Source organism: Homoserinibacter sp. YIM 151385 (genome assembly GCF_027912415.1).
Lineage (GTDB): Bacteria > Actinomycetota > Actinomycetes > Actinomycetales > Microbacteriaceae > Schumannella.
This window is the reverse complement of record NZ_CP115175.1, coordinates 1,129,520-1,181,499: the sequence shown is the minus strand read 5'-3', so window position 1 is coordinate 1,181,499 and position 51,980 is coordinate 1,129,520. Positions and strand designations below refer to the sequence as shown.

The following is a 51,980-nucleotide window of genomic DNA, read 5'->3' as shown; positions in this document are numbered from 1 at the left end:
CGGGATCCGGGTGGGCGGCCGCGTCAGCTGGGGGACCTCGCAGGGGCGCACCCAGGGGAAGGTCGTCGAGCGGAAGACCGCCGACTTCACCTTCGAGGGTCAGCAGTTCACGGCGAGCGACGAGGAGCCCGCGTTCGTCGTCGAGTCGGAGAAGACCGGGGCGAGGGCGGCGCACAAGGGCTCGTCGCTGCGCCCGCTGTCCTCGGACTGAGCGGCGGGTCGCCCGAGGCGACCTCAGAGGCCGCGGTCGACCATCGCGATGACGTGCTGGCCGACCGCGCGTGCGACCTCGTCGGGCAGCTCGCTGAGCGGGCCCTCCAGCACGAGCATCGCGAGCCCGTGCACCGCCGACCAGGCGACGAGCTCGGCCCCCTCCCGGCGCTCGGGAGCCAGCTCGCCGGCTGCCACGAGGTCGTCGAGCGCGATGCCGAGGAGCTCGAAGGGGGTGCGGCCGCCGGGGCCTGCCTTCTCGGGGCTCAGCGCCGACTCGAGGTTGCGCGGCACGGTGAAGGCCGCGCGGAAGATGCCCGGCTCGTCGTGCGCGAAGCGGAGGTAGCCGGTGCCGACGGCGCGCAGCTCGGCGTGCGCACGAGCGGCGGGGTCCTCGTGGGGGTCGATCGCATCCCATTCCCGCTCGATCGCCTCGGCGACCCGGCCGAGGGCCGCATCGGAGACCGCCTGGACGAGCGCGCCGCGATCGGCGAAGTGGCGGTAGGCGGCGTTGGGGGAGACGCCGGCGCGCCGGGTGGCCTCGCGGAGCACGACCGCATCCGGCCCGCCGTCGCGCGACATCTCCAGCCCGGCGTCGACGAGCGCCTGCCGGAGATCCCCGTGACGGTAGGTCGTGCGCGCGGCGGTCATCCCGCTCCGTTCCGCCGGCCTGGACTCTGGCGCCCGGCCGTGACATTGTTGACAGTGTTCACAATATAGTCGATCCGCCCCGGATCATGTGGACGCATGGATGCGAGACACGGAGGTCCAACGACATGCTCACCACGACCGGCGCCTTCAGCGGCTACTCGGCGGACGATACCGAGCGGCTCGCCGTCTTCTACCGCGACACACTCGGGCTGGACGTCCGCGACGCGGGCATGGGCGGCATCATCGCGCTGCACGTCACGGGCGGCGCCCCGATCATCGTCTACCCCAAGGGCGAGGACCACGTGCCCGCGAGCTACACGGTCCTCAACCTCGAGGTCGCCGACATCGATCAGGCGGTCGCCGAGCTCGCCGAGGCCGGCGTCGAGCTCATCCGCTACGAGGGATCCGGGCAGGACGAGCATGGCGTGATGCGCTCGACCGATCCCGCCGAGGGGCCGACCATCGGCTGGTTCGCCGACCCGGCCGGCAACATCATCTCGCTCATCGAGGGCTAGACCGGCGTCGGCCGCGGGGGCGGGCATCCGCTTGAATGGGCCGGTGCACGATACGCCCCGCCTCGACCCCGAGCTGATCGGCCGCCTCCGTCGCGACCTCGACGCCGCCGGCCTCACGGTCGACGCGCTGCGCGAGCTGTGGGGGGATGCCGCCGACGGCGCGCTCGAGCGCGGCGACCGGGTGCCGGCGCTCCGGGCGCTGCGCGGCGCCGACTCGGCCCTGTCGGTGCTCGCGCGGCTGCTCGTGCTCGGCACCCCGGTCGGCCGGGTGGAGCTCGACCGCGCCCTGCCCTCGCTCGGCTCGGCCGGCGCACTCGAACTCGGACTCGCGATCGCGGTCGCGGGTGACGCGGGCCTCCTCGCCCCGGCCCTCGACCTCCGGCCGTCCTCCGTCGTCGACGGCACCGGCGTCACGAGCTGGTGGATCGCCTCCGACCTCGGCGAGCTCGCCCTCGGCGGCGCCCTCCGCACGGACCACGTGCTCGGCATCGGCGGCGCCTCCGCGACGCTCGCCGCGCTCCAGCTGCCGGCCGAGGGCGGGAGCGTCCTCGACCTCGGCACCGGGAGCGGCATCCAGGCCCTCCACGCCGCCCGCTGGGCCGATCGCGTCATCGCGACCGACGTCTCCGAGCGCGCCCTCGCCTTCGCCCGCTTCAACGCCGCGCTCAACGGCGTCGACCGCATCGAGTTCCGCCTCGGCAGCCTCTACGAGCCGGTCGCCGGCGAGCGCTTCGACCGCATCGTCACGAATCCGCCCTTCGTCATCACCCCGCGCCGCGAGGGCGTGCCCGCCTACGAGTACCGCGACGGCGGGATGGTGGGGGATGCGCTCGTCGCCTCCGTCGTGGAGGGCGCGGCCGCGCACCTCGCCCCCGGCGGCTCCGCGCAGCTCCTCGGCAACTGGGAGTACCGCGACGGGCGCAGCGGTCTCGATCGAGCCGCCGCGTGGGCTCGGGGCGCGGGACTCGAGCACTGGATCGTCGAGCGGGAGGTCCTCGACCCGGCCCGCTACGCCGAGACCTGGATCCGCGACGGCGGCACGCGACCCGGCACCCCCGAGCACGAGGCGCTCGTCGACGCCTGGCTCGACGACTTCGCGGAGCGGCGCGTCGACGAGGTCGGCTTCGGCTACGTGCTGCTCCGCCGTCCGGCCGCGCCGACGGGTCCGGGCACGGATGCGGGAGTGCGCCTCGCGGTGACCGAGCGCATCGCCGAGGGCCTCGGCGAGAACCTCGCGGGCATCGGCGCCCACCTCGCGCAGGCGCTCGCGGGATGGGATGCCGTCGCCGGCCTCGACGACGCGCAGCTCATGGAGCAGCGGCTGCGCGTCGCGCCCGACGTCACCGAGGAGCGCAGCCACTGGCCCGGCGAGGAGCACCCCAGCGTGATCCTCTTCAGGCAGGGCACCGGCTTCGGCCGCGCCGTCCACGCCGACACCGGGCTCGCCGCGGTCGTCGGCGTCTGCGACGGAGAGCTCGCCCTCGGCGCGATCGTCGACGCGGTCGCCGGCCTCCTCGATGCGGACCCGGCCGCCCTCCGCGCCCAGCTCGCGCCCCGCATCCGGGAGCTCGTCCGCTTCGGGATGCTGCTGCCGCTCGAGCGCTGAGAGGGGCGGGCGCCCGCCCGGATCCGGGGGCTGACCGGATGCCGTCCGTCGCCGCGCCCGCGGAGCATGGAGTCATGACCTCGACACTCTCCCGACCCCGCACCGGCCGCATGATCGGCGGCGTCTGCCTCGCGTTCGCGGAGCGCTTCGGCTGGAACGTCGCGCTCGTCCGACTCCTGACGGTGCTCTCGCTGCTCATCCCCGGGCCCCAGCTGATCTTCTACGTCGTCGCCTGGATCGTGATCCCCGCCGAGCCGGACGGCTCCCGGGCGGTGCGCGACTGAGACCGCGCGGCTGACCCGCTCCACAGGTCCATCCCAGGTCTCGTCCAGCGCCCCTGCCTACCTTGGGAGCACGAGGAGGCAGGACCCATGGGTTTCTTTGATCGGCTGTTCGGCACGGAGGAGCGCGCGCCCGAGGCGGCGCCCGTGCCGCAGCGGCAGCAGGCCGTGCGCACGGCGTCGGATGAGGACGAGCGCGCCATCGAGCGCTACCGGTACCTCATCCGCACCGCCCCGCCGGAGACGATCGAGCAGGTCCACGCGGAGGCCTTCGCGAAGCTGAGCGACGAGCAGCGCGCCGTCATCTACGAGGAGCTGAGCCGCGGCGCCGGCACGGGCGAGCGTCCGCTGTCGAGCGAGCCGGCCACACTCGCTCGTGCCGCGACCCGCGCCGAGATGCGTCAGCCCGGCACCATGGAGCGCGTCGTCGGCGGCGAGCAGGCGCAGGGCGCCGGCATGGGGCAGCGCCCCGGCATGGGATTCGGCGGCATGGTCGCGGGCTCGCTGCTCGGCACGGTCGCCGGCTACGTGATCGGCTCGGCACTCGTGAGCGCCTTCCTCCCGTGGGACGACGGCGGTGCGAGCGCCGACGGCGGCGAGCAGGGCGCGGACGCGGGCGGCTCCGACGCGGGCGGCGCGGATGCGGCGGGCGCGGACGCCGGCGGCTTCGACTTCGGCGGCGGAGACTTCGGCGGGGACTTCGGCTTCTAGCCGCCTCCGCACCGCTCGACCGGCGTGAGCTGCCGCTACGGCCGGAGGAGCACCTTGATGGCGCGGCGCTCGTCCATCGCGGCGTATGCCTCTGCGGCCTCCGCGAGCGGCAGCTCCAGGTCGAACACGAGCCCCGGCTCGAGCGATCCCGCGAGCACGTCCTCGAGCAGCTCCGGGATGTAGGTCCGCGCCGGCGCCATGCCGCCGGCGATCGAGATGTTCCGCCCGAACAGGAACCCGACCGGCAGCTCCGGCCCGCCCGCGGGCACGCCCACGTAGCCGACCCGGCCGCCGCCGCGCACCGAGCCGAGCGCCTGCCGCATCGACTCCTTCGTGCCGACGCACTCGAGCGCGGCATCGGCGAGCTCGCCGTCGAGCAGCTCGCGGATCGCGGCCACCGCCTCGTCGCCGCGCTCGGCCACGACGTCCGTCGCGCCGAATCGCCGTGCGAGCGCCTGCCGATCCTCGTGCCGGCTCATCGCGATGATGCGGGACGCGCCGAGGCGCTTCGCCGCGAGCACGGCGCTGAGGCCGACCGCGCCGTCCCCGACGACCGCCACGACATCCCCCGGGCCGACGCCTGCCGAGACGGCGGCGTGGTGCCCCGTCGACATGACGTCGGAGAGCGCGAGCAGGTGCGGCAGGAGCGCCTCGTCGACCGGGCCGGGCACGCGCACGAGGGAGGCCTCGGCGAAGGGCACGCGGACGCGCTCGCCCTGCGCGCCCTCGATGCCGCGGCCGTCGACGTCGTCGCCGCCGAAGAAGGTCACGTGATCGCAGGCCGCGGGCATGCCGTGACGGCAGGCCTGGCAGGTGCCGTCCGCGAGGGAGAAGGGGGAGATGACGAAATCGCCGACCTCGAGGCCCCCGACCTCCGCGCCGAGCTCCTCGACCACGCCGACGAGCTCGTGCCCCATCGCCTTCGGCTCGCCGCCGCCGCGCACGCCGCGGTAGCCCCAGAGGTCGGAGCCGCACACGCAGGCGGCCACGACGCGGACGATCGCGTCCCCCGCGCCCGGAGCGCTCGGCGCCTCGCGCTCCTCGACGCGGACGTCTCCTGGCGCATGGAGGACGACGGCGCGCATCAGCGGCGCCGGCCCCGCCCGATGAGGAGCCAGAGGATCGAGCCGATCCAGTTGAGGAAGAACGCGATCGCGATCCAGAGCACCTTGCCGCCGACCCCGTGGTTGTTGTTCTGGAGGATCGACACGAGCGTGATGATGAAGATGATGAGGCCGACGATGCCGAGGCCGAGAGTCAACGGGTCCATGTGCTCAACAGTACCGGCGGGCGGCGTGCCGGAGCCCGCCGCGGGCGGCCCGCCTCGTAGCCTCGCCTGGTGATGGATCAGGGCTTCGACCGCTACGGCTCCGACGTGCTCGCGAGCGGGTGGAAGGAGCGCGGACGCCCCGTCGTGCGCGAGGTGCCGGTCGAGCGCGGCCTCCTCGTCGAGCTCCTCGACCCGGAGTTCGTGGGGGAGGTGGTGCGCATCGAGGGCCGGACGATCGAGCTCGAGGACCGCCGCGGCCGGCGCCGCGCCTTCCCGCTCGGACCCGGCTATCTCGTCGACGGGCAGCCGGTCGTGCTCGTCCCGCCGAGGGCGGTCTCCCGCGGCACCGGCCGCACGGCATCCGGCTCCCTCGCCGTGACCGGGCAGCGCGCCCGCGTCGCGCGTGCCAGCCGCATCCTCGTCGAGGGCCGCCACGACGCCGAGCTGGTGGAGAAGGTGTGGGGCGCCGACCTCCGCATCGAGGGCATCGTCGTCGAGTACCTGGAGGGCGTCGACCACCTGCAGGACGCGCTGCGCGAGTACCAGCCCCGCCCCGGCATCCGGATCGGCGTCCTCGTCGATCACCTCGTGCCGGGGTCGAAGGAGCAGCGGATCGCCGACGCCGTGCAGGGCGAGCACGTGCTCGTGGTCGGGCACCCCTACGTCGACGTCTGGCAGTCGGTGCGCCCGGAACGGCTCGGCCTCGAGCGCTGGCCGGAGATCCCGCGCGGCACCGACTGGAAGCACGGCATCCTCGACCACCTCGGCTGGCCGCATGAGGACCAGGCGGATGTCGCGGCGGCCTGGCAGCGGATCCTCGGCCGCGTGCGCGGCTACACCGACCTCGAGCCCTCCCTGCTCGGGCGAGTCGAGGAGCTCATCGACTTCGTCACGCAGGCGTGACGGCCTCGGCCGGCGCCGCGGGTGCCGGCCGTCGCGAACCCCAGCGGCCGAGCAGGAGCACGGTCGCCGAGAGCAGCGCCGCGCCGAGCAGCGCCAGCCAGACATCGAGGTACCACTCCATGACCGCGAAGGTCGGGATGAAGGTCAAGGCGGCGGCGATCCCGACGATGAGCGGCGGCGGCGTCGCGCCGAGCTCGCGGGGTGCCTCCCAGCGGCCGACGAGGAACGAGAGCCCGAAGATCGCGACGAGCACGAGCAGGTAGACGAGCGGGCGGGTCCACCACCAGGCCGGGCTCGCCGGCTCCGGACTCGCGCCGGGGACCAGCAGACCGACCCCGGCGAGGATGATGATGACCGGCAGGTGCCACAGGTAGATCGTCATGAGTCGGGAGCCGACGACGAACACGACGGCGCGGGCCGCGTGGGTGCTCATGAGCTTCGCGAGCGCGGGTCGCAGCAGCCGCAGCACGCAGGCCTGGCCGATGCCGAGCGCGACGAGCGGCACGGTCGGCGGGTTGAGGTTCGTCAGCATGTCGTCGCTGTACCCGCCGTACACGGTCATCGGCACGAGAGCCGCGTAGGCGACGGCGGCGATGGCGACGAGCTGCCACCAGCGTCGCGCGGCGAACCAGCCGTCGGCGTACCAGAAGCCGATCTGCTGGATGAGCAGCCAGACGAAGGCGAGGTTGAGCAGCCCGATCTCGGTGACGCCCGTCGTGAACCGGGCGGTGTCGACGAGCGCCGCCCCGGCGAGCAGGCCGAGCAGCGTGAGCCGCGGCGCGCGAGCGTGGAGGGCGGCCATGAGCGGCACGAGCGACTGGCAGAGCACGTAGGCGGCGATGAACCAGAGCGGCGCCCCAGCGCCGGTGGCGACGACGTCGAGCAGCGAGCGGTCGACGCCGACGAGCACCGCCCCGCCGAGGACGACGACGTAGAAGACGAAGAGCGGGAGGGTCGGCTGTGCGAGTCGGAGGACGCGGTTGCGGACGTAGGCGGCCGCCGTGCTCCCGCGCCGGACGCTCGAGCGCCACGCGGTGAGGCTGGCGAAGCCGCCGACGACGAAGAAGAGCGGCATGATCTGCCCGGCCCAGGTGACGCCCGCGAACCAGCTCTGATCCTCGAGGGGCCGCGAGACGACGAGCTCGCCCTCTGCGCTCGACCCGACGCCCACCATGAGGAGGTGGATCACGACCACGAGCAGGACGCAGAACACGCGCGCGATGTCGAGCGTGAGATCCCGCTTCGAGAGGTCGATCGCGGAGGCGGCGCTGGTCATCCTGCCACCATAGGGGCGCGCTCCGGCGTGACGGCGGCTTTGCGATCAGGGCTAGCCCTGAGCGTGCGACTCGCATGGTGGCGGGACGCTGGGAGTCGGCGCCCGGTGTTCCGTCCGGCACCATGCTGGGGGCATGGCCGTCAACGTCCGCCGCCTGTCCTGCGAGCCCGAGGCCGTGTTCCGTGTGCTCGCGGACGGCTGGCTGTTCGCCTCCTGGGTCGTGGGCGCCTCGCGCCTGCGCGACGTCGACGCCGACTGGCCGCGGGCGGGCACGCAGCTCGAGCACTCCTTCGGCGTGTGGCCGGTGCTCATCGACGACGAGACGACCTCGCTCGAATGGGATCCGCCGCGCCGCGCCGTGCTCCAGCCGCAGGGCTGGCCCCTCGGCGAGGCGCGCGTCGAGATCGAGGTGCGTCCGCATCCGGGCGGCTGCCTCGTCCGGATGCGGGAGATCCCCGCGGAGGGGCCGGGGCGGTTCATCCGCGCGGTGCTCGAGCCGTATCTGCTGATCCGCAACCACGAGACGCTCCGCCGGCTCGCCTTCCTCGCCGAGGGCGGCGCCGGCAGGCGCTGACAACGCATCGACAGCGGGGGAGAGGACTCCACATGGGCAGGATCGTCGTGGCCGGCATGGTGAGCATCGACGGCTACATCGAGGGGCGGCGCGGCGATCTCTCGGCGATGCCGATGAGCGAGTCCTTCAACCTCCACAACGCCGACCGGATCCGCGATGCCACATCGCTCCTCTACGGCGCCACCACGTTCCGCCAGATGCTCGCCTACTGGCCGGCCGTGCTCGAGGAGGACGGGCACTCGGAGGCGGAGCGGGAGATCGCGCGGCGCATGCGCGACGGGATCCCGATCACGGTGATCTCCGATTCGCTGACGCCCGCCGATGTGGAGCCGTGGGGCGAGCAGACGACGATCGTCCCGAGGAGCGGCGCCGAGGACGCCGTGCGGCGGCTCCGCGAGGACGGGCGGGAGGGCGACGTGGTCGTCTTCGGGAGCCTGACCGTGTGGCCGGCGCTCCTCGCGGCGGGGCTGGTCGACGAGCTCTCGCTCATGGTCGGGGCGAAGGTCGTGGCCGGCGACCGGAACGTCTGGGCGGGGCTGCCCGAGACCGACCTGCGGCTGCGGGAGGTCGTCCGCTATCCGGAGGACGCGGTCGTGCTGCGCTACGAGGTCGCGCCCGGCTGAGGCGTCTGCTGATGGTGGGCGAGCCGCCAGTCGCCGTCGACGCCGACATAGGTGCTCGACATCGCGCCCGTGAACGCCGGCTCCTCGTCGTCGCGCCAGGCGCGTGCGCGGTAGAGCAGCACGGCGGCGTCGGCGCCGGCCGGGACGACCCGCGGGTCCTCGATCTCGTAGCGCCGCCAGCTGGGGGAGGAGCCGAGCGAGGCGACGACCTCGTCCCGCGTCATGACGCTCCCGTCGGCGAGGGTCATGAGCGCGTCGCGCGTCATCGTGCGCCCGTAGAACTCGTCGGCGCCGCCCTCGCAGAGCGCGTCCCAGCCCGCCCGCTCGACCTCGAGCAGCTCGTCCCGGAGCACCTGATGCGCCATGCCCCGACGCTACCCGGCGGGTGCCCGGATCCGACGACTGCCAGCCGCCGCACAGGTTGATGCATCATGGTTGTGGACGGTTTTTGCCGCACGCGGCAGCCATCCCGAACCCGAGCAACACGAAGGCCTCGTTCCACCAGTGACCCGACGTTCCACCGCGCGCCCGGCCGGCCGCCACGCGATCTCCGTGCCGACCCGTCCCGCGACCCCCTGGAACGCACCCGAGCTGATGGGTTTCCTCGGCGTTCGGCGCGGCCACCTCGCGATCGGCGCAGCGCTCGCGAGCTTCCTCTTCATCGGCTCCTACGACGTCCAGGCCTCGGCGGCGCAGCTCGCGCCCGTCGAGCAGGAGGAGGTCGTCGTCCCCGGCGCGCAGGAGCTGCAGGTCAGCTCGCAGGCGCAGGCGCAGTCCATCGAGCGGGACGCGATCGACGTCGAGTCGTACACGCCGGTCATGTGGCCGCTCGACCCGACGACGAAGATCTCGAGCTACTTCGGCTTCCGATCCTGCGCCGGCTGCTCGAGCGACCACCAGGGCGTCGACTACAACCCCGGGTTCGGGCACCCGATCGTCGCGATCGCGGACGGCGTGGTCTCCGAGACCGGCAACCCCTCCGGCGCCCTGGGGGTGCACGTCACGGTCGAGCACCGCATCGAGGGCTCGGCCCAGACGGTCAAGAGCGTCTACGCGCACATGGAGCTCGGCTCCATGAACCTCGCCATCGGCGACCGCGTCGAGCGCGGCCAGCTGCTCGGGCTCGTCGGCAACACCGGCATGAGCACCGGCCCGCACCTCCACTTCGGCATCCTCCTCGACGACGAGGCGGTCGAGCCCCTCGGCTGGATGCGCGCCAACGTCACCGAGCCCTGGGTCGACGCCGGTTAGGGTTCCCCCATGGACGCCTCCCCGCCCACGATCTCCATCGTGATCCCGGCGTGGAACGAGGAGGCGCAGATCCGCGACTGCGTGCTCGCCGCGCTCGACCAGACGGTCCCCGCGCACGAGGTGATCGTCGTCGACAACCGCTCCACCGACCGCACGGCCGCGATCGTCGAGGAGCTGCAGCGCCAGTTCCCCGACGCGCCGCTCGTGCTCATGCGCCAGGACGAGGCGCAGGGGCTCGTCCCCACGCGGGACGCCGGCCTCGATCAGGCGGGCGGGCTGGTCCTCGGCCGCATCGACGCCGACACGGTGCTCGAGCCGGGCTGGGTCGAGCAGGTCGGCCGCATCTTCGCCGACCCGGCCGTCGCCGCGTCCACGGGGCCGATGATCTACTACGACATGCCCCTGCGGCGGTGGGGCCTGCGCGCCGACGACGCGATCCGGCGCGCCGTGCTCTCGCTCGCGAGCGAGTACCACTTCCTCTTCGGGAGCAACATGGCCATTCGCCGCAGCGCCTGGAGGGACATCCGCGAGCACGTCTGCCGCGACGAGGCTGACGAGTTCCACGAGGACATCGACCTCTCCATCCACCTCTTCGAGCGCGGGCACCGCGTCGTCTACGACTCCGCGATGGTCGCGGGGATGTCGGCCCGCCGACTCGATGACACCCCCCGCCGCTACTACGACTACGTGGGCCGCTGGGAGCGCACCTACGCGGCCCACGCGATCCGGAATCCGGTGCTGCGGGCGCCCATGGTCGTCTTCTCGGCGATCTACCCGCTGCTCAAGGGCGCCCGCTGGAGCTACGAGCGCCGGATCTCGCTGGGACGCCGCGCGCGCTAGACTCGGACCGAACACGGGAGTCCGGTATGCCGGGCTGAGAGGAAGCGACCGAAGCTTCGACCGTCGAACCTGATCCGGATCATGCCGGCGCAGGGAGGCTGAACATCTCGTACCCGTGCCGCTTTCCACGAGAGAAAGGGCACGTCCAGTGCACGCACCCACCGAATCCACCGCATCCCACGAGTCGGTCGATCCCGCCCGCCCGGGCGGCCTGGAGTCCCGCCTCGGCTGGCGGGTCGTCGACATCGTCGTCGCCGCCGTCCTCGGCGTCGCCATGGGCCTCGTCTTCTGGGTCTGGAACACGATCGGCTACGCCTGGTTCGAGGCGGCCGACGCGCTCACCCCCGGCTTCGGCGGCACGGCCGTCGGCGTCTGGCTGCTCGGCGGCGTCGTCGGCGGGCTCGTCATCCGCAAGCCCGGGGCCGCCCTGCTCGTCGAGCTCGTCGGCGCGACCGTCTCGGCGCTCATCGGCAACGTCTGGGGTCCGACCACGATCATGTCGGGCCTCGCGCAGGGGCTCGGAGCCGAGGCGGTCTTCGCGGCCTTCGGCTACCGCCGCTTCGGCATCCCCACCGCCGCGCTCGCGGGCGCGGGCGCGGGCGTCGGCGCGTGGCTGCTCGAGTTCTTCCTGTTCGGCAACATCGCGAAGACGGTCGCGTTCAACGCCATCTACCTCTCGACGGTCGTGCTCTCCGGCGTCGTGCTCGCCGGCATCCTCGGCTGGCTGCTCGTGCGCGCGGTCGCCGCGACGGGCGCGCTCGGACGCTTCGCGGTCGGCCGCGAGGCGCGGCGGGAGGTCTAGACGATGCCGCGCGCCGCATCCGTCTCCGCCCGCGGCTGGGGCTGGCGCCATGCCGGCCGCCGCCGCTGGGCGGTGCGGGATGCGGCGCTCGAGATCGCGCCCGGCGAGCGGGTCCTGCTGCTCGGCGCCTCCGGCTCGGGCAAGTCGACGCTCCTCGCCGGGATGGCGGGGCTCCTCGGCGGCGCGGACGAGGGGGAGTCGGCGGGTCGGCTCCTCGTCGACGACGCCGAGCCGGCATCCCAGCGCGGCCGCATCGGGCTCGTCCTCCAGGACCCGGACTCGCAGGCGGTCCTGGCCCGGGTGGGCGACGACGTCGCCTTCGGCTGCGAGAACCTCGGCGTGCCCGCCGACGAGATCCCGGGGCGGGTGCGCGCGGCGCTCGAGGCGGTCGGGCTCGACGTCCCCGCCTCGCACCCGACCGCCGAGCTCTCGGGCGGGCAGAAGCAGCGGCTCGCGCTCGCGGGCGTGCTCGCGATGCGCCCCGGCCTCCTGCTCCTCGACGAGCCCACCGCGAACCTCGACCCCGAGGGGGTCCGGGAGGTGCGCGAGGCCGTCGGCCGCGCGGTCGCCGACGGCACCACGCTCGTCGTCGTCGAGCACCGCACGGCCGTCTGGTCGGGGCTCATGACGCGGGTGGTGGTGCTGGACGCCGCGGGCGGGATCCTCGCGGACGGCGCACCCGAGGAGGTCTTCGGGGGCGCGGGCGCCGCGCTCGCGGCGGCGGGCGTGTGGGTGCCGGGGGCGCCGCTCGAGCTGCCGGCCGCGCCGGCCCCCGTCACGGCGTCCGCCGGCGAGGAGCCCGTGCTCGCGGCGCGCGTGCTCGCGGTGGGGCGCGCGCGGCGGGCCGTCCGCACCGGGCTCGACCTCGACATCCCCGCGGCCGCCTCGACGGTCGTGACGGGGCCGAACGGCTCGGGCAAGTCGACGCTCGCGCTCACCCTCGCGGGGCTGCTCCCCGAGGTCGCGGGGGAGGTGCGCGCCGCCACCGCGATCGCCGGGCGGCTCGGCCCGCGTCCGCTGCGCTGGCGCTCCCGCGAGCTGCTCACCCGCATCGGCACCGTCTTCCAGGAGCCCGAGCACCAGTTCCTCGCGCAGACGCTCCGCGAGGAGCTCGCGGTCGGGCCCCGTCGGCTCGGCTGGAGCCCCGCCCAGGTCGCCGCGCGGACGGATGAGCTGCTCGAGCGGCTCGGCCTCGCCGAGCTCGCCGAGGCGAACCCCTTCACGCTCTCCGGCGGCCAGAAGCGCCGGCTCAGCGTCGCGACCGTGCTCGCGAGCCGGCCGGCCGTCATGGTGCTCGACGAGCCCACCTTCGGGCAGGATCGCGTCAGCTGGATCGAGCTCGTGCGGCTCCTCCAGGAGGAGCTCGCCCGCGGGACCGCGCTCGTCTCGGTCACGCACGACGAGGGCGTGGTCGAGCACCTCGGCACGCACCTGATCCGACTCGGCCAGCTGGGCGAGGCCGTGCCCGCGGCGGCGCGCGACGGGCGGGCCGCATGACCGCCACGATCCAGCCGCCCGCCCGGGATGCGGTGTCGGCCCCGGCGCGCCGGGCCCCGCTCGAGCGCGTCAACCCGGCGACGCGCATCCTCATGACCGCGATCCTCGCCCTGCCGCTCTTCGCCAGCATCGACTGGGTGAGCTCGGCCGTCGCCGTCGCGCTCATGCTCGCCGCGATCCCGCTCTCGGGCCTCCCGCTCGCTCTCGTCGCGCGCCGTCTCGCGCCGATCGCGGCCTTCGCGCCGATCGCGGGCGTGAGCATGCTGCTCTACGCCGAGCCCGGCGGCCGCATCCACCTCTCGTTCTGGTTCGCGACGATCAGCGATGACTCCATCGCGCTCGCGATCGCGGTGACGCTCCGAGTGCTGGCGCTCGGCATCCCCACGATCCTGCTCTTCTCGCGCCTGGACGCGACCGAGCTCGCCGACGCGCTCACGCAGGTCTGGCGGATGCCGGACCGGCTCGTGTTCGGCGTGCTCGCGGGCGCGCGGATGCTCGGGCTCTTCCTCGACGACTGGCGCAGCATGGAGCTCGCGCGTCGAGCCCGGGGGGTCGGCGACGCCGGGCGGCTCCGGCGGGCCGCGACCATGGCCTTCGTGCTGCTCGTGTTCGCGGTGCGCCGCGGCACGAAGCTCGCGACCGCGATGGAGGCACGCGGGTTCGGCGCTCCGGGCCCGCGGTCGCGCTCGCGCCGCTCCCGGGTCGGCGCCGCCGACCCGCTCGCGATCCTCGGCTCCTGTCTCGTCATGGCCCTCGCGCTCGGCGCGGCGGTCGCGGCCGGCACGTTCCAGTTCATCTGGTCGTGAGCGGGTCGCGGATGGTCGTCCTCGTGGACGGCGGATCGGGTGCCGGGAAGACCCGGCTCGCGACCGGGCTCGCGGCGGGGATGGGGGCGCAGCTCGTCAGCCTCGACATGTTCTATCCGGGCTGGGACGGGCTCGAGGCCGGCTCGCGACACGTGCACGAGGCGGTGCTGGATCCGGCGGTCGCGGCCTGGCGCCGCTGGGACTGGCTCGCCCAGGCTCCCGCGGAGTGGCATCCGGTCGACCCCGCTCGACCTCTCGTGGTCGAGGGATGCGGGGCCCTCAGCGTCGTGAACCGCTCGCTCGTCTCGCTCGCGATCTGGATCGAGCTCGACGAGCCGACGCGTCGTGCTCGGGCGCTCGCCCGCGATGGCGAGGCCTACGCGCCGCACTGGGAGCGCTGGGCGGCGCAGGAGCGCGCCTTCTGGGCGCGGGAGCGGCCGCGGGAGCTGGCCGACATCGTGATCGACGGCGCGCTGCTCGGGCCGGAGGATCCTCGCCCGCCGGCGATCGCGCGCGGCTAGGCCCAGCCCAGCCGGTGCAGCTCCTCGTCGTCGATGCCGTAGAAGTGGGCGATCTCGTGCACGAGGGTCACGTGGATCTCGTCGCGGAGGTGGTCGAGGTCCTCGGCGAGGGCGAGCAGCGGCTCGCGGTACAGGATGATGCGGTCCGGCAGCTCGCCGAAGCCGTAGCGGTCGCGCTCGGTGAGCGCGGTGCCCTCGTAGAGCCCGAGCAGGTCGAGCGAGCCGTCCTCCGGTCGCGGCTCCGTCACGAAGACGACGTTGTCGAGGCCGTCGACCATGTCGTCGGGCAGCTCGTCGAGCTCGGCGACGACGTGCCGCTCGAACTCCTCCTCGCTCATCTCGAGGGCCATCAGCGCGCCTCCAGCTCGTCGACCGCATCCACGAGCGTCCACTGGACCTCGCCGAGCCACTGGTAGAGCGCGGCCGCCGGGCCGTCCTCCGGCTCATCGCCGTCCTGCAGGATGCCGAGCCGGCTCGCGAGGGCGAGGCGCGCATCGGTGATGGTCCGGAGCCAGCGCTCGGCGTCGGCGAGGTCGAGGTCGATGCGGGTGGGTCGGCTCGAGACCGTGCTGCTGCCGAGCTCCTCGAGCAGTCGGGTCGCGGCGGCGGCCTTGCGCCCCGCGAGCTCCTGCTGGCTGTACCGGCGGAACTCGGCGCTCGCCTCCGCGTCGTCCGGGTAGGCCTCGGGGAGGATGCGGCGCAGCGCCGGATCGGCGGCGGTCGCCGGGTGCTCGGCGTGCCCCATGAGCTCGGCGAGCTGCGCGGCGAGGCTGCCGAGCACGCCCGCCTCGCCGGCCTCGAAGAGCACGGCGATGCGATCGGACTCGACCTGGATGCGCGTCACGAGCCCGCCTTCCCGACGGTCGCCCACAGGCCGAACTCGTGCATCGCCTCCACGTGGCGCTCCATCTCCTCGCGCGGCCCCGTCGCGACGACGGCCCTGCCGTCGTGGTGCACCTGGAGCATGAGCCGCTGCGCCTCCTCCGGGCTGAAGCCGAAGTAGCGGCGGAAGACGCGCGCGACATAGTTCATGAGGTTGACCGGGTCGTTCCAGACGACGGTCGTCCAGGGCGTGTCGAAGCGGGTCGCATCCTCGTGCTGGACGGCCTCGTCCTGCTGGACGGACGAGTGCAGCGGGGCGGTCCCGACGAGCAGAACGCCGCCTCCGGCATCGGATCCCTCCGGTGCCGTGGCGGCGTTCATCATGGGGTGGATGACGGGACTTGAACCCGCGGCCACCGGCACCACAAGCCAGTGCTCTACCAACTGAGCTACACCCACCATGTTGTGGTCTGAAAGACGCAACCGGACGATTCTACGACATCCGCGGCGCCCAGTCGGACACGATCTCGGCGGAGGCCGTCTTGGCCTCCTCCGAGCTCGGTCCGGGCTGCGGCACGAAGACCGCCTTGCGGTAGTACGCGAGCTCGCGGATGGATTCGAGGATGTCGGCGAGCGCCCGGTGCCCGCCGTGCTTCTCGGGGCTCTGGAAATAGGCGCGGGGGAACCAGCGGCGCGAGAGCTCCTTGATGCTCGAGACGTCGATCGAGCGGTAGTGCAGGTGCTGGTCGATGCGCGGCATGTACTTGGCGAGGAACATCCGGTCGGTGCCGATCGTGTTGCCCGCGAGGGGCGCCGTGCCGTGCTCGGGCGCGAAGCGGAGGATGTACTCGAGCACCTGGTACTCGGCGTCGGCGAGGCTGACGCCGTTCGGGATCTCCTCGAGGAGCCCGCTCGTCCGGTGCATGTCGGTCACGAACTCGCCCATGTTGTCGAGCGCCGACTGATCGGGCTTGATCACGATCGAGAATCCGGGGTCGAGCGGCTCCAGCTCGGAGTCGGTGACGACGACCGCGACCTCGACGAGCTCGTCGACGCCGACGTCGAGGCCGGTCATCTCGCAGTCGATCCAGACGAGGACATCGGGGCGGGTGCTCACCCGTCCACCCTAGTCAGGCGGCGTCGCCGACGCCGATCGCCTCCGCCTCCACGCGCGCGGGCTCGGGGCCGCGGCCGTCGACGCGGGCGAGCGCGCGCCGGCCCGCGAGCACGACGACGGTCGCGACCGCGACCGAGCCGGCACCCGCGAGGAACGGCACCGCATCGCTCCCGCTGAGGGCGGCGAGGAGCGCCATGAGCGGCGGGGCGACCGCGCCGCCGATGAAGCGGACGGCCGAGTAGGCGGAGCTGGCGACGCTCCTCGGCAGCTCGGTCGCCTCCATCACGGCCTCGGTGAGGACGGTGTTGAGGACGCCGAGCACGAGCCCGCCGACGACCACGCAGACGATGAGCGCGGCGGCGCTCGAGGTGAGGAGCCCGGCGGCGACGAGGTCGAGCGCGAGCACGGGGAGCGCGAGGCCGAGCACGGTCGTGCGGCGCAGACGCGCGGTGAGCAGCGGCGCGACCCAGACGCTCGTCACCGCGACGGCGACGCCCCAGCCGAAGAAGGTGAGGCCGAGATCGAGCGCGGAGAAGTCCTCCGGGAGCGCGAAGGGCGTCCAGGCGAGGAGCGTGAAGAAGCCGATGTTGTAGAAGAGCGCGGTCGCGGCGAGGACCGCGAGCGCGGGGATGCGCAGCGCGCGCAGCGGGGCGGAGAGCCGGGTCGGCTGCCGGGCGGCGCGATCGTCCGCCCCGAGGAGCACCGCGATGGCGATGAACGCGATCGCCATGAGCACCGCGACGCCGAAGAAGGGCCCGCGCCAGCTCAGCGAGCCGAGGAGGCCGCCGAGCAGGGGGCCGATCGCGATGCCGAGCCCGAGCGCCGCCTCGTAGAGCACGATCGCGGCGGAGCTGCCGCCCGAGGCCGCGCCGACGATGCTCGCGAGCGCCGTCGAGATGAAGAGGGCGTTGCCGAGCCCCCAGCCGGCGCGGAAGCCGATCACGGCATCCACGCTCCCGGAGAGCGCGGCCGCGAGCGCGAAGACGACGATGAGGGCGAGGCCGATCATGAGCGTCGCACGGGCGCCGATGCGGCTCGAGATGAAGCTCGTGACGAGCATCGCGAGGCCGGTGACGAGCAGGTAGCTCGTGAAGAGCAGCTCGGTCTCGGTCTCGCTCGCGCGGAGCTCCTTCGCGATGGCGGGGAGGATCGGATCGACGAGGCCGATGCCCATGAACGCGACGACGCAGGCGAACGCGACCGCCCACACCTGCTTCGGCTGGCGGAGGATGCGGGTGCCGGTCCCGGCGTGCGCGCTCACGAGGCGAGCGCCCGGCTGCCGATGCGCGACTCGAGCAGCTCGGCCGCGCGCGCGAGCAGCGCCCACTCCTCGGCGTCGAGCCCCTGGAAGTCCTGCTGCATCTGCTCGGCGAGGGTCTGCCGCCACTCGGCGAGCTGTCGCGAGCCCTTCGCGGTGACGCGGATCAGCCAGGCGCGGGAGTCCTCGGTGTCGGCGATGCGGAGCACGAGCTCCTCCTCGACCATGCCGGCGAGCAGTCGCGTCATGCCGGGCTGCGTGACGCGGCTCGCCTTCGCGAGCTCGCCGATCCGCATCGGCCCCTCGGCCTCGAGGATCGCGAGGGTGCGCCAGGTGGCGGAGGGGATCGTCGAGCCGGTGCGCTGTGCGGCGATGCGCACGAGCCGGTGCGACGACACGAGGAGGGATTCGAGGATGTCGTTCCGGGTCATGCCCCAATTATATACCTGAGATATATAACGTGCTGAAGCATCTGCCCGCTAGGGTCGGAGCGTGACCGTCGCCATCGCCGTGCTCCTCTTCCTCAACGCCGCCTTCAACGTCGTGACGTGGCCCCGCTTCCTCAAGCGCGTGATCCAGGACCCCCGCGCCCGCGACGAGCACGGCAGGGCGACGACCTTCCTCACGGTGCACATCGTGCTCGTCGTCATCGCGCTCGTCCTCGCGGTCGCCTCGGCGATCCTCGGCGTCGCGCTCCTCGCGGGCGTCGCCTGATCGGGAATCTCCGCGCACCCGCGGCGGTTCCCCCCGCCATGCGCGTCGAGCTCTACACCTCCGCCTTCTGCGAGCCGTGCATGCGCACGCGCGCCGTGCTCGCCGAGGCCGCGCGGCTCGTGCCGCGGGCGGAGATCGTCGAGCTCGACGTCGTGCGGCATGCCGAGGCCGCCGAGGTCGAGGGCATCCGCTCCACCCCGACCGTCGTCGTCCGCGACGACGGCGGAGCGCGCGTCTTCCGCGCGGAGGGCATCCCGACGCTCGACCAGGTGTTGACGGCGCTCGCGCGCGCGGTCTGAGCCCCCCCGGAGAGATTCGAACTCCCGACCAGCCGGGTAGAAACCGGATGCTCTATCCACTGAGCTACGGGGGGATGCGGGCGCTCACAGTCTAGGCGGCGGGGCCCGCATCCCCCGGTCTCAGTACTTGGCCGACTGACCGCCGTCGATCGGGATCACGGCCGCGTTGATGAAGGTCGACTCGTCGCTGAGGAGGAAGGCGACGAGGCTGCCGATCTCCTCGGGGCGCCCGTAGCGCTTCATGGGGTTCGCCTGCACGAACTGCTCGGCCGCCTTCTCCGGGTTCTGCGGGTCGATCTGGCGCATCGAGCCCTCGACCATGGGCGTCCAGATGGCGCCGGGGGCGATCGCGTTGATGCGCACGCCGTGCTGGCCGTACTCGACGGCGGAGTTGCGGGTGAGGCCGACGACGCCGTGCTTCGCGGCCGCGTAGCCGGACTGGTTCCCGACGCCGCGGATGCCGCCGACGGACGCGGTGTTCACGACGGAGCCAGAGCCCTGCTCGCGCATGACGGCGAGGACGTGCTTGAGCCCGAGGAAGACGCCCGAGAGGTTGATCGAGAGGACGCGCGCGAACTCCTCGCTCCCGTACTCCTCGGTTGCGCCCTGCTTGCCCTCGATGCCCGCGTTGTTGAAGAAGCCGTCGACCCGGCCGAAGCGCTCGAGCGTCGCGGCGACGTAGCCGGCGACCTGCGCCTCGTCGGCGACGTCGGCGACGTGCGTGAGGATCTCGGCATCCGGAGCCGCCGCCTGCACGGCCTCGACGGTCGCGGCGAGGCCGGCCTCCGAGACGTCGACGAGGGCGAGGCGCGCGCCCTCCTTCGCGACGTGGACCGCGGTGGCGCGGCCGAGGCCGGACCCGCCGCCGGTGATGAGGATGACGTGCTGCTCGAATCGCGACATCGAGGACTCCTTCGCTGATGGGTGGCGGCGCGTCCCGCCGTCGCCTCCATTCAACTATCCGACAGGTGTCGTCGCTGGCCGGGGTCGTGGATGACCGCCGGAGACGCGAGGTTTCCCAGCCTGCGCTCAGGCGTATACGTTTGAGGCATGCTCCCCTTCATCATCGTCGGCGCGGTCGGACTCGCGGTGGTGCTGCTCTCCCTCTTCGTCGGCGAGCTCTTCGACCTCCTCGACGGCGCGATCTCGGCCACCGGCCTCGGCAGCGCCTTCACCGTCTTCGGCGCCGCCGGCGCCATCTCCACCGCGAACGGGCTCCCCGGCTGGGCCGCCTACGTCATCGCGATCGGGGTCGGCATCCTCGTCCTCGTCGGCGTGCAGCTGCTCATCCGCAGCTTCCGCCGGTCCGAGGACGGCGCCCCGAGCTCGCCCCTCGGCCTGTACGGCACCGCCCGCACGAGCATCTCGACCTCCTCGGGCGAGGTCAGCCTCGACGGCCCCGGCGAGATCGAGACCCGCCTCGCCTTCGCGGATGCCCGCATCGAGACCGGCACGCGGATCCGCGTCGTCGAGATGCAGGGCTCGCGCGTCAAGGTCGAGCCCGCCGACGCAGCGTCCTCCTCCGTGTCCGCGGCCCCCGAGCCCACGACCGACCCGACCACCTGAGACAACCGAGAGGCACCCTCCGCATGGACTTCCTCAGCACCAACATCACGGTCATCGCCGTGATCGCGCTGATCATCGTCGCGCTCGCGATCGTCGGCTTCGTCGCCGGCCGCATCAAGCGCGTCCCGCCGAACCAGGCGCTCGTCATCGTCGGCCGCGGGGCCGGCGGCAAGGTCGCCGAGGCCGACACCGGCCAGCGCGTCGTCATCGGCGGCCGCGTCTTCATCTGGCCGATCCTCCAGCAGGGCTTCCCGGTCTCGCTCGAGCAGCGTCAGATCGGCATCGTCGTCGAGGGCGTCGACCAGAACTTCATCAAGCTCGCGATCCAGGCGAGCGTCAACTTCAAGGTCTCCGGCACCGCCGAGGGCGTGCGCCGCGCCGCCCAGCGATTCCTCTCGCAGCAGAACTCGCTGACCCAGATCATCCAGCAGTCCCTCGAGGGCTCCCTCCGCTCCATCATCGGCAACATGCCGATCAAGGAGATCATCTCGAACCGCAACGCGCTGTCCGAGGCGGTCGTCGAGGCGACGAAGGTCGACCTCGCCGAGCAGGGCCTCCAGGTCGACCTGCTCAACATCTCGGACATCTCGACGCCCGGCACGAGCTACCTCGCCGACCTCGGTCGCGCCGAGGCCGCGATCGCGAAGCAGAACGCGGAGGTCAAGGAGGCCGAGTCCGCTCGCGCGTCCGAGTTCGCCCGCATCGAGGCCGCCGAGCAGATCGCGGAGCGTCAGAAGGCGCTCAGCCTCAAGCAGGCCGGCATCAAGGCCGAGACCGACCGGGCGAACGCCGAGGCGGAGGCCGCGGGTCAGCTCGCGAAGGCCGGCCAGGACCGGCTCGTCGCGACCCAGGAGCGCGAGGCCGTCGCCGAGCAGGCGAAGGTCGAGCAGGAGCGTCTCGACATCGAGGTCCGCAAGCCCGCCGAGGCGAGCGCCTACGCGACGGTCCAGAAGGCGAACGCGGAGCGCGACGCGGCGAACGCGGCGACCGAGGCGGACGCCTTCAAGCGCAAGACGATCGCCGAGGCGAACAAGGTCGCGGCCGTGCAGGACGCGCAGGCGGCCGCCGAGGCCGTGCGGCTCGCGGGTGTCGCGGAGCGCGACAAGCAGGTCGCGCTCGCCGAGGGCATCCGGGCCGAGGGCGAGGCGCGCGCCGCCGCGACCGCGGCCGAGGGTCTCGCGGAGGCCCAGGCGACCGACGCCAAGGCGGAGGCGCTGAAGAAGTACGGCGACGCCGCGCTCGCGTCCGAGATCATCGGTCGCCTGCCGGACATCACGCGCGCCGTGGCGGAGCCGCTGTCGAACATCGGCAACCTCACCGTCGTCTCGACGGACGGCGCCTCCGCCGTCACGAAGACGGTCGGCCAGGTGGCGAGCGAGGTGCCCCAGGTGGTCAAGAGCCTCACTGGACTCGACCTCTCGGCACTGCTCGGTGCGGCTGCCGGCACGGCCCTGGGCGGCGGCTCGGCCTCGGCCGACGGCGGCTCGGGTCGGAAGTCCCGCACCTCGGTCGCCGAGCGCCTCGACCCGGGCGCCGAGTAGCCCCCGCCCGGCTCGCACGTCGAGACCGCCGACTCCTCCGGGAGGCGGGGGTCTCGTCGCATCCGGGATGCGGTCGCTCGACTGCGGCCCGCGTCCCGCGGTCCCATGCCGCGTCGGGAGGGGATCCGGGCGACACGCCGTCCGTGAGGTCTCGACACGCCGCAGAACCCCGGAATCCCCTCCGCACGAGCGGGTGCAGAGGCGGGGGAGCGGGAGCGGAGCGCGCGGCCTAGCGGCTCGCGGTGGGGGCCGAGCTCGGGGTGTCGGCGGGAGCGGGCATGGCGGCCGTCGGGGTCTCGTGGGCCGCATCCGCGCTCTGGCCGGTCTGCGAGGTGAACTGCTCCTCGGCCCAGCGCTGCTGCTCGACCACGACCGGGTCGACACCGCTCTGGTCCTCGTAGCGCCAGCGCTCGAGGTCGGCGGAGAACAGCTTCTTCGCGCGCGACGGCTTGTGCAGCCACTCGACGAGGCGGTCGCGGTACTCCGCGAGGCTCTGATCGGCCTGGAAGCTGTAGCTCACCGAGTTGACGCGCATGCCGGCGAGCTCGTGCGCGGCCCAGTCGGCGGCGAGGTTCGCGCCGCCGAGGGGGAGGAGCCGGACCTGGATGTCGGCCGCGCTCGCGAGCGCCTCGTGGTGCTCGCGTGCCGCGGGCGGCTGGCTGTGCCACCGCGCGGCGGTGTGCCCGACGGCGATGAGCGCCGCGACCGCCGAGGCGCGGGTCTCGCGGTCGCGCTGGGCGACGAGACGGCGGATGCCGGCCTTGCCGATGAGGGAGGCCACGATGCCGGCCACGAGGACGGCGAGGAAGGGCACGATCGCGCCGTAGACGACGAGCTGCCCGTCCTCCGAGAAGAACCAGTCGACGAATCCGTTCCAGAGCTCCATGCCGGAACGATAACCCCGGGTCGCGCGTGTGCCGGGGTCCGGCTCGCGGGAGCGCCCGATTCCGCTCGACGAACCCGTCGAGCCGTCCGACGCTAGACGTCGAGCAGCAGCTCGACGGCGTCGTCGGCCGTCCACACCTCGCCGAGCATGCGGAAGCTCGCATCCTGGGGCCGCATCCGCTTCGCGAGGTAGCGCACGGCGCCCGCCCGCTCGATCGGCTCGATGTAGCCGAGGACGGCGCCGTCGAGCCGTGTCACGCGCCAGAGCCCCGAGTGGAGGCGGCGGGCGCGGAGCCCGTGCCGGGCTCGCGGCCCCTGGCCGAGCAGGTCGACCGGGAGGCCGAGGGGGTGCGAGGCCGTGCGCCCCGCTGCGGTGGTGCGCTGCGATTCCGTCTTCATGTCGTGCTCCTTCCGAACCCCGGCCCGTTCTCTGCTGTCGCGATCGACGCTAGGCGCGACCACCGACACCGCCGGCGTTCGAGCCCGGCGAGGTGAGACCGGCGAGGTCAGGGCGCAGCACGGATCGAGGGCCGGGTCCGGGATGCGCGCGCCGAGGGCGTCGCGCCGCCTAGCGGCCCCGCCCCTCGAGCCCGTCCACCGCATGCGGCTCGATCGCCGCGAGCTCCGCGTCGTCGAGCGCCGGGGCGTCGAGGGCGCGCAGGGTGTGCTCGAGCTGGCGGACGCTCGAGGCGCCGACGAGCGCGCTCGTCACCTGCGGGTGCCGCAGCACCCACGAGATCGCGAGCTGCGCGAGGCTCTGCTCGCGCCCCCGGGCGATCGCCTCGAGCGCGCGGGCGTGCTCGAGGTACTCGTCCGTGATGTTCCGCTCGCTGATCCAGCGGCCCTCGGCGGCGCGGGAGCCCTCGGGGATGCCGTCGAGGTACCGGCTCGTGAGCATCCCCTGCGCGAGCGGCGAGAACACGATCGCGCCCGCCCCGAGCTCCTCGAGGACGGGGAGGAGTCCCCGCTCGAGCCGCCGGTCGAGCATGTTGTAGCGCGGCTGGTGGATCGTGAGGGGCACGCCCTCGGCGCGGAGCGCGGCGGCGGCGGCGCGCGTCTGCTCGGGGTCGTAGTTCGAGATGCCGGCGTAGATCGCCTTGCCCTGCCGGACGGCCGTCGCGAGGGCGCCCATGGTCTCCTCGATCGGCGTCTCGGGGTCGGGGCGGTGCGAGTAGAAGATGTCGACGTGGTCGAGGCCGAGGCGCCCGAGCGACTGGTCGAGGCTCGCGAGCAGGTGCTTGCGCGAGCCGAGATCGCCGTAGGGGCCGGGCCACATGTCGAAGCCGGCCTTCGTCGAGATGACGAGCTCGTCGCGGTAGGGGCCGAGATCCTCGGCGAGGATGCGGCCGAAGGTGCGCTCGGCGCTGCCGGGCGGCGGCCCGTAGTTGTTCGCGAGGTCGAAGTGGGTGATGCCGAGGTCGAAGGCGCGGAGCGCGATCGCCCGCTGCTCGGCGAAGGCCCGGTCGGCGCCGAAGTTGTTCCAGAGCCCGAGGGAGATGCGGGGGAGCCGGAGGCCGCTGCGCCCGCTGCGCGCGTACTCGAGGCGCTCGTACCGGGTCTCGTCGGCGAGATGCGTCATGTCGGAAGCCTAGGCGCGAGCCGGGAACAGGCGCAGAGCGGGCGGTGTTCCCTCCAGCGTCCCCTGAAGAGAAAGTAGGGTTCCCACCATGCGCACATTCGTCCTCGCCGGGGGCTGCTTCTGGTGTCTCGATGCGGTCTACCGCACGCTCGAGGGCGTGCAGGACGTCGTCTCGGGCTACACGGGCGGCTCGATGCCCGAGCCCGACTACGAGACCGTCTGCACGGGCGCGACCGGTCACGCGGAGGCCGTCGCCGTCACCTTCGACGAGACGATCATCCCCGCCTCCGTCATCCTCGACGTGTTCTTCACCCTCCACGACCCGCGTCAGCTCAACCGCCAGGGCGCGGACGTCGGCACGCAGTACCGCTCCGCCATGTTCTACGAGGGCGAGGAGCAGCGCGAGGAGTTCGAGGCCGCGATCGCGCGCGCGTCGGAGATCTGGGATGGCGGCATCGTCACGACGCTCGAGCCGCTCGGCCGCTGGTGGCCCGCGGAGGACTACCACCAGGACTTCTTCGCGAAGAACCCCGGCCAGGGGTACTGCCTCGCGGTCGCCCTGCCGAAGGTGAACAAGGTCCGCAAGAGCTTCGCCTCCTACGTCAAGGCCGCCTGACCGATTGCTCCGAGACGCGAGTCCGGTCTCGCGCGACGCGGGCACCGGGCGTAGCGTCAGCGACATCCACACGGAGAGGAGTTCGATGATGAGCGACGACACCGTCACCGAGGCCCGCTGGGTGGCCTTCGGGCCCGCAGGAGCGGTTGGCTCGATCCACCGCGGAGGCGAGGGCTACACGGTCCGCCTCCTCGACGACGAGAGCGAGCGGGGCGTCTATCCGAGCCTCGAGTCGGCGAAGGGCGCGCTCCACGCCGCCATGAAGCCCGGCTCCGCCTGGCCGGAGTTCCGCGAGCACTGATCGGCCTCGTCGGCCGCATCCCTCCTCAACAGGGCGGGGATGCGGTCGGCTCTCCACGATCGGCCCTCCTCCGCCTCGCGCGGCGTGCCGTCGCGAGCAGACTCCTCGTGCGCCCGACCGCATCGGCCCGGCGCCCGAGCGAGAAGGAGATCCCATGGCCGACACCATCACCCTCACGGGCGTCGTCGCGACGCCGCCGCGCCACGTCGAGACCGGCGAGCGGCTGCACATCACGAGCTTCCGGCTCGCGTCGACCCAGCGGCGCTTCGACCGCGCGCAGCAGAAGTGGGTCGACGGCGACACGAACTGGTACACCGTGACCGCGTTCCGGCAGCTCGCCGTGAACGCGGCGGCCTCGATCGAGAAGGGGCAGCGGGTCGTGGTGAGCGGCCGGCTCCGCATCCGCGACTGGACGGCGGGGGAGCGCAGCGGGACGAACATCGAGATCGACGCCGAGATGCTCGGCCACGACCTCGCCTGGGGCACCTCGCGCTTCACGAGGACGAGCGGGGCGGGGGATGCGGCGGCCGGCCAGGCCGCGCAGGCCGACCCCGGCGCGATGCCGGACGCCGCGCCCGCGCCCGCCGCGGAACAGTGGGCGACCCCGGGCTCGGGGCAGTCGGCGGAGACGTCGGCGGAGCCCGCGCCGGAGCTCCTCGAGACGCCGTTCTGAGCGCGGCCGGCGGCGCGGGCGCGCCTAGACTCGGGTCGTGCCGAACCCGATCGCCGAGCGACCCGCGCTGCGCCGCGTGCGGGGCTCGGGCCGCGCGCGCAGTGCGCTCGCGGCGGCGGCGATCGCGATGGCCGGCGTGCTCGCGCTCGCGGGCTGCGTTCCGCAGCCGGAGCCCGAGGAGCCGCGGCCCGCGCCGACGGCGAGCGGCGACGCGAGTCCGGAGCCGGACCCCGCCTTCGATCCCGCGGGCGGCGCCGCCGGCAACAAGGCCTACTTCGACGTCGTCAACGAGCGCACCCTGCGCGCCGACTCGGGCGCCCGCGCGGCCGACTTCGCGGAGGCGCTCGCCGACGCCGGCTTCGACCCGAAGGGCATGGAGTTCACCGCCGACCGCACGAGCGTCGATCTGGCGGCCGACAGCATCCAGTTCTCGGTCCTCGTCGGCGACGGCTGCCTCGTCGGGCAGTCGGGTCCCTTCGGCTACCGCAGCATCGTCGCCGAGCCGCTCGAGACGACGGGGCGCTGCCTCGTGGGCTCGGCCCGCACCCCCGACTGATCCCGCGCGCCAGGCGCCCGCTCGGCGTCCTGCGCGGGCCCGCCGCGCAAATAGACTGGGACCATGGCCGAATTCATCTACACCATGATCCGCGCCCGCAAGTCGGTCGGCGAGAAGCTCATCCTGGACGACGTCACGATGTCCTTCTACCCCGGGGCGAAGATCGGCATGGTCGGCCCCAACGGCGCGGGCAAGTCGACGATCCTCAAGATCATGGCGGGCCTCGACCAGCCCTCCAACGGCGAGGCGCGACTCAGCGACGGGTACACGGTCGGCATCCTCATGCAGGAGCCCGAGCTCGACGAGACGAAGACCGTGCTCGAGAACATCCAGGAGGGCGTCGCGATCAAGGCGAAGCTCGACCGCTTCAACGAGATCTCGGCCCTCATGGCCGACCCCGACGCCGACTTCGACGCGCTGCTCGCGGAGATGGGCAAGCTCCAGGAGGAGATCGACGCGGCCGACGCCTGGGACCTCGACTCCCAGCTCGAGCAGGCGATGGACGCGCTCCGCACCCCGCCGGGCGACGCCGCCATCCCGCAGCTCTCCGGCGGTGAGAAGCGCCGCGTGGCGCTCGCGCGCCTCCTGCTGCAGAAGCCCGACCTCCTGCTCCTCGACGAGCCCACCAACCACCTCGACGCCGAGAGCGTGCTCTGGCTCGAGCAGCACCTCAGCTCCTACAAGGGCGCCGTCATCGCGATCACCCACGACCGGTACTTCCTCGACAACGTCGCGGAGTGGATCGCCGAGGTCGACCGCGGGCGCCTCTACCCCTACGAGGGCAACTACTCGACCTACCTCGAGAAGAAGGCCGAGCGCCTCGACGTCCAGGGCAAGAAGGACGCGAAGCTCGCGAAGCGCCTCAAGGACGAGCTCGAGTGGGTGCGCTCCAACGCGAAGGGCCGCCAGACCAAGTCGAAGGCGCGACTCGCCCGCTACGAGGAGATGGCGGCGGAGGCCGATCGGACCCGCAAGCTCGACTTCGAGGAGATCCAGATCCCGCCGGGGCCGCGCCTGGGCAGCATCGTGATCGAGGCGAAGCAGCTCGAGAAGGGCTTCGACTCCCGCGGCAAGCTCATCGACGGCCTCTCCTTCACGCTGCCGCCGAACGGCATCGTCGGCGTCATCGGCCCGAACGGCGTCGGCAAGACGACGCTCTTCAACACCATCGTCGGGCTCGAGCCCCTCGACGGCGGCGATCTCAAGGTCGGCGAGACCGTCAAGATCTCCTACGTCGACCAGAGCCGCGCGAACATCGACCCGAACAAGACCCTGTGGGAGGTCGTGAGCGAGGGCCTCGACATCATCACGGTGGGCAAGGTGGAGATCCCGTCGCGCGCCTACGTCTCGAAGTTCGGCTTCAAGGGGCCGGACCAGCAGAAGAAGGCCGGCGTCCTCTCGGGCGGCGAGCGCAACCGCCTCAACCTCGCGCTCACCCTCAAGGAGGGCGGCAACCTGCTCCTCCTCGACGAGCCGACGAACGACCTCGACATCGAGACGCTGTCCTCGCTCGAGAACGCGCTCCTCGACTTCCCGGGGTGCGCCGTCGTCATCACCCACGACCGGTGGTTCCTCGACCGCATCGCGACGCACATCCTCGCCTACGAGGGCACCGAGGAGGACCCGGCGAAGTGGTACTGGTTCGAGGGCAACTTCGAGTCCTACGAGGCGAACAAGATCGACCGGCTCGGGCCGGACGCCGCGAACCCGCACCGCTCGGTGCACCGCCGCCTCACGCGCGACTAGCGCTGAGCGCGCGCATCGCGGCGCGAGCGCACGAAGCAGGGCGGCTCCCCTCGGGGGAGCCGCCCTTCCGCGTCATGCCGGTCAGTCCGCGAGGATGCCCTCGTACGCGTCGCCGTGCTCCGCGATCCAGGCGTCGATCGCCTCGGCCTCGCGGCCCTCGCCGTACTCATTCACGACCATGTCCTCGAGGGCGCCGTAGGCGGCGTCGTCGAGCTTGATGCCCGCGATGTACTCGGCGGCCTCCGGGAACTCGTCCGCGAAGCCGTCCGTGCCGAGGAAGTGCAGCGCCTCCGCGTCGCCCATGGCACCCTTCGGGTCCTCGAGCGTCTTGATGTCGAAGGCCGCATTCGCCCAGAAGGGCTTCCAGAGCGTGACCACGACATCCTCCTGCTTGTCGATCGCGCCCTGCAGCTCGGTGAGCATCGCGGCGGTCGAGGAGGTGACGAGCTCGTAGTCGCCATCGAGGCCGTACTCGGGCATCATCGAGTCCTGCGTGACCCCGGTGAGGCCCGCGCCGGGCTCGATGCCGTAGATCTTGCCGTCGAACATGTCCGCGTTGCCGGCGAGGTCCTCGATCGAGTCGATGTCCGTGTAGGTCGGCACCGCGATCGTGAGGACCGCGTTGTCGTAGTAGGCGCCCAGGTCCTCGATGTCGTCGCCGAACTGCTCCATGTACTTGGCGTGCGTCACCTCGGGCCAGGCCGACGGGTACATGTCCACGTCGCCGTTCGACAGGCCGGCGTAGAGCGGCGCGGCCTCGGTGAGGGTCTCCATCTCGACCGTGTAGCCGAGCTTCTCGAGCTGGTCCTCGAGCAGGTAGGCGGTGCTGAGGCCGTCGGTCCAGCTCGGGATGAAGCCGAGCGTGATGGTGCCGAGGTCGCCCTCGCCGCCGGAGTTCTCCTCGGTGCCCGTCGAGCAGGCGGCCAGGCCGAGCGCGAGCACGGCGGCACCTCCGATCACGGCGGTGCGACGCAGGTGCGCGGTGCGCTTCGTCATGTGCTGTTTCCTCTCTCTGGTGTGTCCCGGAGGACGGTGCAGGGTCGACGGCGCCGTCAGGATGCGACGGCGGGGGTGCGGCGTCGCGCGGACAGGACGGCCAGCAGCGAGCCGCGGCTGTCCTCCCGGGAGCCGAGGGCCGAGGTGACGCGGTCGAGGAAGATCGCGAGCACCACGACCCCGAGCCCCGCCTCGACGCCCTGGGCGACGTTCAGGGTGGAGATGGAGGCGACGACGATCTTGCCGAGTCCGTCGGCGCCGGCGATCCCGGCGACGACCGCCATCGACAGCGCGAGCATGATGACCTGGTTGATGCCGGTCATGATGGTGCGGCTCGCGAGCGGGAGCTGGATGCCGCGGAGGATCTGCCCGTTCGTCGCGCCGAAGGCGTGCCCCGCCTCGACCTTCTCACGGTCGACGCCCCGGATGCCGAGCTCGGTGAGCCGGACGCCGGGCGGGAGGGAGAAGATGATGGTCGACACGACGCCCGGAACGACGCCGATGCTGAAGAACAGCACCGTCGGGATCAGGTAGACGAAGGCGGGCATCGTCTGCATGAAGTCGAGCACCGGCCGGAGGGCGGCGCTGACGGCGTCGCTGCGCGCGGCGAGGATGCCGAGCGGCACGGCGACGACGACCGCGATGACGGTGGCGATGAGCACGAGCGCGAGCGTCTGCATCGCGGGCTCCCACATGTCCATCGCGACGACGAGCAGGAACGACAGGACCGTGCCGACCGCGAGCTTCCAGGACCGCAGCAGCCATCCGATGAGCGCGAGCACGGCGATCAGCGCGAGCGCGGGCGGCGCGAGCAGCACGGCGGTGAGCCCGTCGACGGCCCCCTCGAGGCCGGTGTCGACCGCGTCGAGCAGCCCCTCGGCGTTGTCCTTGATCCAGTCGAGGCCGTTCGAGACCCACTCGCCGACCGGGATGCGGAATCCCTCCATCAGCGCACCTCCTCGCTCGCGGCGCCCGCTGCGGCGTCGCCCTCCGGCTCGCCGTCGGCGAGCACCTCGTCGATGACGGTCGCCGCGACGGGGATCGTCAGCTCGCCGGTCGCGGCGGCGCCCGGGCCGAGCGCGGCCAGCAGCGTGACGCGCGGGATGACGCCCGCGAGGCGCTGCTCGGCGTCGAGGACGGCGAGCGGCAGCTCGGACTCGACAGCCGGCACGAAGAGGTCGAGCAGGACGTCGTCGACGCTCACGGTGTGCGGCACCGGGCGGAGGACGCTCGCGAGGGAGGCCTCGCCGCGCTGGACGAGCTTGAGCGCATCGCGGTCGCGGACGATGCCGAGGAGCCGGCGGTCGCGCCCCGTGACGTAGACGGCCGAGCTGCGCTCGTCGCGCATCGCCCGGAGCGCGGTGCGCGGGCCGGCGGTCTCGGTGACGACGACGCGGGACCGCTCCATGACGTTGCCCGCGGTGAGGACCCGGGCGCGGTCGACGTCCTGGACGAACTGCTCGACGTAGTCGTTGGCGGGATCGGTGAGGATGTCCTCCGGAGTGCCGATCTGGACGATCCGGCCGTCCCGCATGACCGCGATGCGGTCGCCGAGGAACATGGCCTCGTTGAGGTCGTGCGTGATGAAGACGATGGTCTTGCCGAAGCGCTCCTGCAGCTCGAGCAGCTGCTCCTGCATCTCCCGCCGGATGAGCGGGTCGAGCGCGGAGAAGGCCTCGTCCATGAGCAGGATGTCGGTGTCGGCGGCGAGGGCTCGGGCGAGGCCGACGCGCTGCTGCATCCCGCCGGAGAGCTGGCCGGGGAGCTTCTCGCTCCAGCCCTGGAGCCCGACGAGGCTCACGATCTCCTGTGCGCGCTCGAGCCGGGCGGCGCGGGGCACGCCCTGCATCTCGAGCCCGTAGGCGACGTTCTCGAGCACGCTGCGGTGGGGGAGCAGGGCGAAGTGCTGGAAGACCATCGAGATCCGCGAGCGGCGGATCTCCCGGAGCCGCTTCGCCGAGACCTTCGTGATGTCGTCGTCGCCGAGCCGGACCTCGCCCGCCGTCGCATCGAGGAGGCCGTTGAGCATGCGGATGAGGGTCGACTTGCCGGATCCGGAGAGACCCATCACGACGAAGATCTCGCCGGGCTGCACGTCGAATCCGGCGTCGATCACGGCCGCGGTGCCGGGGATCGCGCTGCGGTCGGCGCCGTCGCGCAGTCTCCGCACGCTCTCCTCCGACTGCCGTCCGAAGATCTTGAAGAGTCCGCGCACGCGGATCGCGGGGGCATCGCCCATGTCGGTGTCGTCCTGCTTCCGGGCGTGCGGCATCCATCCGGGATGCTCGGGTCGCCCTCTGCTCACGGTCCGGGTCGCCGCACGGTCGCGACGTGCTCGACGCGGGACACCCGAGGCGTCCCAGGCGGAGCTGCCGGGACCGGACCACCGTACGTCCGCCGCGCTCGGGAGCGCCGCGGCCGCGGGCCTGATCGGTACGCCCCCTCCGCGTCGTGTGGTCGCGGCGGGGACTCGACCACGGTAGCAACCGTCCGGGGGCCGCCACGCACGGGATGTCCCCCGCATGGGGGACTTTCGAGCCGCGATCGGGGGACGCGAGCGGGAGAACCACTGGTCAGGCCGCAGGTTAGGGTTGTTATGAGGTCGTTACCCAGCGACTCCTCAGCACGCTTCGAGAAGAGGTCACATGACGCGTCTGCACGTCGCGATCCCGCTCCGCTGGTCGGACTTCGACGCCTACGCCCACGTCAACAACGCCGAGATGCTCCGACTGCTCGAGGAGGCCCGCATCCAGGCCTTCTGGCGACCGGACGACGGGGCCGAGCCCGGCGCCGAGACGGCCGTGCTCGACGCCCGGCCGGGAGCGGAGATCATCAGCCTCATCGCGCGCCAGGAGATCGAGTACCTCGCGCCGATCCCGTACATGCGGGCGCCCGTCGACGTCGAGCTGTGGATCGGGCGCCTCGGCGGCGCGAGCCTCGAGGTCTGCTACGAGGTCTACTCGCCGGTCGGCATCGCCCCCCGCGTGCTCTACACGCGCGCCGCGACGACGCTCGTCATGGTGACGGCGGCGGACGGCCGGCCGACCCGGGTCTCCGACGAGCTCCGCGCCGTCTGGGCTCCTTATGTCGAGGAGCCGGTCCGGTTCTCGAAGCGCGGCTGACGCCGCGCGACGCGCTCAGGCGGGCGACGCCGGCACCCGCACCATGCCCTCCTGGGCCACGCTCGCGACGAGCGCGCCCGAGCGGTCGTAGATCCGGCCGAGCGCGAGGCCCCGCCCGCCGATCGCCGTGGGCGAGTCCTGCACGTAGAGCAGCCAGTCGTCGACGCGCGCCTGGCGGTGCCACCACATCGCGTGATCGAGGCTCGCCGCCTTGAGGCCCGGCGTCGCCCAGGCGACGCCGTGGCGGCGGAGGATCGGCTCGAGGATCGAGTAGTCGCTCACGTAGGCGAGCGCGGCCCGGTGCAGCACGGCGTCGTCCGGAAGGGGGCCGATCGCCCGCATCCACACGGCCTGGTGCTCCGAGCGGTGCTCGGCCGCCCGCAGGTAGATCGGGCCGTCGATGTGGCGGATGTCGAAGGGCCGCTGCTCACCCCAGAACCGGGCGACCGGATGGTCGATGCCGCTGAGCGCCTCCGCGGTGCTCGGCAGCTGCTCGGGGTCGGGCACCTCCTCGGGCGCCGGCTCCTGGTGATCGAGCCCCGCATCCTCGACCTGGAAGGAGGCGATCATCGACAGGATCGGCAGCCCGTCCTGGTAGGCCTGGGTTCGGCGGGTCGAGAAGGAGCGGCCGTCGTGGATGCGGTCGACCGAGAACGTGATGGGCAGCCGCACGTCGCCCGGCCGGAGGAAGTAGCCGTGCATGGAGTGCACGAGCCGATCGGCGGGCGCGGTGCGGGATGCCGCGACGAGGGACTGCGCGAGGACCTGCCCGCCGAAGACGCGGCCCTCCGGCATCCACTGGCTGGGGCCGGTGAAGATGTCCTCCCGGGTCCGGGCTCCCGTGTCGGTCAGGTCGAGGGCGGCCAGGAGTCCCGCCAGGGGGTCGCTCATGCCCGTAGTCTAGGGACAGATGTCCCGCCACTTCACGCTCAGCGATCCGCTCGCGCTCGACGACCTCCGGACCTTCGTCTCGCGTGCCCAGCGGCTCGAGGACGGCTCCGTCCGGCTCATCGCCGGAAGCGGCGTCCTGGCGGTCTACGCGGCCGTGCTCTACCCGGTCGGCCTGCTCGACGAGGTGCCGACGGTGCTCGGCCTCCGCACCTACGCGATCGCCGTCGACGAGCCCTTCGTGGATGCCGTGGTGCCGATCCGCTCCTTCCTGCAGCGGATCGAGACGGCCAGGGCGGAGCGCGACGCGAACCACGACCCCGAGACGATCGGCGTGCGCGTCTCGCTCCCGCTCGAGGTCAACACGGTCACCTGGGCCGCGATCTCGCCCCCGAGGGGCGGCTGGTACGGCATCGACGGCATCGCCGCGGGGTCGCTCGAGTCGGCCGCGAAGGCCGGCATCGCCGAGATCGCCGAGGCCCTGCCGGACGGCGCGGGCGAGCAGATCGTGCGCCGGGTGCGCGCCGAGGTGTGGAGCCGCCCGGTCGACGGGCTCGAGCACGTGCCCGCGGGCGCGGCCTTCGCGGCGCTGAGCATGGGCTTCCTCGGCGATGACGAGGTGCGGATGTTCGAGACCGGCCCGTGGACGCGGATGACGACCCAGCGCGGCCACGTGCTCGTGAAGCGCCGGGCCTGGACGCTGAGCCGCTAGCTCCGCTCCGGCCGGCTCAGCCGGCCGCGGCGCGGCCCGCGGCCCGGCCCGAGAACAGGCAGCCGCCGAGGAAGGTCCCCTCGAGCGAGCGCGAGCCGTGCACGCCGCCCCCGCCGAACCCCGCCGCCTCGCCCGCCGCGAAGAGGCCGGGCACCGGCATCCCGTCGGCGTCGAGCACGCGCGACTCGAGGTCGGTCTGGATGCCGCCGAGGCTCTTGCGCGTCAGCACCCGCAGGCGCACCGCGATGAGCGGTCCGTGGGCGGGGTCGAGGAGTCGATGCGGCGACGCGACCCGGATGAGCCGGTCGCCGAGGTACCGGCGGGCGCCCCGCACGAGCGAGAGCTGCGCGTCCTTCTGGAACGGGTTCTCGAGCTGCCGGTCGCGCGCCTCGATCTCGGCGCGGGCGCTCGCCGCATCGAAGGGCGCATCGGGCTCCAGGTCCGTCATGCGCTCGAGCAGCTCGTCGAGGGAGGAGGCGACGACGAAGTCCTCGCCCTCGGACTTGAAGCGCTCGACCGGCTCCGTCGCGCCTTTCCCGAGCCGCTGGCGCAGCAGCTCGCGGATGCTCCGGCCCGTGAGGTCGGGGTTCTGCTCGCTCCCGGAGAGCGCGAACTCCTTCTCGATGATCGACTGCGTCAGCACGAACCAGCTGTGGTCGTGGCCGGTGCGGCGCAGGTGCTCGAGCGTGCCGAGCGTGTCGGCGCCGGGGAAGAGGGGCACGGGCAGCCGGCGTCCCGTCGCATCGAGCCACAGGCTCGAAGGGCCCGGGAGGATGCGGATGCCGTGGGCGGGCCAGACCGGGGAGTGGTTGCCGATCCCCTCGACGTAGTGCCACATCCGGTCGCCGTTGACGAGCCGCGCGCCCGCCGACTCGCTGATCGCGAGCATGCGGCCGTCGACGTGCGCCGGGACGCCGCTCAGCATCCGCTCGGGCGGGGTGCCGAGCCACGCCGGCCAGGCGGCGCGCACGAGCTCGTGGTTCCCGCCGATGCCGCCGCTCGCGACGATCACGGCGGGCGCCTCGATCGCGAAGGCGCCGACCGCATCCCGGCTGCTCGCCTGCCCGCGCTCGGCGGCATCCTCGGCGAGGACCGCGCCGCTCGCCCCGACGACCGCGCCGCCGCGCAGCGTCAGCTCGTCGACGCGGTGCCGGAAGCGCAGCTCGGCCCGCCCCTCCTCGACGCCGCGGCGCACCCGCGCGATGAAGGGCTCGAGGATGCCGGGCCCGGTGCCCCAGGTGATGTGGAAGCGCGGCACCGAGTTGCCGTGCTCCGAGGCCGTGTATCCGCCGCGCTCCGCCCAGCCGACGACGGGGAAGAACCGCACGCCGAGCTCGTGCAGCCAGGCGCGCTTCGGACCGGCCGCGAACTCGAGGTAGGCCTCCGCCCAGCGCCGCCCCCACTCGTCCTCGGGGCGGTCGAAGTCGGCGCTGCCCATCCAGTCCTGACGGGCGAGCTCGAGCGAGTCGCGGACGCCCATGCGGCGCTGCTCGGGGGAGTCGACGAGGAAGAGGCCGCCGAAGGACCACCAGGCCTGGCCGCCGAGGCTCGCCTCCGGCTCCTGCTCGAGGATGACGACGCGTCGCCCGGCGTCCAGGAGCTCGGCCGCGGCGACGAGGCCCGCGAGCCCCGCGCCGATGACGATCGCGTCCGCCTGATCCGGCATCCTGCCCCCTCCTCGCGGCCTCGAGCCGAGACTAGCCGGGGCGGTCAGGCGGACGCGAGGATCTCGGCGCTGTGGCGTGCCGACCACTCGACGAGCGGGAGCAGCACGCCCGCGAGCTCCTCGCCGCGGCTCGTGAGCGAGTACTCGACGTGCGGCGGGATGACGGGATGCGCGACCCGGTCGACGAGGCCGTCCGCCTGGAGCTGGCGCAGCGTCGAGGCGAGCATCTTCTCGCTGATGCCGTCGACGGCCCGGCGCAGCTCACTCCAGCGGTGCGTGCCGTTGGTGAGGGAGAGCACGACGAGGACGCCCCACCGGCTCGTGACGTGATCCAGGACCACGCGCGTCGGGCACCCGGCGGTGAGGAGCGTGTCGTCCATGCCCGGGAGCGCCCGGAGCTCGCTGAAGGTCGCGACCATGCCAGGAGCTTACCGAAAAGTGGGTACCCCTCGCCCGGAATGCACGCTGCGGCGGGCGGCTTGTACCGAGCTGTCGAACGAAAGGACACCCCATGACCATCCTCGTCACCGGAGCCTCCGGGCACCTCGGACGCCTCGCCGTCGAAGCCCTCATCGCCCGCGGGTTCGCCCCGGCCGACATCCGGGCCGGCGCCCGCGACACCTCGCGCATCGCCGATCTCGCGGCGCGCGGCGTCGAGGCCGTGCCGCTCGACTACGACGCGCCGGCGAGCGTCGAGGCCGCCGTCCGGGGCGTCGAGCAGGTGCTCCTCGTCTCCGCGAGCGAGCCCGGGAAGCGCGTGCCCCAGCACCTCGCCGTCATCGACGCCGCGAAGGCCGCCGGCGTCGCGCAGCTCGTCTACACGAGCGCCCCGCGTGCGACCGAGTCCGAGCTCGTCGTCGCGCCCGACCACAAGGCGACGGAGGAGGCGATCGCCGCCTCCGGCATCCCCGCGACCATCCTGCGCAACAACTGGTACACCGAGAACTACCTCGGCACCGCCGCGCAGGCCCGCGAGACCGGCGTCGTCGCGTCGAGCGCGGGCGACGGCCGCGTCGCGAGCGCGAGCCGGCGGGACTACGCCGAGGCGGCGGCCGTCGTGCTCACGACGCCCGGCCACCTCGGCGAGGTCTACGAGCTCGGCGGCGACACGTCGTGGGACTTCGCGGAGCTCGCGGCCGCGCTCGCCGAGGTCCTCGGCCGCGAGGTCGCGCTCGCGCCGCTCAGCACCGAGGCGCACCGTGCCGCGCTGCGCGATGCGGGGCTCGACGAGGCGACCGCGAGCTTCGTCACGACGCTGGACGCCGACATCCGCGACGGCGCGCTCGCCGAGGTCACCGGCCAGCTCTCGCGCCTCATCGGCCGCCCGACGACGCCGCTGCGCGAGGGGCTCCGCGAGGCGCTCGCCTGATCGGATCCGATCCCGGGATGCCGTGACGGCGTCCCGGGATCGAGTCGCGGCGACGCGGAATCGTTATCGTAGACCGCTCGTTCTGTGACCTCGCGCTGTTTCCATGGAGGCATGGGGAATCGCCGGATGCCGCGCGCTGCGCTGTCCCTCGGCGCGCTCGCGCTGGTCGGCGGGCTCGCGCTCGCCGGCTGCGCGGGCTCCGCACGGCTGACCCCGCCGCCACCCGGCGACGGCGGCGGGTCGACGAGCGCCGCGCCCGAGCGGACCGGGACGCCGCGCGCGGCCGAGCTCGTGCTCGAGGCGGAGCGCTTCGCGATCCTCGACGAGGAGGGCTCCGTGCTCGCCGAGCACGCCTGGACCGAGGACCCGTCTGCCGCGATCGACGCCCTCGCGGGCGCGATCGGCACCGAGGCCGAGGTCGAGGCGCACGAGCCGGAGCACGCGGACGACCCCTCCGGCACCGAATACCACTGGCCCGGCCTCGAGGTCCGCGTCAGCGACTTCGAGAACGACCCGCCCATGTGGACGAACTGGAAGATCCACGTCGACGCGGAGCGCGTGGGCGAGCTCCTCGTCGTCGGCCCGCGTGGCGAGCACGTCGGTCAGACCGGCGCCGAGCTCGAGTGCCTCGGCGGCATCGACCCCTTCGAGGCCGACGGCGGTCTCGCCGCGCTCTGCCTCCTCGAGGACGCCCCGGTCGCCGGCGCTCCCGGCTCCTTCCGCTACGTGCAGTCGCTCCTCGGCTCGTCAGGCGACGTCGACGGGCTCCGCGTCGAACGGCTGATCGCCCCGACGGAGAACTACGGGCCGTAGAGCGCTCACTCCTCGAAGGTGTTCACCATCGCAAAGGCCGCGCGCTCGAGGTAGGCCCAGAGCGTCGCCTCGTGCATCGGGGAGAGACCCAGCTCGTCGACCGCCGTGCGCATGTGCCGCAGCCAGCGGTCGCGCGCATCCGGATTGACCTTGAACGGCACGTGCCGCATCCGCAGGCGCGGGTGACCGCGCTGCTCGCTGTAGGTGCCGGGGCCGCCCCAGTACTGCTCGAGGAAGCCGGTGAGGCGCTCGATCGCGCCCTCCATGTCGTCCTCCGGGTACATCGGCTTCAGGACCTCGTCCTCGGCGACGCCCTCGTAGAAGCGGCGCACGAGCCGCTCGAAGGTCACGCGGCCGCCGACCTGCTCGTAGAAGCTGCCGCCGACGTGCTCGCCGCCCTGGCCCATCCGCAGCTGCAGGGAGTCCTCGGCCATCAGTCGCTGCTCCTCGGCGGCTTCTTCGCGGCGGGCTGCTCTGCGGCGGGCTGCGTCGGGAGCGGGGCCGTCTTCGGCGGGCGGGCGCCGCGCACGGAGGCCGCGCCCTCGATGCCCTGCAGCGTGATCGTGCTGAGCGCCGGCGTGCGGACCTCGAGCTCGTCGAGGGTGCGCTTGAGCCGTCCGCGCAGCTCGCGCGCCACGTCGTCCTTCGAGCCGGAGCGGGTCTTCGCGACGAGGCGCACCACGACCGCCTCCGAGGAGATGGACTCGATGCCCCAGATCTCCGGCTTCTCGAGGAACAGCCGCTTCCACTTCGGCTCCTGCTGCATCTCGACCGCGGTCGCGAGCAGGCGGGCCTCGACCGCGTCGACGTCCTCCTCGTAGGGGATCGCCATATCGAGGATGACGCGCGACCAGCCCTGCGAGAGGTTGCCGACGCGGAGCATCTCGCCGTTGCGGACGTACCAGAGGGTGCCGTTGACGTCGCGGACCTGGGTGACGCGGATGCCGACCGACTCGACGACGCCGGTCGCGAATCCGGTGTCCACGACATCCCCCACGCCGAGCTGATCCTCGATGACGATGAAGAGGCCGTTGAGGATGTCCTTGACGATGTTCTGCGCGCCGAAGCCGAGGCCGGCGCCGAGCGCCGCCGTGATGAGCGAGAAGGCGCCCGCGGCGCTCGCGTCGACCGTCGTGACGACGAGGATGACCGAGACGATGGCGACGATCGCGGTCACGAGGTTGCTGAGGACGGTGCCGAGGGTCCTCGTGCGCTGCACCGTGCGGACGGCGGCGAGCGGGGACGAGAGCAGCTGCTGCGTGTCCTCGACGTTCTGCTTCTTCTTCACCCCCGACACGACCCGGTCGACGGTGCGCCGGATCACGAAGGTCAGCGCCACCCGCACGAGCACGGCGACGATGACGATGACGGCGACCTTCAGCGGCTTGTCGAGCAGGAAGGCCCAGATCGCATCCCAGGGAATATCCATATGCCGCCCAGCGTAGCCAGCGGCCGCCGTCGGCACCTGGATGCGGGGTCGAGAGAGCCTGGGCGGAACCGGCATGCTCGGATGGTGACGCCCGCGAACGAGCCGCCCGCGATGCCGCCGTCGAGCCCGATCGACGGCATCTCCGACGAGGAGCTGCTGCGCCGGAGCGCCGAGGCGCCGGATGCGGCGGCGCGGGCCGCCGTGTTCGGCTTCGACCTCGCGGCGCTCAGGGTGACCCGGCGTCGGCTGTCCGTGCTCGTGACCGGGATCGCGGCGGGAGCGGCGTTCCTCGTGTTCGCCGGATGGAGCATCCCGGCGCAGCTCATCGCAGATGAGCGGGTCGACTATCTCGCAGTGGCAGGAGGGTTCCTCGCGCAGCTCGTTCCGCCGCTCGTCGTGTTCATCGCGACGCAGATCATGGCTCGCGCCGTCGCCTCAGCCACGCCACGCCGGATCGTCGCCCGCTCGGAGCCGATCGTCGTCGTGCTGCACAGCGCCGCGGTCGTGGGTCTGATGCTGACCCTGACGCCGTCGCCGGGTCTTATGGCGGGCGCGCTCGCGGGCGCGATGCTCTCGATGCTGGTGCTCGTCGTCCCCGACGTCGCCCTGGCGGACTTGTTCGGGAAGCCGCATCCCGTTCTTCCGCTGTCGGCGCGGCAGATCTGGGCGGTCCCCGCATTCCTCACGCTGCGCGGCGGCGTCATCGCGCCGCTGGTGCTCGGACACGTGGCGACCGCCGTGAGTGCCGCCCTGCTCGTCGTCGTGGCGCTGACGGCACCCGTGCTCGCGATTCCGGCCGTCGTGATCCGCATCGTCGTCCGCACCGGCGGCGGCATCCGCGCGGTCGAGGGGAGCCGCAGCGCCGCGATCGGCACCGCGGTCGCGGAGCCGGCACTCCTCGCGCCGCTCGCGATCGCGGCGTCGATCATCGGCGCGGGCTGACGACCCGGCACCGGAAGGCGCTGGCCGCCCCGGACGGATCCGGGGCGGCGACGCCGGCGCTGGAGCGCCGAGGTGCGGTTACGCGCGGTCGCGCGCCTGGGCGGCGAGGGCGCGCTCGACGCCCGCGAGGTTCTCCGAGACGAGGCGGCGCAGCGCCGGGATGCCGGGGTTGGCATCCAGCCAGGCGCGCGTCGCGTCGACGAGGGACGGCGAGGCGAGCGGCGCGGGGTAGAAGCCCATCACGATGTAGTTCGCGATCTGGTAGCTGCGCTCCTTCCACACCGTCTCGAGCGCGGCGAAGTACGGCTCGACGAGCGCCTCGAGCGCGGCCGGGTCGTTGACGTGCTGGTAGCCCATGCCCATCATCCGCAGGATCACGTTCGGGATCGTCGTGTCGGTCGTCGCCGCATCCAGGGCCGCGCGCTTGCCCTCGGCGGTCGCGATCGTCGCGCGGGCGCGCGCCGCAGCCTGCTGGCCGTTCGAGGTGTTGTCGCCCGAGAGCGACTGGGCGATCTCGAGCTCGCCGGCGTCGCCCGTGAGCACGAGCGCCTCGAGGAGCTCCCACGAGAGGTCGGTGTCGATCTCGAGGCCCTCGAGCGCGATCGAGCCGTCGAGGAGACCGGAGACGGTCGCCGCGTGCTCGGTCGTCGAGGCGGCGTTCGCGAAGAACTTCACGAACTGGAACTGCGCGTCGCTGCCGGCCGCCGCATCCCGGCCGAGGCGCCAGAGCGCATCCCCGACCTCGGCGATGGTCTCGGCGCGGACCGACGGGTCGACGTAGGTCCGGGCGACGAGCAGCAGCTGCGAGAGCGTCGTGCGGATCGTCGTCGACTCGGTCTCGGTCGCGATGTTGCCGAGCACGAGGCGCACGTAGTCCCGCGGCGCCGTCTCGGCATCCCGCGTCGCATCCCACACGGAGCCCCACACGAGCGCCCGGGCCAGCGGGTCCTCGATCGCGGCGAGGTGCTCGATCGCGACGGCGAGCGAGTCCTCGTCGAGGCGGATCTTCGCGTACGCGAGGTCGTCGTCGTTGAGGAGCACGAGGTCGGGGCGGGCGAGCCCGACGAGCTCGGGCACCTCGGTGCGGACGCCGTCGACGTCGAGCTCGACGCGGTGCGTGCGCGCGAGACGGCCGTCCTCGAGGGAGTAGAAGCCGACCGCGAGGCGATGCGGTCGGATCGTCGGGTAGTCGGGGGCGGCCGACTGCGCGATCGCGAAGCCCGTGATGACACCCGAGTCGTCGACCGAGATCTCGGGGCGGAGCGTGTTGACGCCCGCCGTCTCGAGCCACTTCGCGCTCCAGTCGTCGAGCTGGCGGCCGCTCGTCGTCTCGAGCTCCACGAGCAGGTCCTGCAGCTCCGTGTTCTGGAACTGGTGCTTCTGGAAGTACGCGCCGACGCCCGCGAAGAAGGCGTCGATCCCGACCCAGGCGGCCAGCTGCTTGAGGACCGAGCCGCCCTTGGCGTAGGTGATGCCGTCGAAGTTGACCTGCACGTCCTCGAGGTCGTTGATGGTCGCCACGACCGGGTGCGTCGAGGGGAGCTGGTCCTGCTTGTACGCCCAGCTCTTCTCCATCGCCTGGAACGTCGCCCAGGCCTCCGTCCACTCGGTCGCCTCGGCGGTCGCGATCGTCGACGCCCACTCCGCGAAGGACTCGTTGAGCCAGAGGTCGTTCCACCACTTCATGGTCACGAGGTCGCCGAACCACATGTGGGCGAGCTCGTGGAGGATGGTGACGACGCGGCGCTCCTTGATCGCGTCGGTGACCTTCGAGCGGAAGACGTAGGTCTCGGTGAAGGTGACCGCGCCCGCGTTCTCCATGGCGCCCGCGTTGAACTCGGGCACGAAGAGCTGGTCGTACTTCTCGAAGGGGTAGGCGACGCCGAACTTCTCCTCGAAGTAGGCGAAGCCCTGCTTCGTCTTCTCGAAGATGTAGTCCGAGTCGAGGTGCTCGAAGAGCGACTTCCGGGCGAAGACGCCGAGCGGGATCGTGCGGCCGCTCGAGGAGACGAGCTCGTCGCGCACCGCCTGGTACGGACCCGCGACGAGCGCCGTGATGTAGCTCGAGATGCGCGGGGTCGGCGCGAAGTGCCAGGTCGCCTTGCCCCAGGTGTCCTGCACGGGCTCGGGCGTCGGCGAGTTGGAGACGACCGCCCAGTTCGCGGGCGCGGTCACGTGGAAGGTGAAGGCGGCCTTGAGGTCGGGCTGCTCGAAGACCGCGTACATGCGGCGCGAGTCGGGCACCTCGAACTGCGTGTAGAGGTACACCTCCTGGTCGACCGGGTCGACGAAGCGGTGGAGGCCCTCGCCCGAGTTCGTGTAGACCATGTCGGCGTCGACGACCAGCTCGTTCGACTCCTCGAGCCCCTCGAGCTGGATGCGGACCCCGTCGCTCACGACGGCGACGTCGAGCTCGCGCCCGTTGAGCGTGACCGAGTGCACGGTGCGGGTGATGGCGTCGATGAAGGTCTTCGTGCCGCCGCTCGCGCGGAACCGCACGGTCGTCGTGGAGCGGAAGGTCTCCGTGCCGCTCGTCAGGTCGAGGGCCACGTCGTAGGACTCGACCTCGAGGAGCGCCGCGCGCTCCTGGGCCTCGATGCGGGTGAGGTTCTCTCCAGGCACGCGGATTCTCCTTCGTCGGCGTTCGCGGGGGTGCGGATCGTGTCCGCTGACGACTCTAGCCCCGAGGCCGGGAGGCTCGCGGGCGCGTATCGTGACGGCATGCGGCCGACCGACTCGCACCGCTCCACCGCCGAGCGCTACCGCGTCTTCGCCGAGGTGGAGGCGGCCGGCCTGTCGCCCGCCATGGAGGCCTGGGCGTCGGGGATCGCGGGGGATGCGGAGGCGCTCGAGCTCATCGGCGGGCTTCCCGAGGCGTCCCGGCAGCCCAATCTCGTCCTCGCCGCCGCGCGCCTGCAGGGCGCCTCGGGTGCGTGGCCGGCGTTCCGCGAGACCCTCCTCGGACGATGGTCGGCGATCTCGGCGACCGCCGTCTCCCGATCGACTCAGACCAACGAGGCCGCGCGCTGCGCGCTCCTGCTGCCGGCGCTCTCGCTCGTCGAGGGCCCGATCGCCCTCATCGAGGTCGGGGCGGCCGCGGGCCTCTGTCTGCTGCCCGACCGCTACTCGTATCGCTATCGCGACGCGGCGGGCTCGGTCCGCGCATCCCTCGACCCCGCCGGCGGGCCCAGCCCGGTCGTCCTCGACTGCACGCTCGAGGGCGAGCCGGAGCTGCGGATGCCGGAGGTGGTGTGGCGTGCCGGCATCGACCTCAACCCCCTCGACCCCCGCGACGGGGGAGACGCCGCCTGGCTCGAGGCGCTCATCTGGCCGGAGCACGAGGACCGGCGACGGCGGCTGCGCGCGGCGCTCTCGCTCGCGGCGGCCGAGCCTCCGCGCATCGTCCCCGGCGACCTGCTCGTGCGCCTGCCGGAGGTCCTCGCCGAGGTGCCGGCCGGCGTGACGCCCGTCGTCGTCCACACCGCCGTCATCGCCTACCTGCCGGCCCCGGCGCGGGAGCGCTTCGCCGAGCTCATGCGGGACCTGCCCGCGCGCTGGATCTCGAACGAGGGGCGAGGCGTCGTGCCCGGCATCCGACCGCACCCGGCCGCACTCGACCGGCCGTCCGATTTCGTGCTGGCGCTCGAGGGCGAGCAGCTCGCCGAGACGCAGCCGCACGGCCGCGCGCTCCGCTGGCTGGGCCGACCCTAGACTTGCCGCGTGCGCATCCACATCGCGACCGACCACGCCGGACTCGACTTCAGCCGGGAGCTGCAGCAGCACCTCCGCGACCGGGGTCACGAGGTCGTCGACCACGGACCGACGAGCTACGACCCGCTCGACGACTACCCCTCCTTCTGCGTGAACGCGGCGCTCGCGACCGTCGCCGACCAGCGCGCGGGGGTCGAGGCGCTCGGGCTCGTGTTCGGCGGCTCCGGCAACGGCGAGCAGATCGCCGCGAACAAGGTCGAGGGATGCCGCGCCGCCCTCGTCTGGAGCACCGCGACGGCCGAGCTCGCCCGCGAGCACAACGACGCGAACGTCATCTCGATCGGCGCCCGCCAGCACACCGCCGCCGAGGCGATCGCCTTCGTCGACACCTTCATCCGCACCCCCTTCTCGGGCGAGGAGCGCCACGCGCGCCGCATCGCCCAGCTCGGCGAGTACGAGACGACGGGTGCGATCGCCGGCCACGACGTCCTCGGCGCCTAGCCCCCGTGCCCGAGGGTCACTCCGTCCACCGGATCGCGCGCCAGTTCCGCGCGCACTTCGAGGGCTCGACCGTTCGGGTCAGCTCGCCGCAGGGCCGCTTCGCGCGCGACGCCGCCCAGATCGACGGTCGGACGATCACGCAGGTGCGCGCGGTCGGCAAGCAGATGTTCATGGAGTTCGACCACGGACTCTGGCTGCGGGTGCATCTCGGCATGTACGGCGCCTGGGACTTCGCCGGCGACATCACGGTCCAGCCGACCGCCCTCGGCGAGACGACCCGGCCCGACGACGGCGCCGCGATCGACCACCAGGACTCGCTCGCCTCGATCGGCGCGCCGCGGCGCCTCCGCATGTCGGAGGCCGACCGCCTGGGACCTGCGATCGAGGGGTTCCCGCCCGAGCCCGTCGGCCAGGTCCGCTGCCGGATCCTCGCGCCCCACGCCGTCGCCGACCTCCGCGGGCCCACCGCCTGCGAGGTCCTGACCGCCGAGGAGGTGCAGGCCGTGATCGCGAAGCTCGGCCCGGACCCGCTCGTCGACGGCACGGCACGCGGCGAGCGGCGCTTCCTCGAGGTCGTCGCCCGCAAGCCGACGCCCATCGGCCTCCTCCTCATGGACCAGAGCGTCGTGAGCGGGATCGGCAACGTCTACCGGGCCGAGATCCTGTTCCGCGCCCGCCAGAGCCCCTTCACCCCGGGCCGCGAGGTGCCGCCGGAGGTCGTCGCGGGGATGTGGCGGGACTGGGCGAAGCTGCTCCGGATCGGCATCGACACCGGCATCATGCTCACGATGGACGGCCTCCGCGGCGAGGCCCGACGGCGTGCCATCGCGAGCCGTGACGACCGGCACTGGGTGTATCACCGCACCGGCCTGCCGTGCCGGGTCTGCGGCACGCACATCGCGATGCAGGAGCTCGCCGGCCGCAAGCTGTACTGGTGCCCGACGGATCAGGCCTGAGAGGGGCGACCATGCGACAGACGCCGCACTACCTGCTCGAGGACCCCGAGGAGGTGAAGCGCCTCATCCGCGAGAACCCGTGGGCGACGATCGTGTCGCACACCTCGACGGGCCTCGTCGCCTCCCACTACCCGGTCGTGCTCGAGGAGGACGAGACGGGCATCTCGATCGTCAGCCACGTCGGGCGCCCCGACGAGCAGCTCCACGAGCTCGGTCGGCACGAGATCCTGGTCGTCATCCAGGGGCCGCACGGCTACATCTCGCCGAACTGGTACACCGAGCCGAACGACTTCATCCCCACCTGGAACCACGTGACCGCGCACCTCTACGGCACCCCCGAGATCCTCTCCGCGGAGGAGAACCTGCGCGTGCTCGGCGAGCTCGTCGACCACTTCGAGTCGCGGATGCCGGAGCCGGTCTCCCTCGAGATCGACCCGGTGTACTCGGCGCGCATCGCGAAGGGCACGGTCGGCCTCCGCCTCCGCGTCACGCGCTTCGACGCGCGCCTCAAGCTCAGCCAGAACAAGACCGCGGAGGTGCGCGAGCGCATCATGGCCGAGCTCCGAGGCGAGGGCCCCTACGCGCAGCCGGGGCTCGCCGAGGAGATGACGCGGGTCGAGGCGATGCCGCGGGATGCGGAGGGCGCCGAGTGAGCGGACTGCTCCTGCGGCGCGCGCGGCTCGTCGACGGCCTCGAGCACCACGGCGGGGAGCCGCTCGACCTCCTCCTCGAGGACGGCCGCATCCTCGTCGTCGGCACCGAGCTCGAGGTGCCGGATGCGGAGGTCGTCGAGCTCGACGGCCGCTGGGTGACCCCCGGCCTCTGGGACGAGCACGTGCACTTCAGTCAGCACGCGCTCACGGCGCAGCGCCTCGACGTCGCGCCCGCCGCCTCCGCAGCCGAGGTCGCCCGGCTCGTGCGCGAGCGGGTCGTCGCGGCGCCGCCGGCGCCGGGCGAGCCGCTGATCGGCTACGGCTTCCGCGACGGCCTGTGGCCCGACGAGCCGGAGCCCGCCCACCTGGATGCGATCGGCGCGCCCGTCGTGCTCGTGAGCGGCGACGTGCACTGCACCTGGGCGAACCGCGCCGCCCTCCACCTCCTCGGCATGGCGGACGCCGACTGGCTGCTCCGCGAGCAGCCCGCCTTCGACCTCGGCCGCCGCATCAGCGCGGTGCCCGTCGAGCGGCTCGACGCGTGGGCCGGCGAGGCGGCGCGGCAGGCCGCAGCGCGCGGCGTCGTCGGGATCTCCGACCTCGAGATGGACGACGCGGCCGGCACCTGGCTCCGCCGCATCCGGGGCGGGACGCGCGAGCTCCGCGTCCGAGCCGCCGTCTACCCCTACGACCTGGAGCGAGCGCGCACCGGCGGCATCCGCACCGGCGCCGTCGTGGACGGCTCCGAGGGGCTGCTCGAGGGCGGCAACTTCAAGCTCTTCACGGACGGGTCGCTCAATACCCGCACCGCCTACTGCCACGACCCCTATCCCGGGCTCACGGGCGCGGAGGCCCGGGGCCTCGCGACGCACGAGCCGGCCGCCCTCCTGGGCCTCGCACGCGACGGCCTCGCGGCCGGCCTCTCGCCGACGATCCACGCGATCGGGGATGCGGCGGTCGCCCTCGCGATCGACGCCCTCGAGGCGCTCGGCGACCTGGAGGAGCTCCGCGGCACCGCGCGCATGGAGCACGTGCAGCTCATCGCCGAGGCCGACGTGCCGCGCCTCGCGGCGCTCGACGTGACGGCGAGCGTGCAGCCCGAGCACGCCATGGACGACCGGGAGGTCGCCGACCGCTACTGGGCGGGTCGCACGGGCCGCTCCTTCGCCTTCCGCGCCCTCCACGATGCGGGCGTGCGGCTGGCGCTCGGCTCGGACGCACCCGTCGCGCCGCTCGACCCGTGGATCGCGATCGCGGCGGCGACGACCCGGAGCCGGGACGGCCTCGAGCCGTGGCATCCCGAGCAGGCGCTCGAGCGCAGCGCGGCGCTCGCCGCGAGCACGCACGGCGGGGTCCTCGAACCGGGTTCCCGGGCGGATCTCGCGATCCTCGACGCCGACCCCCTCGCCGTCTCGGGCGCGGAGCTGCGTGCCATGCCGGTCGCGGGCACCCTGCTCGGCGCCCGCTGGACGCACCGGGAGCTCTGAGCCGCACCGGCATCCGCATCCCGAGACGACGACGGCGGGCCGCCCCCGAGGGGACGGCCCGCCGTCGTCGGTCGTGCGGTCTACTTCGCGACGTGCGCGAAGAGGAACCAGCGGTCCTTCTCGAGGCCGCGGGCGATCTCGATCGCCACATCCTGGCTGGCCGCGTCGGGCTCGCCGAGCTCGTCGATCGCGGTGCGGACCGTGACGAGGGTCGCGTCGATCTGCGCGATGACCTGGGCGATCACGGACTCCGACTGCTGGAAGCCCTCGGCGAGCGCCGGGGTCGTGGTCTTCGCCGCGACGGTCTGGACGCGGGCGTCGACCGGGAGGCCGAGGGCGACGATGCGCTCCGCGGCGGTGTCGGCGTACTCGCGGGCGTGGTCCACGACATCGTCGAGGAGCTCGTGGACCGCCTGGAAGTTCGCGCCGCGGACATGCCAGTGGGCCTGCTTGCCGTCGACGGCGAGGGCCTGGAGGTCGACGACGACGGGTGCCAGGAACTGGGCGACGGCGGTGGTCACGTCGGGGTCGATCGAGGTGGTGGGGATGGCGGAAACATCGGTCATGAGAGGCTCCTTCTGCACGCCGTCCGGGGTCTCCGGCGGCTTTCGTCGAGTGCAACGCTACTCAGCTGAATGCATTCCGCAAGCAAGCTGAGGCTCGGCTAACACCTGATCACAGGGGGGTTCACCCCCGTCTCCCAGGGTTGCGCGCCGGATTCCGCGAGCCAGAAGCACCCGCGAGGCTGGGGGGCCATGACGAGCGCGGAGCAGGGCATGATGACGGAGTCGGAGGAACGGGGGTCGCGCGTGACGGAACACCAGTCGGCGGCGGTCGGAGCGCGCCGCCGAGCCGGCTACCTCGGACTGTGGCGCACCGTCCTCCCCGAGCTCGGATACCTGCTCCTCATCCTCCCGATCGTCGTCGCGGGACTCGCGGTCCTCAGCTCCGTCTTCTTCACCGGCCTCGGCATGCTCGCGATCGTCGTCGGCGTGCTCGTGGTGCTGGCGGCCCTCTTCATCGCGCGCGGCTTCGGGATGCTCGAGATCCTCCGCCTCCGCGCATCCGGCCGGCCGCGCATCGAGGCGCCGCGCTGGGACCGGCAGGCGCCCGGGCAGGGGGCGCTCGCGAAGACGCTCGCGCCGCTCATCGACGGCCATTACTGGCTCTACCTGCTCCACGGCATGATCGTCGCGCCGATCGTCGGGATCCTCAGCTGGACCGTCGTCGTCTCCTGGCTCTCGGTCGCCCTCTTCGGCACGACCTACTGGATGTGGCAGGGACTCGTCGGCTTCGATGGCCGCGACGGAAGCCTCGGCGCGGGCCTCGTCGACTGGCTCCACCTGCCCGGCGGCGAGACCGCGATCCGCACCGCCGACTCCCTCCTGCTGCTCGTCATCGGCCTGGCGGCGCTCGCCCTGCTCCCGTTCGTGACGCGCGGCTTCACGGTCATGAACTGGGCGATCGCGCAGGGGATGCTCGGCGTCTTCCGCAGCGAGCGGCTCGCGAGCGAGGTCGCGGGGCTCGCCTCGTCCCGTACCGCCGCCGTCTCGGCCGAGGGGAGCGCGCTGCGCCGGCTCGAGCGCGACATCCACGACGGACCGCAGCAGCGGCTCGTCCGCCTGCAGATGGACCTCGCGGCCGCCGACCGCCAGCTGGAGCGGGACCCGGAGAAGGCTCGCGCCCTCATCGAGGAGGCGATGACGCAGTCCCGCGAGGCGCTCGACGAGCTCCGTGCGCTCTCCCGCGGCTTCGCGCCGCCCATCCTCCTCGACCGCGGCCTCGTCGCCGCCCTCGACGCGCTCGCGCACCGCAGCGCCGTGCCGGTCCGCTTCGACGCCCGCGTGCCCGAGGGGCTCGAGCTGCCCGTCGAGCTCGAGCGCAACGCCTACTTCATCGCCGCCGAGGCGCTCACGAACGCCGTCAAGCACTCCGGGGCCGAGCGCGTCGACCTCCGCCTCGAGGTCCGGCGGATCCCCGAGACTGACGCGAGCTGGCTGGATGTCGTGGTCGAGGACGCGGGACGCGGCGGCGCGGCGGCGGTGGACGGCCACGGCCTCGCGGGCCTCGCCGAGCGCGCCCACGGCCTCGGCGGCTCGCTCGAGCTCTCGAGCCCCGAGGGCGGCCCGACGCGCGTCGCCGCGCACCTCCCCATCACCCGCTGAGCTTCTCTAGGCTTGGCGGGTGACCACCCGCCGCATCGCCGTCGCCGACGACTCCGTGCTCCTGCGCGAGGGCCTCGTGCGGGTGCTCGAGGAGGCCGGCCACGAGGTGATCGCCTCGCTCGGCGACGCCGACTCCCTCGTCGCCGCGATCGACGCGGACCGCCCCGACGTCGCCGTGCTCGACGTCCGGATGCCGCCCACCTTCCGCGACGAGGGCGTGCGGGCCGCGATCGAGCTGCGTCGACGGCATCCCGGCGTCGCGATCCTCCTGCTCTCGCAGTACGTCGAGGTCGCCTACGCGCAGGAGCTGCTCGGCGCCGGGCGGGGCTCGGTCGGCTACCTGCTCAAGGACCGGGTGGCCTCGCTCGACGAGCTCGACGACGCCATCCAGCGGGTCGCCGAGGGCGGGACTGTGCTCGACCCGGAGGTCGTGGCCCAGCTCATCGGCCGCCGCGACGACCCGCTCGCGAGCCTCACGCCGCGCGAGCGCGAGGTGCTGCAGCTCATGGCCGAGGGGCGGAGCAACGGGGCGATCGCCGCACGGCTCTTCATCGGCACGGGCGCGGTCGAGAAGAACGTGACCTCGATCTTCCAGAAGCTCGCCCTCGAGGACTCGGGCGAGGACCACCGTCGCGTGCTCGCGGTCGTCGCCTGGCTGCAGCGCGACTGAGCGCGACGGTGCGGCTCGAGGGCCGGCCGCCGACGGCCTCCGCGGTCGGAGCCCGACGCAACGCCCGCATCGGCGCCGGCGGCCGGCTGCGCTCCGAGGAGCGCGTGTCGCCGCTCGCCGCCACGGGATCAACCCCTTCGACCTCGTGACGCGGGCGACGTCTGTGGTCCGGCTCGATGATGCCACCGCATCCCCGCCCTGTCGGGAGGCGGGGATGCGGCGGGATCATCGCCGGAGCGCCGCTCGGACATCGTCGGCCGCGCGGCTCGGTCTGGGACGCGCCGGGGGAGCGGAGCGTCGGTGCTGCTGTCTGGTGTGGTGCGGTTCGGTCAGGCGACTGCGCCGGCGCCGGCGAGCGCACTGCGCTCGGCCGCGTAGCCGCCCTCGGTGCCGAGGAGCTCGGGACGCTGCTCCTGGATGTTGTTGGTCCAGCTGATGCCGTTCCACCAGCGGAGCTGGGGGAGGCCGAGGGGGTCGCGGTACCAGCCGGCGGGGGCGGCGGCGGTGGTCGGGGTCACGACGGACATGATGTCGCTCCAGAGTCGGGTTGGGGAGGAACCGGGGTCGATCGCAGGATGGGGCTCTCGGGTGCTGCGATTGCGTTGACTATAGCCCCCCAATCGTGGGGGTGACATGCCCCCCGTTCGGGGGTGTCGGCGCGTCGACGGTTCTGGGGACGCCCGAATGGGGGGTCGTCTCATGAAAAACCCCGACCAAGTGGCGATTCTCATGCCAGCAGAACGCGTACCCCATGGGATCGGACGGGGGACGGGATCCGTGCGGGAGGCGGCCCGGCGGGGCCGTCCCCCGCGATGGGGGCTTGGATATCCGCCGCCGTGCGGCTAGCGCTCCCTCGACCCGCGTGCGACGGCTATCGTGCTGAGCATGATGAGCCGACGTCGAGTCCTCCCGTTGGCCGCCCTGCTCGGCTCGGCGGCCCTGCTGCTCGGCGCCGGTGTGCTGCCGGCTGCGGCAGCGCCGGCGGGTGCGACGACGATGGCGGCGGCCGGCGCCGCGAGCGCGGCGGCGGGCACCGCGGCCGCAGCCCCCGCCGCGGGGCGCCTCTCGGGCCGGTCCGCCGCCGGCCTCGCGGTCGCGGCCTCCCGGCGCGCCTTCCCGGCCGGGGCCGATCTGGTCGTGGTGGCCGACGGCACGAACTACCAGCAGACGGTCGCCGCCGGCGCGACCGCCGCGCGGCTCGGCGGCGCGCTCCTCCTCGTCTCGCCGACGAGCCTGTCGGGCACCGTGCGCTCCGAGCTCGTCCGCCTCGACCCCGAGCGCATCCTCGTCGCGGGCGGGCCGCGCGACGTGTCGGATGCCGTCATCGCCCGGCTCGCGGCCGTGCAGCCGGACGTCACGCGCATCACCGGGGCGAGCGCCTACAGCGTCGCCCAGGGGCTCGCGCGTCTCGGCGGCACCGGGGCGAGCGACTCCATCGTCATCGCCGCGGGTGCGGAGCATCCCATCCTGCTCTCGGCCGGGGCGATGTCCGGTGCGACGGGTGCGCCCCTCATCCTGCTCCGCTCGAGCGACCGGGGTCTCACCTCGACCACGGCGGCCATGATCGACTCGCTCGCCGTCGAGACCGCGACGGTGGTCGGCCCCACCTCGCAGATCCCCGCCTCCGCCGTGCGTGCCCTGCGCGGCCTGGGTCTCGAGGTGGAGCGCATCGATGCCGGCTCCACCGCGGCGACGATCTCCGAGGTCGCGCGCCGCTCGGGGCCGTCGTCCGAGCTGCTCGTCGCCGCGGAGGGCGGCGTGCGCATCGCGGCGGGCGCGGTCGCCCTCGCGGGTCTGGCGAACGCCCCCATCGTGCTCTCCACCCCCTATTGCGCGACGAAGACGGTGCGCGTCCGCGCCGACCGCTCAGGCGCGCGGAGGATCACCGTC

The 51,980-nt window shown here is 73.0% G+C and carries 62 protein-coding genes, 2 tRNA genes and 1 riboswitch (2 of these 65 running past the window's edge); of the genes, 36 read left to right on the top strand and 28 right to left on the bottom strand.

Going from position 1 to position 51,980, the window contains the following annotated elements:
- Positions 1-211: the 3' portion of a DUF2945 domain-containing protein gene (locus OF852_RS05765; protein WP_271120845.1), read on the top strand. It extends 8 nt beyond the left edge of the window; only the last 211 of its 219 coding nucleotides appear in the window; its start codon lies beyond the left edge, outside the window; it ends in the stop codon at positions 209-211.
- A 23-nt stretch (positions 212-234) separates the two neighbouring features.
- Here the strand turns inward: OF852_RS05765 and OF852_RS05760 are convergent, their stop codons facing one another.
- Complete coding sequence (locus tag OF852_RS05760; protein WP_271120844.1) at positions 235-861, bottom strand: TetR/AcrR family transcriptional regulator; 627 nt, start codon at positions 859-861, stop codon at positions 235-237.
- Between the two features lie 125 nt (positions 862-986).
- Here OF852_RS05760 and OF852_RS05755 point away from each other — a divergent pair, with 125 nt between their 5' ends.
- The 4 genes from OF852_RS05755 (at position 987) to OF852_RS05740 (ending at position 3,974) form a co-directional block, all read left to right on the top strand.
- Positions 987-1,376, top strand: coding sequence for a VOC family protein (locus OF852_RS05755; RefSeq protein ID WP_271120843.1), 390 nt, complete (start codon positions 987-989; stop codon positions 1,374-1,376).
- A 43-nt stretch (positions 1,377-1,419) separates the two neighbouring features.
- Positions 1,420-2,982: a DUF7059 domain-containing protein gene (locus OF852_RS05750; RefSeq protein ID WP_271120842.1), complete on the top strand. Its 1,563-nt coding sequence runs from the start codon at positions 1,420-1,422 to the stop codon at positions 2,980-2,982.
- Between the two features lie 74 nt (positions 2,983-3,056).
- Positions 3,057-3,266, top strand: coding sequence for a PspC domain-containing protein (locus OF852_RS05745; protein ID WP_271120841.1), 210 nt, complete (start codon positions 3,057-3,059; stop codon positions 3,264-3,266).
- A gap of 87 nt (positions 3,267-3,353) precedes the next feature.
- Positions 3,354-3,974: a hypothetical protein gene (locus tag OF852_RS05740; RefSeq protein ID WP_271120840.1), complete on the top strand. Its 621-nt coding sequence runs from the start codon at positions 3,354-3,356 to the stop codon at positions 3,972-3,974.
- A gap of 35 nt (positions 3,975-4,009) precedes the next feature.
- Here the strand turns inward: OF852_RS05740 and OF852_RS05735 are convergent, their stop codons facing one another.
- Positions 4,010-5,059 carry a zinc-binding dehydrogenase gene (locus OF852_RS05735; protein WP_271120839.1) on the bottom strand — a complete coding sequence of 350 codons (1,050 nt, stop codon included), beginning with the start codon at positions 5,057-5,059 and terminating at the stop codon, positions 4,010-4,012.
- Complete coding sequence (locus tag OF852_RS05730; protein WP_271120838.1) at positions 5,059-5,244, bottom strand: PLDc N-terminal domain-containing protein; 186 nt, start codon at positions 5,242-5,244, stop codon at positions 5,059-5,061. Before OF852_RS05730 ends, OF852_RS05735 begins: the two co-directional genes overlap by 1 nt.
- Before the next feature lie 72 nt (positions 5,245-5,316).
- On the opposite strand from OF852_RS05730, the gene OF852_RS05725 reads away from it, so the two are divergent.
- Positions 5,317-6,147, top strand: coding sequence for a DUF3097 domain-containing protein (locus OF852_RS05725; protein ID WP_271121122.1), 831 nt, complete (start codon positions 5,317-5,319; stop codon positions 6,145-6,147).
- Here the strand turns inward: OF852_RS05725 and OF852_RS05720 are convergent.
- Complete coding sequence (locus OF852_RS05720) at positions 6,134-7,423, bottom strand: acyltransferase family protein (RefSeq protein ID WP_271120837.1); 1,290 nt, start codon at positions 7,421-7,423, stop codon at positions 6,134-6,136. The genes OF852_RS05725 and OF852_RS05720 overlap by 14 nt on opposite strands.
- A 133-nt stretch (positions 7,424-7,556) precedes the next feature.
- Between OF852_RS05720 and OF852_RS05715 the strand changes: the two genes are divergently transcribed.
- Both OF852_RS05715 and OF852_RS05710 read left to right on the top strand, forming a co-directional pair.
- Positions 7,557-7,997: an SRPBCC family protein gene (locus OF852_RS05715; RefSeq protein ID WP_271120836.1), complete on the top strand. Its 441-nt coding sequence runs from the start codon at positions 7,557-7,559 to the stop codon at positions 7,995-7,997.
- Positions 7,998-8,029: 32 nt separating this feature from the next.
- Complete coding sequence (locus tag OF852_RS05710) at positions 8,030-8,620, top strand: dihydrofolate reductase family protein (protein WP_271120835.1); 591 nt, start codon at positions 8,030-8,032, stop codon at positions 8,618-8,620.
- On the opposite strand, the gene OF852_RS05705 is transcribed toward OF852_RS05710, so the two are convergent.
- Entirely contained in the window at positions 8,599-8,985 is a 387-nt protein-coding gene (locus tag OF852_RS05705; RefSeq protein WP_271120834.1) for a nuclear transport factor 2 family protein, read from the bottom strand. The two genes, OF852_RS05710 and OF852_RS05705, sit on opposite strands and share 22 nt — an antisense overlap.
- A gap of 187 nt (positions 8,986-9,172) precedes the next feature.
- Between OF852_RS05705 and OF852_RS05700 the strand changes: the two genes are divergently transcribed.
- The 6 genes from OF852_RS05700 (at position 9,173) to OF852_RS05675 (ending at position 14,337) form a co-directional block, all read left to right on the top strand.
- Entirely contained in the window at positions 9,173-9,871 is a 699-nt protein-coding gene (locus OF852_RS05700) for a M23 family metallopeptidase (RefSeq protein ID WP_271120833.1), read from the top strand.
- A gap of 9 nt (positions 9,872-9,880) precedes the next feature.
- Positions 9,881-10,711, top strand: coding sequence for a glycosyltransferase (locus OF852_RS05695; protein ID WP_271120832.1), 831 nt, complete (start codon positions 9,881-9,883; stop codon positions 10,709-10,711).
- Between the two features lie 3 nt (positions 10,712-10,714).
- A riboswitch (TPP riboswitch) is annotated at positions 10,715-10,824 on the top strand.
- Positions 10,825-10,859: 35 nt separating this feature from the next.
- Positions 10,860-11,513, top strand: coding sequence for an ECF transporter S component (locus tag OF852_RS05690; protein WP_442908649.1), 654 nt, complete (start codon positions 10,860-10,862; stop codon positions 11,511-11,513).
- 3 nt (positions 11,514-11,516) lie between these two features.
- Complete coding sequence (locus tag OF852_RS05685; protein WP_271120831.1) at positions 11,517-13,010, top strand: ABC transporter ATP-binding protein; 1,494 nt, start codon at positions 11,517-11,519, stop codon at positions 13,008-13,010.
- Positions 13,007-13,816: an energy-coupling factor transporter transmembrane component T family protein gene (locus OF852_RS05680; protein WP_271120830.1), complete on the top strand. Its 810-nt coding sequence runs from the start codon at positions 13,007-13,009 to the stop codon at positions 13,814-13,816. The genes OF852_RS05685 and OF852_RS05680 overlap by 4 nt, the downstream gene beginning before the upstream one ends.
- Positions 13,813-14,337 carry an ATP-binding protein gene (locus OF852_RS05675; RefSeq protein WP_271120829.1) on the top strand — a complete coding sequence of 175 codons (525 nt, stop codon included), beginning with the start codon at positions 13,813-13,815 and terminating at the stop codon, positions 14,335-14,337. The genes OF852_RS05680 and OF852_RS05675 overlap by 4 nt, the downstream gene beginning before the upstream one ends.
- Here OF852_RS05675 and OF852_RS05670 read toward each other — a convergent pair.
- The 7 genes from OF852_RS05670 to OF852_RS05640 form a co-directional block, all read right to left on the bottom strand.
- On the bottom strand, positions 14,334-14,687 hold the full coding sequence (locus OF852_RS05670) for a metallopeptidase family protein (RefSeq protein ID WP_271120828.1): 354 nt from the start codon (positions 14,685-14,687) through the stop codon (positions 14,334-14,336). The two genes, OF852_RS05675 and OF852_RS05670, sit on opposite strands and share 4 nt — an antisense overlap.
- Complete coding sequence (locus OF852_RS05665) at positions 14,687-15,181, bottom strand: DUF2017 family protein (protein ID WP_271120827.1); 495 nt, start codon at positions 15,179-15,181, stop codon at positions 14,687-14,689. The genes OF852_RS05670 and OF852_RS05665 overlap by 1 nt, the downstream gene beginning before the upstream one ends.
- Positions 15,178-15,540 carry an ATP-dependent Clp protease adapter ClpS gene (clpS, locus tag OF852_RS05660; protein ID WP_271120826.1) on the bottom strand — a complete coding sequence of 121 codons (363 nt, stop codon included), beginning with the start codon at positions 15,538-15,540 and terminating at the stop codon, positions 15,178-15,180. Before clpS ends, OF852_RS05665 begins: the two co-directional genes overlap by 4 nt.
- 2 nt (positions 15,541-15,542) lie before the next feature.
- A tRNA-His gene (locus OF852_RS05655) sits at positions 15,543-15,618 on the bottom strand.
- 34 nt (positions 15,619-15,652) lie between these two features.
- Complete coding sequence (gene orn / locus OF852_RS05650) at positions 15,653-16,234, bottom strand: oligoribonuclease (protein WP_271121120.1); 582 nt, start codon at positions 16,232-16,234, stop codon at positions 15,653-15,655.
- A 55-nt stretch (positions 16,235-16,289) separates the two neighbouring features.
- The gene (locus OF852_RS05645) at positions 16,290-17,537 is read right to left on the bottom strand and encodes an MFS transporter (RefSeq protein ID WP_271120825.1); all 1,248 of its coding nucleotides are present in this window, start codon (positions 17,535-17,537) and stop codon (positions 16,290-16,292) included.
- Positions 17,534-17,965, bottom strand: coding sequence for a MarR family winged helix-turn-helix transcriptional regulator (locus tag OF852_RS05640; protein ID WP_271120824.1), 432 nt, complete (start codon positions 17,963-17,965; stop codon positions 17,534-17,536). The genes OF852_RS05645 and OF852_RS05640 overlap by 4 nt, the downstream gene beginning before the upstream one ends.
- A gap of 61 nt (positions 17,966-18,026) precedes the next feature.
- Between OF852_RS05640 and OF852_RS05635 the strand changes: the two genes are divergently transcribed.
- Positions 18,027-18,248, top strand: a complete 222-nt coding sequence (locus OF852_RS05635; RefSeq protein ID WP_271120823.1) for an SCO4848 family membrane protein — start codon at positions 18,027-18,029, stop codon at positions 18,246-18,248.
- 38 nt (positions 18,249-18,286) lie between these two features.
- Entirely contained in the window at positions 18,287-18,547 is a 261-nt protein-coding gene (locus OF852_RS05630) for a thioredoxin family protein (RefSeq protein ID WP_271120822.1), read from the top strand.
- A 1-nt stretch (position 18,548) separates the two neighbouring features.
- Here the strand turns inward: OF852_RS05630 and OF852_RS05625 are convergent.
- Positions 18,549-18,621, bottom strand: a tRNA-Arg gene (locus OF852_RS05625).
- 46 nt (positions 18,622-18,667) lie between these two features.
- Entirely contained in the window at positions 18,668-19,450 is a 783-nt protein-coding gene (locus tag OF852_RS05620) for an SDR family oxidoreductase (protein WP_271120821.1), read from the bottom strand.
- A 147-nt stretch (positions 19,451-19,597) separates the two neighbouring features.
- Between OF852_RS05620 and OF852_RS05615 the strand changes: the two genes are divergently transcribed.
- Complete coding sequence (locus OF852_RS05615) at positions 19,598-20,113, top strand: NfeD family protein (protein WP_271120820.1); 516 nt, start codon at positions 19,598-19,600, stop codon at positions 20,111-20,113.
- Between the two features lie 23 nt (positions 20,114-20,136).
- Positions 20,137-21,654, top strand: coding sequence for a flotillin family protein (locus tag OF852_RS05610; RefSeq protein WP_271120819.1), 1,518 nt, complete (start codon positions 20,137-20,139; stop codon positions 21,652-21,654).
- A gap of 229 nt (positions 21,655-21,883) precedes the next feature.
- Here the strand turns inward: OF852_RS05610 and OF852_RS05605 are convergent, their stop codons facing one another.
- The 3 genes from OF852_RS05605 to OF852_RS05595 all read right to left on the bottom strand — a co-directional run bounded on the left by OF852_RS05605 (position 21,884) and on the right by OF852_RS05595 (position 24,118).
- Complete coding sequence (locus OF852_RS05605) at positions 21,884-22,540, bottom strand: hypothetical protein (protein ID WP_271120818.1); 657 nt, start codon at positions 22,538-22,540, stop codon at positions 21,884-21,886.
- A gap of 92 nt (positions 22,541-22,632) precedes the next feature.
- Positions 22,633-22,938, bottom strand: a complete 306-nt coding sequence (locus tag OF852_RS05600; RefSeq protein WP_271120817.1) for a hypothetical protein — start codon at positions 22,936-22,938, stop codon at positions 22,633-22,635.
- A gap of 169 nt (positions 22,939-23,107) precedes the next feature.
- Positions 23,108-24,118 (bottom strand): aldo/keto reductase, encoded by a 1,011-nt coding sequence (locus OF852_RS05595; protein WP_271120816.1) that lies wholly within the window; start codon positions 24,116-24,118, stop codon positions 23,108-23,110.
- Positions 24,119-24,206: 88 nt separating this feature from the next.
- Between OF852_RS05595 and msrA the strand changes: the two genes are divergently transcribed.
- The 5 genes from msrA (at position 24,207) to ettA (ending at position 28,010) form a co-directional block, all read left to right on the top strand.
- Positions 24,207-24,734: a peptide-methionine (S)-S-oxide reductase MsrA gene (gene msrA, locus OF852_RS05590; protein WP_271120815.1), complete on the top strand. Its 528-nt coding sequence runs from the start codon at positions 24,207-24,209 to the stop codon at positions 24,732-24,734.
- An 88-nt stretch (positions 24,735-24,822) separates the two neighbouring features.
- On the top strand, positions 24,823-25,035 hold the full coding sequence (locus tag OF852_RS05585; RefSeq protein ID WP_271120814.1) for a methyltransferase: 213 nt from the start codon (positions 24,823-24,825) through the stop codon (positions 25,033-25,035).
- Positions 25,036-25,189: 154 nt separating this feature from the next.
- Positions 25,190-25,708: a single-stranded DNA-binding protein gene (locus tag OF852_RS05580; protein WP_271120813.1), complete on the top strand. Its 519-nt coding sequence runs from the start codon at positions 25,190-25,192 to the stop codon at positions 25,706-25,708.
- A 37-nt stretch (positions 25,709-25,745) separates the two neighbouring features.
- Positions 25,746-26,264 (top strand): DUF6993 domain-containing protein, encoded by a 519-nt coding sequence (locus OF852_RS05575; protein ID WP_271120812.1) that lies wholly within the window; start codon positions 25,746-25,748, stop codon positions 26,262-26,264.
- Positions 26,265-26,327: 63 nt separating this feature from the next.
- Complete coding sequence (ettA, locus tag OF852_RS05570; protein WP_271120811.1) at positions 26,328-28,010, top strand: energy-dependent translational throttle protein EttA; 1,683 nt, start codon at positions 26,328-26,330, stop codon at positions 28,008-28,010.
- 81 nt (positions 28,011-28,091) lie between these two features.
- On the opposite strand, the gene OF852_RS05565 is transcribed toward ettA, so the two are convergent.
- From OF852_RS05565 to OF852_RS05555, 3 genes are read right to left on the bottom strand one after another with little or no spacing between them, the layout of a single operon-like run.
- Complete coding sequence (locus OF852_RS05565; RefSeq protein ID WP_271120810.1) at positions 28,092-29,006, bottom strand: glycine betaine ABC transporter substrate-binding protein; 915 nt, start codon at positions 29,004-29,006, stop codon at positions 28,092-28,094.
- 56 nt (positions 29,007-29,062) lie between these two features.
- Complete coding sequence (locus OF852_RS05560; protein WP_271120809.1) at positions 29,063-29,953, bottom strand: ABC transporter permease; 891 nt, start codon at positions 29,951-29,953, stop codon at positions 29,063-29,065.
- Entirely contained in the window at positions 29,953-31,278 is a 1,326-nt protein-coding gene (locus OF852_RS05555; RefSeq protein ID WP_271120808.1) for a quaternary amine ABC transporter ATP-binding protein, read from the bottom strand. Before OF852_RS05555 ends, OF852_RS05560 begins: the two co-directional genes overlap by 1 nt.
- A gap of 373 nt (positions 31,279-31,651) precedes the next feature.
- Here OF852_RS05555 and OF852_RS05550 point away from each other — a divergent pair, with 373 nt between their 5' ends.
- Entirely contained in the window at positions 31,652-32,128 is a 477-nt protein-coding gene (locus tag OF852_RS05550) for an acyl-CoA thioesterase (protein WP_271120807.1), read from the top strand.
- Positions 32,129-32,143: 15 nt separating this feature from the next.
- On the opposite strand, the gene OF852_RS05545 is transcribed toward OF852_RS05550, so the two are convergent.
- Positions 32,144-33,019, bottom strand: coding sequence for an acyl-CoA thioesterase (locus tag OF852_RS05545; protein ID WP_271120806.1), 876 nt, complete (start codon positions 33,017-33,019; stop codon positions 32,144-32,146).
- 19 nt (positions 33,020-33,038) lie between these two features.
- Between OF852_RS05545 and OF852_RS05540 the strand changes: the two genes are divergently transcribed.
- Positions 33,039-33,728 (top strand): hypothetical protein, encoded by a 690-nt coding sequence (locus OF852_RS05540; RefSeq protein WP_271120805.1) that lies wholly within the window; start codon positions 33,039-33,041, stop codon positions 33,726-33,728.
- Between the two features lie 16 nt (positions 33,729-33,744).
- Here OF852_RS05540 and OF852_RS05535 read toward each other — a convergent pair whose 3' ends face one another.
- Both OF852_RS05535 and OF852_RS05530 read right to left on the bottom strand, forming a co-directional pair.
- The gene (locus tag OF852_RS05535; RefSeq protein WP_271120804.1) at positions 33,745-35,394 is read right to left on the bottom strand and encodes an FAD-binding dehydrogenase; all 1,650 of its coding nucleotides are present in this window, start codon (positions 35,392-35,394) and stop codon (positions 33,745-33,747) included.
- 44 nt (positions 35,395-35,438) lie between these two features.
- Positions 35,439-35,813 carry a winged helix-turn-helix transcriptional regulator gene (locus OF852_RS05530; RefSeq protein ID WP_271120803.1) on the bottom strand — a complete coding sequence of 125 codons (375 nt, stop codon included), beginning with the start codon at positions 35,811-35,813 and terminating at the stop codon, positions 35,439-35,441.
- Positions 35,814-35,905: 92 nt separating this feature from the next.
- Between OF852_RS05530 and OF852_RS05525 the strand changes: the two genes are divergently transcribed.
- Both OF852_RS05525 and OF852_RS05520 read left to right on the top strand, forming a co-directional pair.
- Positions 35,906-36,763, top strand: coding sequence for an SDR family oxidoreductase (locus OF852_RS05525; RefSeq protein ID WP_271120802.1), 858 nt, complete (start codon positions 35,906-35,908; stop codon positions 36,761-36,763).
- Positions 36,764-36,889: 126 nt separating this feature from the next.
- Positions 36,890-37,576 (top strand): hypothetical protein, encoded by a 687-nt coding sequence (locus OF852_RS05520; protein WP_271120801.1) that lies wholly within the window; start codon positions 36,890-36,892, stop codon positions 37,574-37,576.
- 5 nt (positions 37,577-37,581) lie between these two features.
- On the opposite strand, the gene OF852_RS05515 is transcribed toward OF852_RS05520, so the two are convergent.
- Complete coding sequence (locus OF852_RS05515; protein WP_271120800.1) at positions 37,582-38,010, bottom strand: globin; 429 nt, start codon at positions 38,008-38,010, stop codon at positions 37,582-37,584.
- The gene (locus OF852_RS05510; protein WP_271120799.1) at positions 38,010-39,005 is read right to left on the bottom strand and encodes a mechanosensitive ion channel family protein; all 996 of its coding nucleotides are present in this window, start codon (positions 39,003-39,005) and stop codon (positions 38,010-38,012) included. Before OF852_RS05510 ends, OF852_RS05515 begins: the two co-directional genes overlap by 1 nt.
- Before the next feature lie 84 nt (positions 39,006-39,089).
- Between OF852_RS05510 and OF852_RS05505 the strand changes: the two genes are divergently transcribed.
- Positions 39,090-39,947: a hypothetical protein gene (locus OF852_RS05505; RefSeq protein WP_271120798.1), complete on the top strand. Its 858-nt coding sequence runs from the start codon at positions 39,090-39,092 to the stop codon at positions 39,945-39,947.
- A gap of 78 nt (positions 39,948-40,025) precedes the next feature.
- Here OF852_RS05505 and pepN read toward each other — a convergent pair whose 3' ends face one another.
- Complete coding sequence (pepN, locus tag OF852_RS05500) at positions 40,026-42,569, bottom strand: aminopeptidase N (protein WP_271120797.1); 2,544 nt, start codon at positions 42,567-42,569, stop codon at positions 40,026-40,028.
- Positions 42,570-42,668: 99 nt separating this feature from the next.
- Here pepN and OF852_RS05495 point away from each other — a divergent pair, with 99 nt between their 5' ends.
- From OF852_RS05495 to OF852_RS05475, 5 genes are read left to right on the top strand one after another with little or no spacing between them, the layout of a single operon-like run.
- The gene (locus OF852_RS05495) at positions 42,669-43,658 is read left to right on the top strand and encodes a DUF2332 domain-containing protein (protein WP_271120796.1); all 990 of its coding nucleotides are present in this window, start codon (positions 42,669-42,671) and stop codon (positions 43,656-43,658) included.
- A gap of 9 nt (positions 43,659-43,667) precedes the next feature.
- Positions 43,668-44,159 (top strand): ribose-5-phosphate isomerase, encoded by a 492-nt coding sequence (locus OF852_RS05490; protein ID WP_271120795.1) that lies wholly within the window; start codon positions 43,668-43,670, stop codon positions 44,157-44,159.
- A gap of 5 nt (positions 44,160-44,164) precedes the next feature.
- Positions 44,165-45,115 (top strand): Fpg/Nei family DNA glycosylase, encoded by a 951-nt coding sequence (locus tag OF852_RS05485; protein ID WP_271120794.1) that lies wholly within the window; start codon positions 44,165-44,167, stop codon positions 45,113-45,115.
- Positions 45,116-45,126: 11 nt separating this feature from the next.
- A complete protein-coding gene (locus tag OF852_RS05480) occupies positions 45,127-45,768 on the top strand; it encodes an FMN-binding negative transcriptional regulator (protein WP_271120793.1) in 642 nt (213 codons plus the stop codon).
- Complete coding sequence (locus OF852_RS05475) at positions 45,765-47,255, top strand: amidohydrolase (protein ID WP_333781469.1); 1,491 nt, start codon at positions 45,765-45,767, stop codon at positions 47,253-47,255. The genes OF852_RS05480 and OF852_RS05475 overlap by 4 nt, the downstream gene beginning before the upstream one ends.
- An 80-nt stretch (positions 47,256-47,335) precedes the next feature.
- Here OF852_RS05475 and OF852_RS05470 read toward each other — a convergent pair whose 3' ends face one another.
- The gene (locus tag OF852_RS05470) at positions 47,336-47,821 is read right to left on the bottom strand and encodes a Dps family protein (RefSeq protein WP_271120792.1); all 486 of its coding nucleotides are present in this window, start codon (positions 47,819-47,821) and stop codon (positions 47,336-47,338) included.
- Positions 47,822-48,010: 189 nt separating this feature from the next.
- On the opposite strand from OF852_RS05470, the gene OF852_RS05465 reads away from it, so the two are divergent.
- Together OF852_RS05465 and OF852_RS05460 are read left to right on the top strand one after the other, a co-directional pair.
- The gene (locus tag OF852_RS05465; RefSeq protein ID WP_271120791.1) at positions 48,011-49,420 is read left to right on the top strand and encodes a sensor histidine kinase; all 1,410 of its coding nucleotides are present in this window, start codon (positions 48,011-48,013) and stop codon (positions 49,418-49,420) included.
- Between the two features lie 19 nt (positions 49,421-49,439).
- Positions 49,440-50,090 (top strand): response regulator transcription factor, encoded by a 651-nt coding sequence (locus OF852_RS05460; protein ID WP_271120790.1) that lies wholly within the window; start codon positions 49,440-49,442, stop codon positions 50,088-50,090.
- Between the two features lie 329 nt (positions 50,091-50,419).
- Here OF852_RS05460 and OF852_RS05455 read toward each other — a convergent pair whose 3' ends face one another.
- Positions 50,420-50,608, bottom strand: coding sequence for a DUF2510 domain-containing protein (locus tag OF852_RS05455; protein WP_271120789.1), 189 nt, complete (start codon positions 50,606-50,608; stop codon positions 50,420-50,422).
- A 394-nt stretch (positions 50,609-51,002) separates the two neighbouring features.
- Here OF852_RS05455 and OF852_RS05450 point away from each other — a divergent pair, with 394 nt between their 5' ends.
- Positions 51,003-51,980 carry the 5' portion of a D-alanyl-D-alanine carboxypeptidase family protein gene (locus tag OF852_RS05450; RefSeq protein ID WP_271120788.1) on the top strand. The gene runs 645 nt beyond the window's last position, so only the first 978 of its 1,623 coding nucleotides appear in the window; it begins with the start codon at positions 51,003-51,005; the stop codon falls past the right edge of the window.

Bases quoted from the DNA above. Each gene is read 5' to 3' on its own strand.
- OF852_RS05680 (WP_271120830.1), top strand. From the start codon at position 13,007: ATGACCGCCACGATCCAGCCGCCCGCCCGGGATGCGGTGTCGGCCCCG.
- OF852_RS05740 (WP_271120840.1), top strand. From the start codon at position 3,354: ATGGGTTTCTTTGATCGGCTGTTCGGCACGGAGGAGCGCGCGCCCGAG.
- OF852_RS05695 (WP_271120832.1), top strand. From the start codon at position 9,881: ATGGACGCCTCCCCGCCCACGATCTCCATCGTGATCCCGGCGTGGAAC.
- OF852_RS05585 (WP_271120814.1), top strand. From the start codon at position 24,823: ATGAGCGACGACACCGTCACCGAGGCCCGCTGGGTGGCCTTCGGGCCC.
- OF852_RS05735 (WP_271120839.1), bottom strand. From the start codon at position 5,059: ATGCGCGCCGTCGTCCTCCATGCGCCAGGAGACGTCCGCGTCGAGGAG.
- OF852_RS05580 (WP_271120813.1), top strand. From the start codon at position 25,190: ATGGCCGACACCATCACCCTCACGGGCGTCGTCGCGACGCCGCCGCGC.
- OF852_RS05615 (WP_271120820.1), top strand. From the start codon at position 19,598: ATGCTCCCCTTCATCATCGTCGGCGCGGTCGGACTCGCGGTGGTGCTG.
- OF852_RS05530 (WP_271120803.1), bottom strand. From the start codon at position 35,813: ATGGTCGCGACCTTCAGCGAGCTCCGGGCGCTCCCGGGCATGGACGAC.
- OF852_RS05760 (WP_271120844.1), bottom strand. From the start codon at position 861: ATGACCGCCGCGCGCACGACCTACCGTCACGGGGATCTCCGGCAGGCG.
- OF852_RS05670 (WP_271120828.1), bottom strand. From the start codon at position 14,687: ATGGCCCTCGAGATGAGCGAGGAGGAGTTCGAGCGGCACGTCGTCGCC.
- msrA (WP_271120815.1), top strand. From the start codon at position 24,207: ATGCGCACATTCGTCCTCGCCGGGGGCTGCTTCTGGTGTCTCGATGCG.
- OF852_RS05715 (WP_271120836.1), top strand. From the start codon at position 7,557: ATGGCCGTCAACGTCCGCCGCCTGTCCTGCGAGCCCGAGGCCGTGTTC.
- OF852_RS05630 (WP_271120822.1), top strand. From the start codon at position 18,287: ATGCGCGTCGAGCTCTACACCTCCGCCTTCTGCGAGCCGTGCATGCGC.
- OF852_RS05755 (WP_271120843.1), top strand. From the start codon at position 987: ATGCTCACCACGACCGGCGCCTTCAGCGGCTACTCGGCGGACGATACC.
- OF852_RS05730 (WP_271120838.1), bottom strand. From the start codon at position 5,244: ATGGACCCGTTGACTCTCGGCCTCGGCATCGTCGGCCTCATCATCTTC.
- OF852_RS05745 (WP_271120841.1), top strand. From the start codon at position 3,057: ATGACCTCGACACTCTCCCGACCCCGCACCGGCCGCATGATCGGCGGC.
- OF852_RS05640 (WP_271120824.1), bottom strand. From the start codon at position 17,965: ATGACCCGGAACGACATCCTCGAATCCCTCCTCGTGTCGTCGCACCGG.
- OF852_RS05555 (WP_271120808.1), bottom strand. From the start codon at position 31,278: ATGCCGCACGCCCGGAAGCAGGACGACACCGACATGGGCGATGCCCCC.
- OF852_RS05620 (WP_271120821.1), bottom strand. From the start codon at position 19,450: ATGTCGCGATTCGAGCAGCACGTCATCCTCATCACCGGCGGCGGGTCC.
- OF852_RS05610 (WP_271120819.1), top strand. From the start codon at position 20,137: ATGGACTTCCTCAGCACCAACATCACGGTCATCGCCGTGATCGCGCTG.
- OF852_RS05685 (WP_271120831.1), top strand. From the start codon at position 11,517: ATGCCGCGCGCCGCATCCGTCTCCGCCCGCGGCTGGGGCTGGCGCCAT.
- OF852_RS05595 (WP_271120816.1), bottom strand. From the start codon at position 24,118: ATGACGCATCTCGCCGACGAGACCCGGTACGAGCGCCTCGAGTACGCG.
- OF852_RS05510 (WP_271120799.1), bottom strand. From the start codon at position 39,005: ATGGATATTCCCTGGGATGCGATCTGGGCCTTCCTGCTCGACAAGCCG.
- OF852_RS05560 (WP_271120809.1), bottom strand. From the start codon at position 29,953: ATGGAGGGATTCCGCATCCCGGTCGGCGAGTGGGTCTCGAACGGCCTC.
- OF852_RS05535 (WP_271120804.1), bottom strand. From the start codon at position 35,394: ATGCCGGATCAGGCGGACGCGATCGTCATCGGCGCGGGGCTCGCGGGC.
- OF852_RS05600 (WP_271120817.1), bottom strand. From the start codon at position 22,938: ATGAAGACGGAATCGCAGCGCACCACCGCAGCGGGGCGCACGGCCTCG.
- OF852_RS05525 (WP_271120802.1), top strand. From the start codon at position 35,906: ATGACCATCCTCGTCACCGGAGCCTCCGGGCACCTCGGACGCCTCGCC.
- OF852_RS05480 (WP_271120793.1), top strand. From the start codon at position 45,127: ATGCGACAGACGCCGCACTACCTGCTCGAGGACCCCGAGGAGGTGAAG.
- OF852_RS05605 (WP_271120818.1), bottom strand. From the start codon at position 22,540: ATGGAGCTCTGGAACGGATTCGTCGACTGGTTCTTCTCGGAGGACGGG.
- OF852_RS05540 (WP_271120805.1), top strand. From the start codon at position 33,039: ATGTCCCGCCACTTCACGCTCAGCGATCCGCTCGCGCTCGACGACCTC.
- OF852_RS05520 (WP_271120801.1), top strand. From the start codon at position 36,890: ATGCCGCGCGCTGCGCTGTCCCTCGGCGCGCTCGCGCTGGTCGGCGGG.
- OF852_RS05725 (WP_271121122.1), top strand. From the start codon at position 5,317: ATGGATCAGGGCTTCGACCGCTACGGCTCCGACGTGCTCGCGAGCGGG.
- OF852_RS05515 (WP_271120800.1), bottom strand. From the start codon at position 38,010: ATGGCCGAGGACTCCCTGCAGCTGCGGATGGGCCAGGGCGGCGAGCAC.
- ettA (WP_271120811.1), top strand. From the start codon at position 26,328: ATGGCCGAATTCATCTACACCATGATCCGCGCCCGCAAGTCGGTCGGC.
- clpS (WP_271120826.1), bottom strand. From the start codon at position 15,540: ATGAACGCCGCCACGGCACCGGAGGGATCCGATGCCGGAGGCGGCGTT.
- OF852_RS05720 (WP_271120837.1), bottom strand. From the start codon at position 7,423: ATGACCAGCGCCGCCTCCGCGATCGACCTCTCGAAGCGGGATCTCACG.
- OF852_RS05545 (WP_271120806.1), bottom strand. From the start codon at position 33,019: ATGAGCGACCCCCTGGCGGGACTCCTGGCCGCCCTCGACCTGACCGAC.
- OF852_RS05465 (WP_271120791.1), top strand. From the start codon at position 48,011: ATGACGAGCGCGGAGCAGGGCATGATGACGGAGTCGGAGGAACGGGGG.
- orn (WP_271121120.1), bottom strand. From the start codon at position 16,234: ATGACCGGCCTCGACGTCGGCGTCGACGAGCTCGTCGAGGTCGCGGTC.
- OF852_RS05550 (WP_271120807.1), top strand. From the start codon at position 31,652: ATGACGCGTCTGCACGTCGCGATCCCGCTCCGCTGGTCGGACTTCGAC.
- OF852_RS05705 (WP_271120834.1), bottom strand. From the start codon at position 8,985: ATGGCGCATCAGGTGCTCCGGGACGAGCTGCTCGAGGTCGAGCGGGCG.
- OF852_RS05495 (WP_271120796.1), top strand. From the start codon at position 42,669: ATGCGGCCGACCGACTCGCACCGCTCCACCGCCGAGCGCTACCGCGTC.
- OF852_RS05565 (WP_271120810.1), bottom strand. From the start codon at position 29,006: ATGACGAAGCGCACCGCGCACCTGCGTCGCACCGCCGTGATCGGAGGT.
- OF852_RS05710 (WP_271120835.1), top strand. From the start codon at position 8,030: ATGGGCAGGATCGTCGTGGCCGGCATGGTGAGCATCGACGGCTACATC.
- OF852_RS05470 (WP_271120792.1), bottom strand. From the start codon at position 47,821: ATGACCGATGTTTCCGCCATCCCCACCACCTCGATCGACCCCGACGTG.